General features: G+C 67.5%; 38 protein-coding genes. 14 read left to right on the plus strand and 24 right to left on the minus strand.

Going from position 1 to position 52,378, the window contains the following annotated elements; translation table 11 throughout:
- On the minus strand, positions 1-654 hold a 654-nt coding region (locus VM221_12620), incomplete at its 3' end, for a fumarate hydratase (protein ID HUT75663.1).
- Positions 655-796: 142 nt separating this feature from the next.
- Between VM221_12620 and VM221_12625 the strand changes: the two genes are divergently transcribed.
- The 4 genes from VM221_12625 to VM221_12640 all read left to right on the plus strand — a co-directional run bounded on the left by VM221_12625 (position 797) and on the right by VM221_12640 (position 7,221).
- Positions 797-2,191: a phosphoglucosamine mutase gene (locus VM221_12625; protein ID HUT75664.1), complete on the plus strand. Its 1,395-nt coding sequence runs from the start codon at positions 797-799 to the stop codon at positions 2,189-2,191.
- A gap of 11 nt (positions 2,192-2,202) precedes the next feature.
- Positions 2,203-4,677, plus strand: a complete 2,475-nt coding sequence (locus VM221_12630) for an RDD family protein (GenBank protein HUT75665.1) — start codon at positions 2,203-2,205, stop codon at positions 4,675-4,677.
- Positions 4,678-5,151: 474 nt separating this feature from the next.
- On the plus strand, positions 5,152-6,216 hold the full coding sequence (locus VM221_12635) for an IS110 family transposase (GenBank protein HUT75666.1): 1,065 nt from the start codon (positions 5,152-5,154) through the stop codon (positions 6,214-6,216).
- A gap of 189 nt (positions 6,217-6,405) precedes the next feature.
- A complete protein-coding gene (locus VM221_12640; GenBank protein ID HUT75667.1) occupies positions 6,406-7,221 on the plus strand; it encodes a hypothetical protein in 816 nt (271 codons plus the stop codon).
- Between the two features lie 796 nt (positions 7,222-8,017).
- On the opposite strand, the gene VM221_12645 is transcribed toward VM221_12640, so the two are convergent.
- Entirely contained in the window at positions 8,018-8,809 is a 792-nt protein-coding gene (locus VM221_12645) for a TIM barrel protein (protein ID HUT75668.1), read from the minus strand.
- Between the two features lie 45 nt (positions 8,810-8,854).
- Positions 8,855-9,577 carry a DUF1003 domain-containing protein gene (locus VM221_12650; protein ID HUT75669.1) on the minus strand — a complete coding sequence of 241 codons (723 nt, stop codon included), beginning with the start codon at positions 9,575-9,577 and terminating at the stop codon, positions 8,855-8,857.
- A gap of 314 nt (positions 9,578-9,891) precedes the next feature.
- Between VM221_12650 and VM221_12655 the strand changes: the two genes are divergently transcribed.
- Genes VM221_12655 through VM221_12670 form a run of 4 tightly spaced genes read left to right on the plus strand, consistent with a single transcriptional unit; the run spans position 9,892 to position 13,814 of the window.
- Positions 9,892-11,745: a beta-N-acetylglucosaminidase domain-containing protein gene (locus tag VM221_12655; protein ID HUT75670.1), complete on the plus strand. Its 1,854-nt coding sequence runs from the start codon at positions 9,892-9,894 to the stop codon at positions 11,743-11,745.
- Positions 11,746-11,775: 30 nt separating this feature from the next.
- Positions 11,776-12,222 (plus strand): type II 3-dehydroquinate dehydratase, encoded by a 447-nt coding sequence (aroQ, locus tag VM221_12660; protein HUT75671.1) that lies wholly within the window; start codon positions 11,776-11,778, stop codon positions 12,220-12,222.
- Positions 12,219-13,301 carry a Xaa-Pro peptidase family protein gene (locus VM221_12665; protein HUT75672.1) on the plus strand — a complete coding sequence of 361 codons (1,083 nt, stop codon included), beginning with the start codon at positions 12,219-12,221 and terminating at the stop codon, positions 13,299-13,301. The genes aroQ and VM221_12665 overlap by 4 nt, the downstream gene beginning before the upstream one ends.
- 27 nt (positions 13,302-13,328) lie before the next feature.
- Positions 13,329-13,814, plus strand: a complete 486-nt coding sequence (locus VM221_12670) for a hypothetical protein (protein ID HUT75673.1) — start codon at positions 13,329-13,331, stop codon at positions 13,812-13,814.
- Positions 13,815-13,902: 88 nt separating this feature from the next.
- Here VM221_12670 and rpsT read toward each other — a convergent pair whose 3' ends face one another.
- From rpsT to VM221_12695, 5 genes are all read right to left on the minus strand, one after another.
- Positions 13,903-14,166: a 30S ribosomal protein S20 gene (gene rpsT, locus VM221_12675; GenBank protein HUT75674.1), complete on the minus strand. Its 264-nt coding sequence runs from the start codon at positions 14,164-14,166 to the stop codon at positions 13,903-13,905.
- Between the two features lie 21 nt (positions 14,167-14,187).
- Positions 14,188-14,916, minus strand: coding sequence for a glycosyltransferase family 2 protein (locus VM221_12680; GenBank protein ID HUT75675.1), 729 nt, complete (start codon positions 14,914-14,916; stop codon positions 14,188-14,190).
- A gap of 364 nt (positions 14,917-15,280) precedes the next feature.
- A complete protein-coding gene (locus tag VM221_12685) occupies positions 15,281-16,378 on the minus strand; it encodes an aldo/keto reductase (protein HUT75676.1) in 1,098 nt (365 codons plus the stop codon).
- 172 nt (positions 16,379-16,550) lie between these two features.
- Positions 16,551-17,981 (minus strand): sulfatase, encoded by a 1,431-nt coding sequence (locus VM221_12690; protein HUT75677.1) that lies wholly within the window; start codon positions 17,979-17,981, stop codon positions 16,551-16,553.
- 270 nt (positions 17,982-18,251) lie between these two features.
- A complete protein-coding gene (locus VM221_12695; protein ID HUT75678.1) occupies positions 18,252-20,117 on the minus strand; it encodes a DUF4838 domain-containing protein in 1,866 nt (621 codons plus the stop codon).
- A gap of 366 nt (positions 20,118-20,483) precedes the next feature.
- Between VM221_12695 and VM221_12700 the strand changes: the two genes are divergently transcribed.
- From VM221_12700 to VM221_12710, 3 genes are all read left to right on the plus strand, one after another.
- Complete coding sequence (locus VM221_12700) at positions 20,484-21,704, plus strand: hypothetical protein (GenBank protein ID HUT75679.1); 1,221 nt, start codon at positions 20,484-20,486, stop codon at positions 21,702-21,704.
- Positions 21,705-22,175: 471 nt separating this feature from the next.
- Positions 22,176-25,643, plus strand: coding sequence for an FG-GAP-like repeat-containing protein (locus VM221_12705; GenBank protein ID HUT75680.1), 3,468 nt, complete (start codon positions 22,176-22,178; stop codon positions 25,641-25,643).
- Positions 25,644-25,831: 188 nt separating this feature from the next.
- Positions 25,832-29,299 (plus strand): FG-GAP-like repeat-containing protein, encoded by a 3,468-nt coding sequence (locus VM221_12710; GenBank protein HUT75681.1) that lies wholly within the window; start codon positions 25,832-25,834, stop codon positions 29,297-29,299.
- Positions 29,300-29,395: 96 nt separating this feature from the next.
- Here VM221_12710 and VM221_12715 read toward each other — a convergent pair whose 3' ends face one another.
- From VM221_12715 to VM221_12735, 5 genes are all read right to left on the minus strand, one after another.
- Entirely contained in the window at positions 29,396-30,382 is a 987-nt protein-coding gene (locus VM221_12715) for an aldo/keto reductase (GenBank protein HUT75682.1), read from the minus strand.
- 108 nt (positions 30,383-30,490) lie between these two features.
- Positions 30,491-31,771, minus strand: coding sequence for an L-rhamnose isomerase (locus VM221_12720; GenBank protein HUT75683.1), 1,281 nt, complete (start codon positions 31,769-31,771; stop codon positions 30,491-30,493).
- Between the two features lie 306 nt (positions 31,772-32,077).
- Entirely contained in the window at positions 32,078-34,171 is a 2,094-nt protein-coding gene (locus tag VM221_12725) for an ABC transporter permease subunit (GenBank protein HUT75684.1), read from the minus strand.
- A 151-nt stretch (positions 34,172-34,322) separates the two neighbouring features.
- Positions 34,323-35,213: an ABC transporter ATP-binding protein gene (locus VM221_12730; GenBank protein ID HUT75685.1), complete on the minus strand. Its 891-nt coding sequence runs from the start codon at positions 35,211-35,213 to the stop codon at positions 34,323-34,325.
- Positions 35,200-35,604 carry a GntR family transcriptional regulator gene (locus VM221_12735; GenBank protein ID HUT75686.1) on the minus strand — a complete coding sequence of 135 codons (405 nt, stop codon included), beginning with the start codon at positions 35,602-35,604 and terminating at the stop codon, positions 35,200-35,202. The genes VM221_12730 and VM221_12735 overlap by 14 nt, the downstream gene beginning before the upstream one ends.
- Positions 35,605-35,904: 300 nt before the next feature.
- Between VM221_12735 and VM221_12740 the strand changes: the two genes are divergently transcribed.
- The 3 genes from VM221_12740 (at position 35,905) to VM221_12750 (ending at position 39,133) form a co-directional block, all read left to right on the plus strand.
- A complete protein-coding gene (locus VM221_12740) occupies positions 35,905-36,864 on the plus strand; it encodes a hypothetical protein (protein ID HUT75687.1) in 960 nt (319 codons plus the stop codon).
- A gap of 297 nt (positions 36,865-37,161) precedes the next feature.
- Positions 37,162-38,001, plus strand: a complete 840-nt coding sequence (locus VM221_12745) for a HAMP domain-containing sensor histidine kinase (protein HUT75688.1) — start codon at positions 37,162-37,164, stop codon at positions 37,999-38,001.
- Positions 37,991-39,133, plus strand: a complete 1,143-nt coding sequence (locus tag VM221_12750) for an HD domain-containing phosphohydrolase (protein ID HUT75689.1) — start codon at positions 37,991-37,993, stop codon at positions 39,131-39,133. Before VM221_12745 ends, VM221_12750 begins: the two co-directional genes overlap by 11 nt.
- Positions 39,134-39,359: 226 nt before the next feature.
- Here the strand turns inward: VM221_12750 and hypE are convergent, their stop codons facing one another.
- The 11 genes from hypE to VM221_12805 all read right to left on the minus strand — a co-directional run.
- Positions 39,360-40,370, minus strand: a complete 1,011-nt coding sequence (gene hypE, locus VM221_12755; GenBank protein ID HUT75690.1) for a hydrogenase expression/formation protein HypE — start codon at positions 40,368-40,370, stop codon at positions 39,360-39,362.
- Positions 40,367-41,491, minus strand: a complete 1,125-nt coding sequence (hypD, locus tag VM221_12760; protein ID HUT75691.1) for a hydrogenase formation protein HypD — start codon at positions 41,489-41,491, stop codon at positions 40,367-40,369. The genes hypE and hypD overlap by 4 nt, the downstream gene beginning before the upstream one ends.
- Entirely contained in the window at positions 41,475-41,723 is a 249-nt protein-coding gene (locus VM221_12765) for a HypC/HybG/HupF family hydrogenase formation chaperone (protein ID HUT75692.1), read from the minus strand. Before VM221_12765 ends, hypD begins: the two co-directional genes overlap by 17 nt.
- Before the next feature lie 53 nt (positions 41,724-41,776).
- Positions 41,777-44,074, minus strand: coding sequence for a carbamoyltransferase HypF (gene hypF, locus VM221_12770; protein ID HUT75693.1), 2,298 nt, complete (start codon positions 44,072-44,074; stop codon positions 41,777-41,779).
- A 194-nt stretch (positions 44,075-44,268) separates the two neighbouring features.
- Positions 44,269-44,808: an NADH-quinone oxidoreductase subunit B family protein gene (locus tag VM221_12775; protein HUT75694.1), complete on the minus strand. Its 540-nt coding sequence runs from the start codon at positions 44,806-44,808 to the stop codon at positions 44,269-44,271.
- 99 nt (positions 44,809-44,907) lie between these two features.
- Positions 44,908-46,443 (minus strand): proton-conducting transporter membrane subunit, encoded by a 1,536-nt coding sequence (locus VM221_12780; GenBank protein HUT75695.1) that lies wholly within the window; start codon positions 46,441-46,443, stop codon positions 44,908-44,910.
- Between the two features lie 112 nt (positions 46,444-46,555).
- Positions 46,556-47,218 carry an NADH-quinone oxidoreductase subunit K gene (locus tag VM221_12785; protein ID HUT75696.1) on the minus strand — a complete coding sequence of 221 codons (663 nt, stop codon included), beginning with the start codon at positions 47,216-47,218 and terminating at the stop codon, positions 46,556-46,558.
- A 33-nt stretch (positions 47,219-47,251) separates the two neighbouring features.
- The gene (locus VM221_12790) at positions 47,252-47,719 is read right to left on the minus strand and encodes a 4Fe-4S dicluster domain-containing protein (GenBank protein ID HUT75697.1); all 468 of its coding nucleotides are present in this window, start codon (positions 47,717-47,719) and stop codon (positions 47,252-47,254) included.
- Between the two features lie 10 nt (positions 47,720-47,729).
- Positions 47,730-48,635 carry an NADH-quinone oxidoreductase subunit H gene (locus VM221_12795; GenBank protein ID HUT75698.1) on the minus strand — a complete coding sequence of 302 codons (906 nt, stop codon included), beginning with the start codon at positions 48,633-48,635 and terminating at the stop codon, positions 47,730-47,732.
- Positions 48,636-50,333: an NADH-quinone oxidoreductase subunit C gene (locus VM221_12800; GenBank protein HUT75699.1), complete on the minus strand. Its 1,698-nt coding sequence runs from the start codon at positions 50,331-50,333 to the stop codon at positions 48,636-48,638.
- Between the two features lie 74 nt (positions 50,334-50,407).
- On the minus strand, positions 50,408-52,378 hold a 1,971-nt coding region (locus VM221_12805), incomplete at its 5' end, for a proton-conducting transporter membrane subunit (GenBank protein ID HUT75700.1).

Here is a 52,378-nt window from a genome sequence, read left to right on the forward strand (position 1 = left end):
GTCGTCGGCATGAGGACCGCCCAGCGGGCGCAGCAGCGCCTCTTTGGCCAGCAGGGCGCAGCGCTCGAAGTTGCCGCCGAGGCCGACACCTACCACCAGCGGGGGACACGCGCTGGCGCCCGCTCGCTCGACCACCTTCACCACAAAGCGCTCGATTCCTTCCCTCCCGTCGGCGGGGCGGAGCATCGCCAGCGCGCTCATGTTCTCCGAGCCCGCACCCTTGGGCGCGACGACGACGCGCACGCGGTCGCCCTCGACCTGCCGCAGATGCATGATGGCGGGCGTATTGTCCCCGGTATTGGTGCGCGCCAGCGGGCTGGCGACGACGGACTTGCGCAGGCGCCCTTCGGCATAGCCCCGGCGAACGCCGACATTGACCGCCTCTTCCAGAGGAACGCCGGTGATGCAGGCCTGCGCCCCGAGCTCCACGAATACGACCGCCACCCCGCAGTCCTGGCACATGGGCAGCCCCTCGCGCTCCGCCAAGCGCGCGTTCTCGATCAGCTGCCCGAGGATGTCGCGGCCCAGCGGCGATTCCTCCTCGGCGCGGGCACGTTCGAGGGCCGCCATCACGTCCGGGGGCAGGCGGTAGTTGGCGTCAATGCACAAGCGGGCGACCAACCCGGTGATGTCGGCGGCTGCGATTTCGCGCACGACGGGACCTCCGCGCGGCGATTATACCAAGCCCGACCGGGGGCTGCAAGGCGGCCGCGCGGATGGGCCCGCGGGGCGATGGTTTGACACGGGCTGGTGCGCCGACTATAATTGCGCCGCGCGACCAGCTTCGAGACAGACCATGCCCTCGCCATCGGACCGACCCGGTCTCCGCATCAGTTACTCCGGCGTGCGTGGCATCTTCGGCGAGTCGCTCACGCTCCCCGTTGCCGCGCAGTTCGCGGAGGCTTTCGCGCGCCTGGCCAACGAGCGCTTCCCCAACCCGCTGACGATCATCGGCCGCGACACTCGCCCCTCCGGGCGCGAGCTCGTGCCCGCGGTCATCGCCGGGCTGACGCGGCTGCCGTGCTCGCTGCTCGACGTCGGGGTCGTGCCGAGCCCGACGGTCGAGGTGGCGATGGCCCAGTTCGACGCCCAGGCCGCCATCATCATCACCGCCAGCCACAACCCCGCGCAGTGGAACGGCTTCAAGTTCCTCATGGGGCCGCATTACATCGTGCTCAACGCCGAGCAGACCCGTCATCTGTTCGCGCTGTCACGCCAGGCGTCGGCGCAGTACGAGCCCGCGGCGCCGCCGGCGGTGCCCAGCCGCCATCAGCAGGCCCTGGAGGCGCATCTGGTGCGCGTCTTGCGCGAGGTTGATGTCGCGGCCATCCGCGCCCGCCGTTTCAAGGTCGCGGCTGACTCCTGCCGCGGGGCCGGAGAGGCGGTGACCATGCGCCTGCTGCAGGAGCTGGGCTGTGTCGTCACGCCGGTCAGCGTCGAACGCGATTCCGAGCCCAGCGCCGCCAATCTCGGCGCGCTGCGGGAGGCGGTGGTCGCCAGCGGGTGTGACCTCGGGCTCGCCCAGGACCTGGATGCCGACCGCCTGGCATTGGTTAGCGAGCAGGGCGAGGCCATCGGCGAAGAGTGCACCCTCGCCTTCGCGGTGGATCACCTCCTCGATCGCTTCCGCGGCGCCGCTGCGGTCGTGGTCAGGAACAGCTCCACCAGCCGCATGATTGACGACCTGTGCGCGGCCCGCGGCGCCGAGCTGCGCGAGGTCAAGGTGGGTGAGGTCAACCTGGGTCAGGCCATGATCGAGGTGGCCGGACAGGGGCGCACGGTCTTCGGCGGCGAAGGCAACGGCGGGGTCATCTATCCGCCGGTGTGCTATGGGCGCGACAGCCTCATCGGCATCGCGCTCGTGCTCGAATACGCGGCTGCGCGCGGCCTGGCGCTATCGGAGCTGCGCGCGCGGTTGCCGCAGTATCACATGGTCAAGGCGAAGCTCGAGGGGCTGGCCCCGGAGCGCGTGCAGGAGGCGCTGGCACGTGTGCGGCGCCTGTTCGCGGGCGAAACGATGTCGGACTTCGACGGCCTCAAAGTCACTTTCGCCGATGGCACCTGGTGCCAGGTGCGCCCATCGAACACGGAGCCCATCGTGCGGCTCATCATCGAGTCGCCCTCGGTCGAGACTCGCGACCGCCTCCTGGGCCAAGTGCAGGGCGAGATCAGCCCCTTGCTGTCGCCCTAGACCGCGCCGCCATGAGCGACGACGCAATGGATGACCCCGGGCAGGTGCGTTTCCCCGCCGTCGAGCCGGCCGCCCCTTGGCGGCGGCTCGCGGCCTCGGTCATAGACACCGGCATCCTGCTTCTGTGCAACGCGCTCATCTTCATGCTCGCCGTCGCCATCGCTCCCGATGCCGCCTCCCTCCTGCCGCTGCCCCTGCTGGGTCTCGTCAGCGCCCTGGCGTACCTCGCCGTCGGATGGGCCGCTTGGGGCGCCACGGTCGGCAAATGGGCGCTGGGAATCCGCGTCGTCGCCGCCGACGGACGCAGGCTCTCGTGGCGGCGGGCGGTGGCGCGCGTCCCCGCGTTCCTCGTCGCCTCCGCGCCGCTGAAGATTGGCTTGGCCGCCATGCTGTGGGATCGCGAGCGCCGGGGCTGGCACGATCACCTGGCGGGGACCATGGTCGTGCGCGATCCGCGGCCCGCGGTCGCGGGGAGATCCCCCGCCGTCGCCAGTCCGCGCATCCCACCTGCGCCGGAGCCCGAGCCCGAGCCCGAGCAGGGACACTCGCCGCGGGGGCGCCGGCTCGCCGCGCTGATGCTCGCGGTCTATGTGCTGGCGGCGGTGGCGCTCACCATGCCCCTGGCGCTGCATTCATCCACTCACGTTCCCGGCGCGACCATCGAGGGCCTGGAGCAGGACGGCTACGTCTTCTTGTGGGACTACTGGTGGGTGAAGACCGCGCTCGCGGATCCCCGGCTGAGCGTCATGTCCACCCGCTGCCTGTTCTGGCCCGAGGAGGTGAGCCTGCGGTATCACACGCTGGTGCTCCTGCATTCCGCGGCGGCGGCGCTCTTGCAGAACGCGCTCAGCCTGGTGCAGACCTACAACCTGCTGCTGGTGCTATCGCTGGCCGCCTGCGCGTGGGGCGCCTTCCTGCTGTGCCGCTACCTCACCGGCAGCGCGACGGCTGCCGCCGTGGCCGGGTTGGGCTTCGGGTTCTGCCCCTACCTGACGACCCACGCGCTGGCGCACCAGAACCTCATCGCCGCCGAATGGCTGGCGCCGTTCGCCTACTGTGCGCTGCGCGGGCTGCGCGAGCGACGGCCGCGATACGTGCTCGGCGCCGCCGCGTCGTGGGCCTTGGTCGGGCTCTGCGAATGGTACTACTTCCTCTACGCCGGCATGCTGCTCGCCGTCTTCGCGGCCTGCGAGATCGCGGCCCGCCCGCGACGCTGGGGGGCCGCGTTGGCGGCGGCGGGGGCGGTGATCGCCCTGACCTTGGCCGGGCTGTGGCCGCTGCTGTGGCCGATGCTGGCCGAACGCGCGCAGGCCCCCTACATGCACCAGCCGCTGGCGCGCCCGGCGGCGCTGGGCGCCCAGCCGGAGCTATATGTGACCCCGGCGTTTACGCACCCCCTGCTCGGCGACATCGGCTCGGCGGTGCTGCGCGCCCACGGCTACAGCCGGGCGGAGGCGACGCTCTACGTGGGGCTGGTAGTGTTCGCCCTGGCGCTGACGGGGATCGCCTACCGCGGGCGGCGGCTCGTCCCGTGGATTGCGGGGGCCGTCTTCTTCCTGACGCTGGCGCTGGGGACGCATTTGCGCATCGGTGACCGGACTGAGTTCAACGCGCTGGCGCTGCTGCTGGCGGGCGGGCCCCCCGGCAACGGCTTCGATCTGCCGTTCAGCGCCGAGCTGTCCTCGCAGTTGGCGATGCAGGTCGTCGGGGGCGGCGAGGTCCTGGCGGCGCAGGCGCAAGTCCCCCTGCCCTACCTGTGGTTGTGGAAGTACGTGCCGCTGACGCGCCTGGCGGCGGTGCCCACGCGCGCAGCGCTGCCGGCAATGCTGTGTCTGGCGGTGCTGGCGGCGGCGGGACTGGCCGCGGTGACGCACGGGTGGAGCAGGCGGTGGCGCGTGGCCGCGGCTGGGATGGCGGCGGCGGTGGTGCTGTTCGAGTTCCTGCCTGCGCCGTACCCGCTGCGGGACGTGCGGGTGCCGGGGTTCTATCACGACCTGGCGCAAAGCGAGAACGACTTCGCGGTGGCGGAGGTGCCCCTGCTGGGGGACTACGCGGTTTACATGCGCTACCAGACCGTCCATCACCGGCCGATCCTGGCGGGGCTGGTGTCGCGGCGGCCGCCGCACGCCCTGGAGTTCGTGCGCGGCAATGCCCTCCTGCGCGACCTCGAGCCGCAGCGGACGAGGCCGGGCGAAAGAGTCATGCCCTCCCTGCCCCTGACCCAAAGGGGCGCCCTTCACCGCGACCTGCGCGAGCTGCGCGCGACCTACGCACCCGCGCTGGCGCAACTGCGGGACCGCCGGGTGGGGGTCATCGTCGCCCATATGGATCTCCTGCGGGCGGACGACGCCGCCGCGCTCGACCGCGTTCTGCACGGCGCTCTGGGCCTTCACCGCGAGCGCCACTACCCGCACCTGATCGCGTACTACCTCGCGCCGCAGCTCGCGCAAGCCGCGGAAAGTGACTACGGCGAAAGCGAACCATGACCGCACCAAGCCGGGCCTTGGCGTGAGACGATCATGCCCGGATCAAGCGTAAGGCTTCGGGGATGTCATCCCGAGACGGCGTAGACGCAAGCGGGTACATACAGCAACTCAGCTTCGCAGCTCCGCTCGTCTTCTCGAGGCGTAGCCAGGGGCCTTAGCGCCGACCCAGCACCAACCGGGAGCGCACCGCGACCCTGCACGATGCCTCAAGTTTCAGCTGCCTGCGGCCTCGGAGCAAGGCGCCGCAGCAGGAGAAAAGCCAATAGCGCCGAACTATTGTTCGGCGCCAAGCGAGGCGTGAAAACCTACGCGCCCATGCGCATGCAGCATCTCGACAGCCTGGAATGACAGCGATACCGGGCCGAGGAATGAGCAGCGCTTGCCGCTGAGAAGGAGTTAGCATGAAAGCATGATGCACCCCGACGGTTAGGCTGATAGAATCAGCTGACGTTACAACACCGAAGGAGGTGCACCATGCACTACGTGGGTGTAGATTACCACAAGAAGAGCAGTTACGTCACGGTGATGGATGAGCGGGGCAAGGTGGTGAAGGAAGGGCAGATCGCCAACACCCAGGAGGCGCTGGCGGCGCTGCTGGACGGCTCTGCGGAGGGCGCGTCAGCGGTGCTGGAAGCGGGCCGCAACTGGCCGGTAATGTACGACTGGCTGGAGGAGCTGGTGGATGAGGTGACGCTGGCTCATCCTGCCAAAGTGCGAGTGATCGCAGAAGCCAAGGTGAAGACCGACCGGATTGACTCGCGGATGCTGGCTCACCTGCTGCGCGCGGACTTGATTCCGGCGGCCTATGTGCCGGGGGCGGTGACGCGAGAGCAGCGACGCCGGTTGCGACAGCGGATGTTTCCGGTGGGGTTGTCAACGATGGTGAAGAACCGCATCCACACCCTGATTGACCGACACCCGCAGCTGAGCCCCGAGGCTGGGAGCTGGAGCGATCTATTCGGCAAAGCAGGGCGGGCCTGGTTGCAGCGGCTGGAGCTGCCCCCGAGCGAGGCGCAGATTCTGCGCACTGACCTGGCGTTGCTGGGGGCGCTGGAGCAGCACATCAAGCAGAGCAATCGGTGGGTCTCGCAGCTGGCCAAGGGGGACGAGCGGGCCAAGCTCCTGGTCACCCTACCTGGCATCGGAGATTTCTTCGCGGTGCTGTTGGCGGTGGAGATTGACGACGTGAGGCGGTTTCTGCGCGCCGAGAAGCTGTGTGCCTATGCGGGCCTGGTTCCCTCGACCTATGCCTCGGGCGGATACGTCTACCACGGACGAATCACCAAGCAAGGCAACAAGTGGATACGCTGGGCGTGCATCGAAGCGGTGTATCCAGCCATTCGTCAAGACCCTGACTTGGCGGCGCTCTACGGGCGGCTCAAGGCGACCAAGGGCGCCAACGTCGCCAAGGTGGCGGTGGCGAAGCGGCTGTTGACCATCGTCTACCGGCTGCTGACAGAGCGACGGCCCTATCGCCCAGCCACCGACCAGCCTGCGCTGAGAAAGAGGAATTCCCCGGCTGCCCTGACGGCCGTCTAGCTGACCTCAGCGCATCGAGGTCGAGCTGTAAAGGAGGGTGGGGAGCCGGGGATCGAAGGCTAAGGTGTGTTCCGGCAAACGGGAACGTAGGAGAGGCTGATTCAAGTGACCCACCCGCGAGCAAGCGCGGGTGCCCGAGCCGTCGGGGAAAACGATAGGTCTTGCAATTTGCTTTCAGGAGAGGCGGCCATGAGGGCACTGGTTGCGCGGATCGGCCGACGGTGGGAGCGCAGGGAATCCGCAAGCGCCCACCCCGACGACGCGTTATCGTCTGGGTTCTGGGTTCCCCTTCCCGCTGCGACGTTCGCCTGGTGGGTTCTCGTCGTGAGGCCGGTGTGGATGCCGGAGCCGGAGGTGCGCCAGGCGCTGGTGGTGGCCTTTCTAGTTGTCACGCCGCTGTGCCTAATCGGGTTCTGGTATCGCCTCACGCGAATTGGAGTAGCGGTTAATCTCCTCGCGCTCGCTTCGCTCTTGCTCTGCGCCGCTTCACTCTACGCGTATTCTTCAGCGGCGGAAGTGCCCCTCGCGGCATTAGGTACGGTCGCAGGCGCGGCTGCGCTAACGCTTGCCGCACGAGCTCTATGGTGCGCGTTGAGGCCCGTTCGCGACAGAGGGATGGCCACCTACTTTCTTATCGTCCTGCTTGCAGTTCTGGTTGTAGTCGTGGGGGAAAGCGCGCTCTGGTCGTGGCGGCAGTACGACCTTTGGCGGCTCGTGGCGGTTTCCGCCTGTGCGGCAGCGATGTTGTATGGAATTCGGTGGTGGCCGAAGGGACGCCCGGTTCTGGTCAGATTCCTCACCGTCGCGACGACGGGCCTGGTGCTGGCGCTGGTGGCTGAGGCTCTTCAGTTCGCCGCTGGAGTGCAACGAAGCCAGGCGGCAGGTCTGTTGCAGCACTTCGGAGGTCAGTTCCTGGCCTATTTTGGCGGTGGCATGAGCCTCACGATGCTGCCCACGGAGCTTCGGCGGGAGCAAGAGAGCGCAAACCCAGAATCCCAGCAGTGACTGAACGGCGGGGTGGGCGACAGAAGCGCAGCCGTCAAGTACCTCGTCGTCGGTGAGGGCTCAGTATGCGGGTATGACCTTTTCTTGTGGGGATGGATTGAGGCACTCACCATGTGGCACCCCGACCGCTCGGGGTGTTGGCGCTGCAGAGCGGCGCCTGTCTGACAGGCGAGAGCGCCCTTCGACAGGCCCCTATTGAGTCTCGCCCATTGTGTTGACAACCCGGATGGGGAAATGGCCATGGTGGGGCGGGCGAGACGCCGACGGCCGTTTCGTAGCCCATGCCCCAAGGGTGGGTGCGGATAATGACAAGCTGCAGGGCGGATGTTGGGTGAGGATGACATGGATGCGGGGTGCGGCTCGGGTGTGACCGCTGAAAGTTGGGATCGGTCGCGGGAACCTGTAGGGGCGCACGGCGTGCGCCCCCTTCACAGCCGAGGGCGGCTGTGCTACATTCGGGCACACAATCCGCCACCCCAACCAAAAACGGTCATACCCTGCGGCTCGACCGGACTCACCCTCACCCGGCCCCGATGCGTCGGGGCCGGCCTCTCCCTGGAAGGGAGAGGGGTTGGGGCGCCTGTCCCACATCCGGCAGTGCATTATCCCCACTTTTCGAGGTCACACCCCCCTCTGCCACGACACCGCAAGGAGCAACCTCGCCAGGACGGCCTGCATCTACGGGCGCGTATCCTCCGAGACCCAGGAGAAGCAGTTGACCATCGAGAGCCAGGTAGCCGAGCTGCGGGGATATGCCGCCGCCCACAGCCTGACCATCGCCGGCGAAGATGGGCGTCTACTCCCAGCCCGCGGCTGCGGTCAGCTTGCGCATGTCAGCCAGAGATGCGGCGTGATCCGCGGTCGCCGGCGCGTACTCCAGGCCGAACATGCCGTCGTAACCCCAGGCCTTGATGCGAGAGAGGATCTCGACGTAGTTCAGCTCGCCGACATCCAGCTCGTGGCGCCCGGGCACGCCCGCGGCGTGGAAGTGACCGATGAGCGGAAGGTATCTCTCGATGGTGGCGAGCACGTTGCCGTGCATGATCTGCATGTGGTAGATGTCCCACAGCAGCCGCACCGCCGGGCTGGCGACTTGCTCCACGATCTGTGCGGCCTGGTGCCCGCTGTCGAGGTAGTAGCCGCGATGATCCACCAGCGAGTTCAGCGGCTCCAGCACCAGCACCACGCCCGCTTGTGAGGCCACGGCGGCGGCCGCCCTCAAGGTCTCGACGATGGCGTCATGCTGTTCGGCACCGGAGCGGTCGGGGAGGCGATTGCCCGTGCAGGTGATGAGCTTGCCGCAGTCGAGCTTCTTCGCCACCGCGATGCTCTGTCGCAGCCGGGCCAGGTACTTCTCGCGGTCCGCGGCAGACACGAGGGAGATGCCCGGGCCGTCGGCCACCAGGTCGTTGAGAGCCAGGCCGGTTTCCCCGCAGGCGGCCGCGAGGTCGTCCAACTTGCGGTCGCCCCCCGCATCGTGGCTCCAGAACTCGAGCGCGCGAAAGCCCGCCGCGGCGACCTTGCGCGCCTTCGCCGCCAGCGAGGCGTTCCCCAGCACCATCTCGACGCAAACGCATATCATGGGCATCGGCTGATAACCTCCCTCCTCGCAACTGCGCAAACCGTCACGCCATCAGCGGCCCTCGGCGCGGGCGGCGTGACGGGCGAGCTCCTCCATCATCTCCGTCTGAATCTGCTGGATCTCCAGCAGCCGCTGCCACTGGTGGGTCAGCAGCCGGTCGAGCTTGGCGCTGATGGTGCGAATCTCCAACTCGGCCTTGAGGTTGACGCTGTAGTCGTGTTCCCCGCGCAGGCGGTCCTTCGCCTCCTGCCGGTTCTGGCTCATCATGATGACCGGCGCCTGGATCGCGGCCAGACAGGACAGGATGAGGTTGAGCAAGATGAAAGGGTACGGGTCATAGGGATGCGCGCGCAGAAGTATGGCGTTGACGGCAATCCACGAGAACAGGATCGCGAAGAAGCCGCCGATGAACGCCCAACTGCCGCCGAAAGTCGCTATCCGGTCCGCCAGGCGTTCCCCCAGCGTCAACCGGCGGTCGAACTCGGCGTTGACGTCTTTGGTCAGCGTTTCCTGCTCGTGCAGGCTGCGCACCACCTCCAGCTCCAGCGCCGAGAGCTCCCCCTTCTCGGTTGCCAGCAGAGCCTGCACGTACTCGGTGCGGAAGCGGTTGAGGTCGGGCAGGCAGATGTAGCCGCTGGCGGACCAGTCGGCATGCTTCTCTTTGATCGTGTCCAGCACCGGCCCCGCCACCAGCTCCGCCGGCAGCATCTCGCCTACGTCCTTTTCCTGGCCGCAGACCTGGCAGGAAGCCTTCTCCGCCTGATGTTTGCGCATGGCCGACTCTCCTCCGCCGCTGCGGGGTCGCCGTCCACCCCAGGCCGCGGCCAGCCGCAGGCATGGTAGCGGGGCGTCAGCACCGGTTCGCGTGATGCACAGGGGGTGCGCCTGTCGCTTGCCTTCTTCGGCGGGCATGCAGGCAGTCCTGCAGGCATGCGGCCCGCGTTGCAGGACGATGCGCGTGGATGGAGAAGTACTTGGCTCATGCGTCGGGCGTGCGGCCACTATGCTGTATGCTGTGCGCTCGTTTCCACACAGTCGGTCCTGCGCGGCAGCGGCTGTCTTCCGTTGGTGAAAGGGGGAACTTCATCGTGCTCGCAGGCAGGGGGATCGCACCCGCCACCCTGGGCCGCCGGCGGCTGCTACTGGGCGCCCGCGAGCGGCAGCTGGGCGTGCTGCCGACGCCGCGCCAGGTGCTCAAGGTGGGGCGCACGACTACGGTCGCCGAGGTGGCGGTGCTGCTGCCGTCGGACGAGGGAGCGCGCTCCGCGGCGGAGGGGCTGCGGGCGTTCCTGCGCGAGCTGGGCGTGCCGCGGGTGCCGGTGGTGGCGACGCTGGAGGCCGCCGCCCGCTACGCGATGGTGATTGCGGCCGGCAATCCCGCCGCCGACTCCCGTGTCGGCCACTGCTGGGAGTTGTGCGACGGCGCGCGGGTGCAACTGCCGCCGCTCGGCCCGCAGGGCTACGGCCTGGTCACCGCACGGCGCGACGGCAAGCTGCTGGTGGTGCTGGCGGCGACGGCGCGTGAAGGACTGCGCCATGGCTTCGCCACTCTGCGCCAGCTCATCGTTCAGCGCGGGGACCAGCCGGCGCTGCGCGAGATCTCCCTCGCCGATGGTCCGTCCTTTGAGCTGCGGGGCGTGATCGAAGGCTTTTACGGTCCGCCGTGGAGCCACCAACAGCGCCTGCGTCTGCTCGACTTCTGCGAGCTGTACAAGTTCAACCTCTACGTCTACGCCCCCAAGGACGACCCCTATCACCGTGAGCACTGGCGCGAGCCTTACACCGCGCGGGCGCTGCGGGAGCTGCGCCAGTTGGTGGAGGCGGCCAGCCGCCATGGCGTGCGCTTCTGCTTCGGCGTCAGCCCGGGGCTGAGCATGCGCTACTCGTCGCGGGCGGATATGGCGGCGCTGCGGCGCAAGCTTGACGCCATGCGCGAGATCGGGGTGGACTCGTTCGCGTTGTGTCTGGACGACATCCCGGGCAAGCTCCATCACCCGCAGGACCGGCGGGCGTTCTCGTCGCTCGCCGAGGCGCACGCGTGCATCGCCAACCGCCTGCGCGATCACCTCGATCGCGTCGCCCGCGGCTCGCAGCTCATCTTCTGCCCCACCGAGTACGCGGGCACGCGGCGCACGCGTTATCTCAGAGCCATCGGGGACCTGCTGCGCCGCGACGTGCTTGTCTTCTGGACCGGGTCGCAGGTGTGCTCGCCGACCATCAGCGGCCAGGAGGCGGACGCCTACGGCGCGGCGATTGCGCGCCCGCCGCTGATCTGGGATAATTACCCGGTGAACGACTACAATCGCAACCGCCTGTTCCTGGGGCCGCTGCGGGGCCGGCCTAGCGACCTGCACCGGCATGCGGCAGGGCTGATCGCCAACCCCATGAACGAGGGCGAAGCATCGAAGCTGCCGCTCATCACCGTCGCCGACTACCTGTGGAACGCGGAGGCGTATCGCCCGGAGCCGGCGTGGGAGGCCGCCCTGCTGCAGCAGGGCGGCGCGCGCGCCTATGCGCCGCTGCGCTGCTTCGCAGGGAGCTGCACGAGTTCGTTCCTGCATCCCAAGGATTCCCCGGAGCTGGCGGCGGCGATCGCAGCGCTGTGGAAGGAGTTGGCGGCAGGCACACCCGGCGCCGCGGCGTCCACGCTGCGGCGCCATTTCGCGCGCATGAGGGGGCTCAAGCGCGAACTGCCGTCGCGCCTGCCCAACCGCTGGCTCCTAGAGCAGATCAGCCCCTACCTGGACAAGCTCTCGACCTACGGTAAGGCAGGTGCGGCGTGCCTGCGAATGCTGTTCAGTCCGTCAGCGGCCGCTCGCCGGCAGGTCGAGCGCTGGCAGCGGGAAGCGGCGGCGAATCCGCGGCAGGTGTGCGGCACGGTGATGGACAATTTCATCAGCCGCGCACTGCACGAGTACGACTTGGCGCACGCGAGTCCATGACCTCGTGAGCGCCGGGCGGGAAGAGGAGCCATGATCAAGGTCGCCGTTATCCACGGGCCCAACCTGGGGCTGCTCGGGAGGCGTGAGCCCGACATATATGGCGCCATCACCCTCGAGCAGATCAACCAACGCTTGAGCCAAGCCGCCGCGGAACTCGGCCTGGAACTGCGTATCACGCAGTCGGACCACGAGGGCGATGTCGTAACGGCAATCCACGCCTGCATGGACTGGGCGCAGGCCATAGTCATCAACCCGGCGGCCCTCACCCACTACAGCATCGCGGTGCGCGATGCGCTGCAGGCGGTGCGCATCCCCGCCATCGAGGTCCACTTGACCAACCTCCACGCCCGCGAGGAGTTCCGTCACACCTCCGTCACCGCTCCCGTCACCGTCGGCCAGATCATCGGCTTCGGCGTCCACGGCTACCTGCTGGCCCTGCGCGCGGCCAAAGCGCTGGTGGAAGAATCTCACCGATGATGGATTATCCGCGGCGGCTCGCACGCCTGCGGGCGGCGGTCGCAGCCACCGAGGTGTCGGCAGTCCTCGTTTCCGGGGCCGCCAATGTGCGCTACCTGAGCGGATTCACCGGCTCCCAGGGGGCGCTGGCGGTGGACGCCGACCGCGCTCTTCTCATCAGCGATTTTCGCTATCGGCTCCAGGCCGCGGAGCAGGCGCCGCTGTTCGAGTTGGTGGAGGTCGAGCGCTGGCACGAGGGGCTTGCGCACGCACTGCGCGGACTGGGGTGCCGGGTCGTGGGCTTCGAGCCGGCGCACCTGACATATCAGGCTCACCAGCGACTGGTCGCCGCCCTGGGCAACATCTCCCTGGCGCCCGTGGAGGGACTGGTGGAGCGGTTGCGGGCGCTCAAGGGCCCGCAGGAGATCGCGCTCATGGAGCGGGCGGCCGCCGTCTCGGACGGGGCCATGGCTCGCGTCATATCGCTGGTGCGGCCGGGCGTCAGCGAGCGCGAGCTGGCGCTGGCGGCGGAGAGTTACATCAAGCGGGAGGCGGACGCCGAGATCGCGTTTCCGCCCATCATCGCTGCCGGCCCCCGCTCGGCGCAGTGCCATGCCGAGCCGGGGACGCGCGAGCTGGCGGCGGGCGACCTGGTGGTCATTGATCTGGGCGCGCGCTGGCAGGGCTACGGCGCCGACCTCACGCGCACCGCGGTAGTGGAGGCGGCCGACGCCCAACGGCGCGACATCTACGCGGCGTGCCGCGAGGCCCAGACGGCGGCTCGGGCGGGTGTGCGCGCCGGCGCGGACTGCGCGGCGCTCGACGCGATCGCCCGCGGGATCATTGCCGGGGCCGGCTACGGTGAGTATTTCGGGCACGGCCTGGGGCACGGCGTGGGGATCGAAGCCCACGAGGCGCCCCGGCTCAGCCCTACCGCCGACGGGTCGTTGGCGGCGGGCATGACGGTGACCATCGAACCTGGAATATACCTGCCAGGGGTCGGCGGGGTTCGCCTCGAGGACCTGGTGGTAGTGACGGAGGAAGGGCACCGGGCGCTGACGCACGCGCCGCTTGCGCCCGAGCTGCCGGCGCTCGGCTGAGGCGCGTGGGCGAAAGGAGGTTCGCAAGTGAGCAAATGGCTTGTGCTCCTGCTGATAGTGACCGCCTTCACCGGGACCTACTGGGCCGTCATGTCGGGATGTGTGGCGGATCGCATGGTGGCGATGGCCGTCCGCAGCGCCGCGCGGGAGCATGACCCGCAGGCTGTGGTTGACGCGTTGCGTGAAGCCGAAAACGGTCTGGACTGGCAGCAGCGATGGGTGGAGCGATTCGGCTTCATCGCGAAGGACCCGGACTGGTCGCGAGCGCGGGAGAGCCGCGAGAAGCTGCACCGCCTGCAGAAAGAAGCGACCAACATCCTCCGGGTCGCGGGCGGAGAACTCGGCTCCGAGGGGACGGAGCAACTGCGCAGGTTCCTCCAGGCCATGCCGCCGCTGCGGACCGGCGTGTTCCGCGAAGGTCAGGAAACGCCGTGGAGAGTGGGGTTCTGGCTGGCCGCCGTCGGCACGGCGCTCCTCGGACTGGTGGTCTTCGTCCGGCGCATGGCCGAATAGGGTCGCGTCAGCCCCGGGGGGACCTGTGGCGCAGGCTCTCAGCCTGCGCACACCATGCACGGGCTGAGAGCCCGTGCCACAACGCGGGTTAGGCCTCTGCCTTCCGCGCGCGCCGCGCCAATCGCGACTTCCTGCGGGCGGCCGCGTTGGGGTGGAGCACCCCCTTTGCCACCGCCTGGTCCACGATGCGGCAAGCCGCGCGCACCGACCCCTCGGATTCCGCCGCGCCCCCGGCGATGGCGGCGCGGGCGCCGCGAATCACGGTCTTGACCCGCGATCTGATGGCCTGATTGCGCAGCCGCTGCCGGATTGATTTCCGCAGTTGTTGCTTGGCCGACTTGGTCCTAGGCATCCCGGTTCCTCCTGCTGACGATCATCCCACGAAGCGGTACTTGAGCAGCGCCCAGATAGCGCGGACGCCGTCTTTCCAGTTGATCTTCTTGCCCTCGTGCTTGGTGCGACCGCGGTAGGTGATGGGCACCTCGCGGATGCGATACCCCCGCTTCAGCGCCTTGGCCGTGACCTCAGGGCAGAACTCGAACCCCCGGCAGGCGAGGGGAATGGATTTCAGCACGTCCGCCCGGAATACCTTGTAGCACGTGGCCTCGTCCGTCAGCGGCATCCCGTACAGCACGCGCACCATCCACGCCAGCAGCCGGTTGATCAGGTAGTTGGGCCATCGCATGTTGGTGATGCTCCCACGGAATCGCGAGCCGTACACGATCGCCGCCTCGCCCGCCGCGATCGGCGCCACCAACTGCGGGTACTCCGCCGGATCGTATTCGCCGTCCGCGTCCTGGATGATGATAATGTCCCCCGTCGCCTCCGTCACCGCCCGGCGAATTGCCGCCCCTTTGCCTTCGTTGCGCGGCTGGTGGATCACCCGCACCTCGCCGCCCACCAGCCCCTCCAGCAGCTCCGAGGTGCCGTCGGTCGAGCCGTCGTCAACGACGATGATCTCCTTCGCGATGGGAACCTGGCGCACGCGCTCGATTATGGACGCGACGGTGTCACGCTCGTTGTAAACCGGCATGATCACCGTCAGCTTGGTCCTACCCTTATCGCTGCTGCGGGCCGCCGATACCCGCGGCGGCCCGCTCATACCTTCGCTTTCCTCAAGCGGCATGATCGCCAGACTCTGGACGGAGCATATCACGCCGCGCAGAACCGTGTCAAGGCACCGTGCCTCTGACAGTTACCCACTTTGCGGTATTGCGCAGGCGAGACTCTTCGCTAACGCGGCTAGGTCGCGGAGCGACCGCCGTGGAGGCCCTCCGGGCCTAGCCACTCACAGTGACAACGGTCTGGTGGTGTCATTCTGATTGGTATGAAAGCGCTCCGCCTCGGACGTGCACGGCGCGGCCGCGCGAAGTGAAGAATCTCGTTGCGGCCTGATCGGAAACCGGGTAACCGTCAGACAGTGCCTTCATCTGAGGTGATTACATGAAATCACCCTTGGCGGAGTGCTAGCTGAGGGCGTCGTGGCTTTCCTTCAACTGCTCGATGATCTTGATGTGCTGCGGACACTTCTCCTCGCACTCGCCGCATTCCACGCAAGCGGAAGCGTTCAGCTTGCCCTGCTTGGGGCCGGGGCCTAAAGCCCGGTAGAGCTGGCGCGCATGTTCGGTGAGGCCCCAAACCCGATAGTAGTTCATGGCGGCGAAGATGTCGGGAATAGCCACCCCCTGCGGGCACGGCATGCAGTAGTTGCAGCCCGTGCAGTAGAGGTCCGCCAGCCGCCGGTTCTCCTCCAGCGCCTGCGCGATCGCCTGGCTCTCCTGCTCGGAGAGCGGCCCCTCGCGCGAGGCGACGGCGCAGTTCTCTTCCACCTGCCGGCGAGCGCCCATGCCGGAGAAGGCGATGGTGACGTTGGGATTGGCGAGGACGAAACGCAGCGCGGTCTCGGGCGTGCTGGCGGCGCCGGCCAGCAACGACCGCACGCGCTCCGAGGCGAGGCCGAGCCGCCCTCCGCCAAGCGGCCCCATGATCTCCACCCCCATTCCCTTCTCGTGGGCGTGGGCGATCGCTTCCTCGTTGCGGCGGTCGAGCAGGTTGTACTGGACGAGCATGCCATCGAAGATGCCGGTGTCAATCAGCTTGATGATGCCCTCCGGCGCGTCATGACTGGAGAACGTCAGGTGCCGAATCATGCCCTGGTCGCGCGCCTTGAGGGCGAGCTGGTGCAGCACGGGCTCGTACACGCGGGTATAGACCTCCCAGGTCAGGGCGTGGACCACCTTGAAGAAGTCTATGTAATCGGTCTGCAGCCGCTCCAGGCTCGTCTCCAGGCGCCGCCACCAGCCCTCCGCTGTCTCGTCCTCGAGCGGGTTCTTGGTGGCGATGAAGACCTGGTCGCGCCGATCCTTGATCGCCTCGCCAATGTACCTCTCGCTCCGCCCTTCGCCGCCGTAGACGAAGGCGGAGTCAATGTAATTGATGCCGAGGTCCATCCCCAGCCGCAGCAGGGCGACCGATTGCTCGGGATCGTCGAAGGGAAGGCGCATGGCGCCGTAGCCGAGAGCTGAGACTTTCTTTCCGGTCTTGCCGTACGCTCGATACTGCACGATGATGCTACCTCCTGAGGTCCGACTTAGGCATGAGTCGAGTGGCCCTGGCCGTCAACTCGCGAAGCGGATCTGCACGCATAGCACGCAACTCAGTGTACCTCGCAGCGACCGGGGCAATCTGTGGGGAATGGACGACGCGGAGGCCACGGCGGGAGCAATCGCGCCGCGATCACCCCTTCGCCTTCTGTCGCGCGGCCCATTCCCGCAGCGGCCGGCCGACGGCGTCGGTCAGCTCCTGGTTCGCATGCGGGAGGTCGCCGCCGGCGTCGTCGAGCAGGCGCTGCCACCCGCGCGCACGCACCGCCGCGGGGCAGTCCGGCGCGCGGTTGTCCCGGCACGCGCCGTCGGCCGCGAGGTGGAAGGCGTAGGGCAACTCGCCCTCGATGCCATAAACCAGCCACCACTCATCATCCCGATACCATAGATAGTCGCCGTAGCGAGAAGTCAGGTAGGGCCGCGGCTGCCAGCCTGCGTCGCCTTTCAGCAGCGGCCGCAGGCTGCGGCCGTCCAGGCCCCGCTCGCTCACCGCGCCGCCGTAGTCGTACAGCGTGGCGACCAGGTCATGGTTGTACACGAATTCGGGGACGCGCCGACCGCCCGCCACGCGAGGCGCGCGAATGATGAGCGGAATCTGCATCACGGCCGGGAAGAGCGCGAAGGACGGCTTGCCCACCACGTCGTCGCAGTTCTCGCGGAAGTTGGTGCCGTGGTCGCTGATCAGAGCGACCACCGTGTTCTCCGCCAGCTCCAGCCGCTCCAGCGTTTCCATCAATCGCCCGAACCACGTGTCCACCAGGCTCACCAGGCCGCGGTAACCCGCCACCGCGCGCTCCACCAGCTCGGGCGCCAAGCCGCCGCGCTCCTTGGCATACGGCAGGAACGGCACCGCCGGCCCCGCGTCGGGGTCGGCGTACATCTGCAGGTATGATCGCGGCGGGTCCCAGGGCTCGTGCGGGGCGAAGGCGTCAACCAGCAGATAGAACGGCTGAGCGTTGCGGTTGTCCTCGAGAAAGCGCATCGCCCAGCGGAAAACCTGCGCCGTGCTGGTGTCCTCCTCGCTCATGACCTCGGCGGTGTTGGCCACATGGTAGCGCAGGGCATTTCTGGTGTACCAATTGGACAACAGCTCGCAGGGGAACCGCTGCATCTGCGCTGCGGTCACCGCCCGCGGCGAGCGCCAGCGATCCTGCTGCTGGCCGCGGACGTACTCCCATTGGAAGAACCCGCGCGTGAAGTTCATCCCCGGCGCGAAGTAAGGCAGCGTGTCGGTGACCAACCCGGTGTGATAGTCCGCCCCCACCAACTGCTCGGCGAGCGTGTCCTCGGCGTCATCCATCGGCTGCCAGCCGGGCAAATAGACGATGTCCCACGGCAAGGGCCGGTAGTCGCGAAAAGGATAGGCCCTGCGCCCGGTATGCAAGGCGCGGCGCACGGGGATGGTAGGCAGCGACTCGGAATATGCGGCGTCGAAGACCACAGCCTGCGCGGCGAAAGCATCCATGCTGGGCGTCCGCGTGTCGCGGCTGCCGTAGCAGCCGAGGTTGGGCGCACGCAAGGTATCGCTCATCACGACGATCAGGTTGGGCTTGGGCTCAGCCATGAACGCGACCGACCTCCTGCAACTGTTGGGCTCATCTTTTCTTGTTCGGGGGGCGGGCCGCCCGTTCCTGCGGCCGGCGAGCGAGAGAAGGGGACCGACGGGCGGAGCCCGCTCCCACGGAACTGCGGCGTGGGCGAGCCCTTGGCGGTCATGCCGGTGGAACCGCCCAACAGATCACGCACCGACAATCAGGTCCTGTTCACGGTTGACAACCGCTGGTGGTGCCGGCCGGTGCGGTGGATATCGGCTGGCACGGCCAGCACACGTCCGTCATTCGATCTCGGCGCCCTCCCCTTCCTGCCTACGGGCGCCGGTCGCCAACTGGCGGCGGAAGTCGTCCATCGTGCTCTCGCTCCTGCTGGACTCGCGGATGTGAGTAACGCCGCCGCGCTCGGCGACGGAGAAGAACCGGTCGGTGGCCGTGCGGTACCACTCGCTGACCGGGAGCCCCAGGTCCCCCTCGCCCATGAGGGCGTGGAGCCGCGCCGCGAGCGAGAGCTTGACATAGTCCAGCGACAGCCTTGCGACTTGCACCCGCAGCAGGCGCTCCGGGTCGTCGGCGACCAGGCGTTCCGCCTCGTCGAAGAGCTGGACCGCGCGGGCCAGGAGCTCTGGGGTCAAGTAAGTGGGCTCGACGCAAGAGACGAAGGGAATCACGTGGTTGCGCTCCTGGCGGTCGCTCTCGACCTCCCGGCGCAAGGACTCAAGGTAGGCGCCGATGGGCTCGGCGGCGGGGCCGAAGTAGGCGGCGAGGAACTCGCTCATCGCCCGCTGCTCATCGCAATAGGGGTTCCACAGCAGCTTGGCGACGAGGTAGGCCTTCAGGGGGGCCATGTCGCTGTGCAAGACGTCGCCGCTGCCCTGCTCGAAGATGCCGCGCACGCCGTGCTCCACGAGGAACCTGATGTTGGGGCCCAATGTCCCCAGGTTGGGGAAGGGCAGCAGGTACTGGCGAAAGTTGATGATGTAGTCCCAGATGTAGATGCGCTTGGTAAGCTTGAACCAGGCGCGAATGTTGTCGGCGCCGCTGGCGGAGCATTTCTCGCTGCCCATGGGATGGCTGTGGCAGCCGCCGGTGCAGATGCGGATGATTACATTGGGCAGCGGCTTGAGCGTTGCCGGCGGCTCAGAGGCATAGCTATAGGCGAGCGTGTCGATGGCGATCTCTGGATGCTCGTCCGCGATCGCCTCGGCGATGCGGTTGACGAAGTAGATGATGGGCGCCGAATGGACTCCTCCCTCGCGCGCCTCCAGGGCCGCGCAGTTCTCGCACTCGCACCAGCCGCCGGGACCGTCGTTTTGCGACACGGAGACGATGGTCGCCTTGGGGTGCTCGCGGATCCACGTCTTGACGACCTTGATCGCCTCCTGGATCATCTCCTCGTTGGTCAGGCACAGTTGGGTGCGCTGGAACCTGCCGACGACGGTGCGTTCGCCGTCCACCAGGGAGAACCACTCCGGGTGCGACTCGAAGTACTGGTCCGGTGGGAACATCGTGAAGAAACTGTGCACGAACGGGTAGTACGAGACCTTCCCGCCATGCTCTTCGGTCAAGGCGGCCCGGCTGCTGTTCATCTTGTTGCGGGCACACCAGTCGGGATCAAACGCTTCGAGGAAGAACGCCTCCCGGTATTCCAGCGCCGGGGTCTGGCGGTCGTTGATGTCGTCCACCTCGATGCGCGCCAGCTTGGGGATGTGGCTGACCTCGGGCGTGAACCAGCGGCAGCCAAGCTGATCCTCGAGGAACGTGTAAACCCCGTACATGGTGCCGCGCAGGCGCCCGCCGGCGATGACCAGGTGCGGCGGCGCGGTGCGGATGACGAAGCCCTCGTCGCCAAGCCCCGCCAGCTCCACCTCGACTCCGGCGGCGCGCAGGTGCGCATTGTCGCCGAGGATGATCTCATGCTCCCCCAGCGGCTCCTTATCGGCGACGATGGGCAGCCGCGCGCCGCAGATCTGCTCCAGGAACATCTGCAGCTCCTTGGCGGCGTGCTTCTCGGACGGCGACGCCGACGCGGAGACCACGATGCGATAGTCACTGGCGCCGCTGTCCGCAAGCAGCAGGCTCGGGCCGGCCGTCTTTGCGGCACTTTTCGGGTCGGGCCCGGCGGTGCTGGACGAGGATGAATCTGTCATGGGACGATACCTCCCTTTGATTTCGTGTTCGACGCGAGCGGAACAGCGCCTCTTGCGGCGCGATCGGGGGGATGCTAAGGTGCCCCCGAGAGTGACTTTCGCCTCCTGCTGTCCCGGAGGGACTGGTCGGGCTGTGATCTGCTCAAACTCGGGTAGATCACGCGGCGCCCAGCGCACCGGCGGGAGGAAACCCCGCCAGCAGCGGGGAAACCTCTTCACCGAGAAGGGGAAAGCCGGCCCGCATGGAAAACCATGGGTGATGACATTCCGGCGAACGGATGCTTGACGGTTTGGCGGAGGCGACGGCGCGTAGGCCGAAGGATGGGACAGGGCAAGACTCGACAAGGCCTTGCTGGAGTGATGACTGTGTCTCGTACGACTGCTGTGCCGCAAGACGAATATGCTCGGGGTGACGGCCTGCTCAGCAAGGACGGCCGCCGGTTGTTTCCCATCGGCTGCTACGAGCTGCCGGCGGAAGATGCGGAACTGAAGCGCATGGCGGAGGCGGGGATCAACCTGGTGCGCTGCGGCGGTGTTGCCGACCTCGACCGGGTCCATGCCTTGGGGATGCTGGGCTGGATTCCGCTGCCGCTGCACGAAGGCCCCACCGAGGACCTGCGGCGCGCGGTGGAGGCCGCGAAGGACCACCCGGCGCTCGCGGTATGGGAGGGGCCGGACGAGATCGTGTGGAACTTCACCGCCTGGAGCGGGCTGGAAGAGAAGGTCGGCATCCGCAGCAGCGAGTGGTGGGAGCAGAGCGCGAGGGCGGTCGAGTACGCGGAGACCCAGGCGCGCCGGATTATGCCCAACCTGCGCGACGCGATTCGCCTGATAAGAGAGCTCGACGACCAGCACCACCAGGTGTGGATCAACGAAGCGATGCACAGCGACGCGAAGTTCGTCCGGCAGTATCTTGACCACATAGACATCACCGGCTGCGACGACTACCCGGTCAACAAGGCTGAACGGAACATATCCAGACTGGGGAGCACGACCGAGGTCTGGAAGAAGATCGGGCGCGGCAAGCCGGTGTGGATGGTCTTGCAGGCGTTTTCCTGGAGCGCGCTGGGCCGCGATGGCGACGAGTCGGTGCCGGCTTATCCCTCGTTCGCGGAGTCGCGGTTAATGGCGTATGACGTTCTCGCCCATGGCGCCAAAGGCATCCTCTATTGGGGTTCCGGTTACACCGCCCCGGACCCTGCTTTCAGGGATTCAGTGTACGCGGTCACCAGTGAGCTTGCCGCCCTGCAGCCGTTCCTGGCGGCGCCGGAGGAGGGAGGCCCCGCCGTCGGCTTGATCGCGGACGACGACGAACCCCAGAACAAGGGCGTCAGCATTACCGCGCGCCGCAACGACAAGGAATGGCTGATAGCGCTGGTCAACGAAGACGACCACCGGCACATGGGGGTGGAGGTGTCGGGTCTGGACGCCGTCAATGGTCTGCTCCTCGACCTGCTCTACGGCGCGGAGACGGTGACAGTCGAGGACGGAGGCTTCATTACCCGGATGCAACCGCATGAAGTCAAGGTGTTCGCGACCGGGCGCGAGTGGGAGGCCGCCCCTCGCCGAGGAAGGGACTTCCACTAGTGTCGTGTCCCAACAATACATGAGAAATGTGTTGAGCGTGGTCCACGCTCAGACCATACACCAAGTTCTCCCGGGACACAACACTAGGAGGCAGCGATTGACGCCGGAGACCGAGCACTCGCAAGTCCGAAACCGGTGGCGCCATGCACCCCCGCGGGAGCGCGCCGGAGTCAAAATGGTCGTGTGCGCTTGCGTTGGTCCTCAGCGTTCTCGAGAGGAATCCGGGGGGGCGATTGGGATACGGTTCTTGTGTGCCTGCTCCCGCGTCTTGAGCGGCCCCCGCATCTCCCGCCAATGCTCGCGCCAGGTAACGGGCGCTTGCCTCGGCAAGGCTATTAGCGCAGCCAGGATGCTTCCCTTTGCCACCGGTGATGTATCGCCCGAGCTCGAGCCGCAGGGAGTCCCCAGACAAGTCATGCCGTCGTGCGCGCATGAGCGCGGATGGACGCGCGAGATTGAGGTGAACGGGTAATGAGAAGAGCATTCCAACTGGTGATGGCGTCGTTGCTTGCCACCAGCATGATGGCCGGCGCATGGGCGCAGACGGTCAAATGGGTTCGCGAATCGGATTCATCGTTCTCCGCGCCAACCCTGTACCCGAACGCGGCGCGGCCCACCGGGGTGGCGATCGCGAACGGGCGGCAGGTGATGGTTCTCAACGGAGACGGGTCGGTGGTGATGGAAACCACGCTCGATGGCGACATCGCAACCCCGGTCACGGTTGAAGACGTGGATGACGATGGCGCGGTGGAGTTGGTCGTGGTGCTCGCTCAGGGTGATGTCGTGTGCCTGAGCCGCGAGGGGAAGGAGCGGTGGCGATACCGTACCGGTTCACCGAGCGCGGGCTTCAATATCCCGGTGGTGGCCGACGCGCACCCTGCGCCGGGCCGGGAGGTGCTAGTCGGGCTGCATGACGGGTGGTTGTACTGCCTCAGCGCCCGGGGCGAGGTCCTGTGGCGCTTCTGCGGGGACCATTCCGCCGCAGGGCCCCCGGCGGTGGGTGACCTGGATAACGACGGCGCACCCGAGATCGTTTACGGCACCGAAACCACGCACGTGTACTGCCTGACCGGGTACGGGCTGGTCAAGTGGCGCTTCGAAGAAGTAGCGCCCTATGATCGCTCCGGCCCCAATCTGGCGGACCTGAGTGGCGACGGCAAGGTCGAGGTCCTCATCACCCGCAGCGACGTGAACCGGCATTCGTGCCTGGTCGCCATTGATCCCAAGGGCCGCTTGATATGGCGCACCCAGGATATCGTGCATGGCTATGCGTCGAACGCCACCGTGGACCTGGATGGCGACGGCAAGCTGGAGATCTTCCACGCCGACAAAGCCGGCAACGTCTATTGCGAGAACCATGACGGCACCCGCCGCTGGATGGCCACCTTTGAGGGCCACGGAATCTTCTGGGCGCCGGCGGTGGCGGACCTCGACGGCGACGGGCAACTGGAGGTTGTCGTCGGTCAGCGCATGACCGGGGACATCAGCGCCGGGGCGGGGCTGCAGATGATTAGCTCCGACGGCACTGTCAGGCCGGCCCCCGGCGTTACCGGGGGAGCGAACGCGTCGCCGGCGGTGGGCGACCTGGATGGCGACGGGCAGCTCGAAGTGGTGGCGAGCATGCAGTTTCCGAATCGGCTGGTTTGCCTGACCTGGGGCGCTGGCGGGCGCGTGGGGTGGCCGTCGCTGCGGGGCAACTCCGCCATGACCGGGGCCGATCCGACCGTGCCGCCCGGTTCGCCGGCGGCGGTGGAGAAGATGCAATCGTCCGGCTCGGCGGCGATCGACGCGGGCAGAGCGTATTGGGGCGACAACACGTGGCCGGTGACGTGGCGGCAGCCGGCGCCGGAGGGCGCCTTCATCGAGCTGACGGCGGCGGCGGCAAGCGGCAAGCGGGAGGTCGTCATCCAGGACGTGAAGCAGGGCGCGACGTCGGCGCAGGTCAAGTGCTTCCTGGCTGCCGAGGGCGCGTTCGATATCAGCGCCAGGCTGCTGGTCAATAGCGTGACGGAGCCGGTGTTCGTGGCCACCGCTACGGTGAGGACGGGAGCGCCGGAGTTCTGTGATGATGCGGGGGTCGAGCAGGTGGTGAACAGGGCGGTGGCCGCGGGCAGAGCAGCCGGCGTCGAGTCCATTAGCCTGGGGGCCGACCTGCTGCTGCTTCGGGTGCAGGAGCGGTCGGTCAAGGAGATGAAGCAGGGCGGCGCTGCGAACACCGAGATCGCGACCGCCGCCGGCGCCCTGCGAGAACGGGCAGGCGAGTTGCGTAATCTGGCGACAGCGCTGGGCGGTCTATGGTCCGGGGGGGACACGGGCGCCTTCGTGGTTTGGCAGGACCCCAACCCGTGGGATGCGTTTGACCCGCGGGCGATTCCCGAGGGTCTTCAGACCTGGCCGGTGGTGAAGCACAAGTATGCCAGCAAAGCGGAGGAGCCGCTGCCATCGGAGCGGCCGGTCAAGGTCGCCGTCTACGGCAACGAATTCGAGAACGTCGCGCTGAACCTCCTGAACACGATGGCGAAGTCCATCTACGTGAGATGCACGTTTGAACGGCCCGCGCGCGCATATGGGGTGGCGCCCAATGAATCACCGGAGCTGGCCGAACACGTGACCTTGCAGCGGCTGCTGCCGGTGGCGGGCGCGGCGCGCGATACAGTATATGACGTGCTGCCGAAGCTCGACGAATCGGGCGTGATCGAGCTGGTTCCGGGCGAGGTCGCCCAGCTGTGGCTGACGGTGAAGACCCACGGGCTGGATTCGGGGTCCCACCGGCTCACCCTGTACCTGGGGACGATGGCGGATAAGAAAGACCTGACCTTCCGCGAGGTGCCCATCGAGATCGAGGTGTGGCCGGTGAGCCTGCCCATTGACAAGTACCAAGCGATGAACTGGTGGAGGCTGGAAGCGAGCTCGGACCAGGACGTGCAGAGCATGATTGACCACGGGATGTCGGTGAGCAAGGGCCCGTCACTGCCGGGGGTGCCGGTTGATGAGCAGGGGAACCTCGCGGGCGAGGTTGACTGGACGGGGCTCGACCAGCAAGTAGCGCGCGTTCCCAAGCACTGGCAGTTCCTGTGGGGATCGTATCCGCGCCCCATCTTCCCCAAGGGCGTCGTGGCGCCCGCGGAGAGCGAGCTTTACTTCAACGGCGTCAAGACCGCGATCGGGGAGATGGTGAAGCACCTGCAGTCGCTTGGCATCGGCTACGACCGGTGGGCGTTCTATCCTATAGACGAGCCGTGGCTCACCGGCTTCGAGGCCATTCCGGAATTGCGGCGCTTCTGCACGCTGACCAAGCGGGCCGACCCCCACGTGCGCAACTATGCCGATCCGGCGAACATGGTGCGGGTTGAATACATAGATGAATTCAAGAACCTGATAGATATCTGGCAGCCGCAGGTTGACCTCCTCAAGCACGACCGGGAGTTGGTGAAATGGTTCCGGGCGAACGCGAAGACGTTCTGGTTCTACGAGGCTGCCGGGCAGGCGCAAGACCTGCTGCCGTTGGGGCACTACCGGACGCGGCCTTGGCTGGCCTGGTACTTCGGGGCGACGGGGTCGGGGTTCTGGCGCTACAAGCACCTCGACATGTGGTGGGCGTTGGATAACACCGCCTACGGCGCGGTGTACCAGACCAACAAGGATGCCGTTACCTCGCGGCGGTGGGAGGCGGCGCGCGACGGGATAGAGGACTGGCGGGCGTTGTACGTCCTGCGAGAGGAGATCGAGAAGGCACGCGCCTCCGGCCGTACGGCCGCGGCCGACGCGGCCCAGGCCCTGAGCGACGAAGCCGTGGCGGCCATCATCGGCAGTCAGCCAAAGCACGCGGATGAAAGGGTTTGGGCGACCGGCGATGCGGACAACGAGATAGATTTCGATGTGCTCATGGACTATCGCGCTCGGATCGCCGAGCAGACTATCAGGCTGCGGGGGCGGTAGCGGACCCGCGGCGCACGATCAGGATCACCGGGCGGTCCGGGTGGCGCCTGGGCGCAGACGGTCAAATCGCCGTCTGCTGTTCGCGCCGCCGTCCAGGCGCCGTTTGCTGTCGCTGATGAGGTCCGGGTGCCAGGCGTACAGCGTCGGCTCGCCAGGCGGATAAGCTTGCGAAATGAGGTGAACGGGTAATGAGAATAGCATTCCAGTTGGTGATGGCGTTGTTGCTTGCCACCAGCATGATGGCCGGCGCATGGGCGCAGACGGTCAAGTGGGTTCGCGAATCGGATTCCTACTTCTCCGCGCCGACCTTGTATCCCAACGCGTCGCGGCCCACCGGGGTGGCGGTCGCGAACGGGCGGCAGGTGATGGTTCTCAACGGGGACGGGTCGGTGGTGATGGAGACCACGCTCGATGGCACGATCGCCACCCCGGTCACGGTTGCGGACGTGGATGGCGATGGGGCGGTGGAGCTGATCGTGGTGCTCTCTCAGGGTGACATAGTGTGCCTGAGCCGCGAGGGGAAGGAGCGGTGGCGATACCGCACCGGTTCGCCGCGTGGGGACTTCAAGCTCGCGGTGGTGGCCGACGTGCACCCCGCGCCGGGCCGGGAGGTGCTGGTGGGGCTGCACGACGGGTGGTTATGCTGCCTCAGCGCCCGGGGCGAGCTGCTGTGGCGCTTCCGCGGCGATGACTCCCCCATGGGGCCGCCGGCGGTGGGTGACCTCGACCGCGACGGCGCGCCCGAGATCATCTGCGGTACCGAAGCCACGCACGTGTACTGCCTGACCGGGTACGGGGAGGTCAAGTGGCGCTTCCAGCAGGTGGCGCCCTACGATCGCTCCGGGCCCAATCTGGCGGACCTGGATGGCGACGGCAAGATTGAGGTGCTCATCACCCGCAGCGACGTGAACCGCCATCCGTGCCTGGTCGCCATTGACCCCAAGGGGCGACTGATCTGGCGCACCCAGGACCTCGCCCACGGATACGTATCCAATGCCACCGTGGACCTCGATGGTGACGGCAAGCTGGAGGTCTTGCACGCCGACAAAGCCGGCAACGTCTATTGCGAGAACCATGACGGTACCCGTCGCTGGACGGCCACCTTTGATAGCCACGGGATCTTCTGGGCGCCGGCGGTGGCGGACCTCGACGGCGACGGGCGCCAGGAAATCGTCGTCGGCCAACGCATGAGCGGCGGTTCCGGAGCGGGCCTGCAGGTGATCAATTGGGACGGCAGCATCAGGCCGGCTCCCGACGTTACCGGCGGAGCCAATGCCTCGCCGGCGGTGGGCGACATTGACGGCGATGGCAAGCTGGAGCTGGTGGCGAGCATGCAGTCCCCGAATCGGCTGGTTTGCCTGACCTGGGGCGCGGGCGGGCACGTGGGCTGGCCGTCGCTGCGGGGCAACTCCGCCATGACCGGGGCCGACCCCAGTGTGGCCCCTGGTTCGCCAGCGCCGGTGGAGAAGATGAAGCCGTCCGGCGAAGCCGCGATCAGCGCAGCCGCAGCGTATTGGGGCGATAACACGTGGTCGGTGACGTGGCGGCAGCCGGCGCCGGAGGACGCCTTCATCGAGCTGACGGCGGTGGCGGCAAGCGGGAAACGCGAGGTCGTCATCCAGAATCTGAAGCCTGGCGCAACGTCGGCGCAGGTCAAGTGCTTCCTGGCTGCCGGGGGGGCATTCGACATCAGCGCCAGGCTCCTGGTCAACAGCGTGACGGAGCCGATGTTCGTGGCCACGGCGGCGGCGCGAGTGGAGGCGCCGGAGTTCTGCGATGACGCGGGGGTGGAGAAGGTAGTGAAAGGAGCGGTGGCCGCAGGGAGAGCGGCCGGCGTCAAGTCCATCGGCCTTGAGGCGGAGCTGCTGGCGCTGCGGGTGCAGGAGCGGTTGGTCAAGGAGATGAAGCGGGCCGGCGCTGCGAACACCGAGATCGCGACCGCTGCCGGCGCCTTGCGCCAGCGGGCGCGAGAGCTGCTCAACCTGGCGACGGCGCTGGGCGGTCTGTGGTCGGGGGGGGACACGGGCGCCTTCGTGGTGTGGCAGGACCCCAACCCGTGGGATTCATTTGACCCACGGGCGATTCCCGCGGATCTCCAGACCTGGCCGGTGGTGAAGCACCAGTACGCCGCCGGCGTGAACGAGCCGCTGCCATCGGAGCGGCCGGTGAAGGTCAGCGCGTACGGCAACGAATTCGAGAACGTCGCGCTCAACCTCCTGAACACGACAGCGAAGACCCTCCGCGTCAGATGCACCTTCCAGCGACCGGTGCGCACAGGCGGTGCGAGGCCCAATGAATCACCGGAGCTGGCCAAACAGGTGACTTTGCAGCGACTGCTGCCGGTCGCCGGCGCGTTCAGAGACATAGTGTATGACGCGCTGCCGGAGCTTGACCGCTCGGGGGTGATCGAGGTGGCTCCGGGCGAGGTCGCCCAGTTGTGGCTGACGGTGAAGACCCACGGGCTGGAGCCGGGCGCCCACCGGCTCACGCTGTACCTGGGGACGGTGGCGGAGAAGGAGAACCTCACCTTCCGCGAGGTGCCCATCGAGATCGAGGTGTGGCCGGTGAGTCTGCCCACGGACAAGTACCAGTTGATGAACTGGGCAAGCCTGGACGCGGCCTCGGACCAGGCCTTGCAGAACATGATTGACCACGGGATGTCGGTCATCATGGGCCCGTCGCTGCCGGGGGTGCCGGTTGATGAGCGGGGGAACCTCGCCGGCGAGGTTGACTGGACGAGGTTCGACCAGCAGATGGCGCGCGTTCCCAAGCACTGGCAGTTCCTGTGGAATAATTATCCGACCCCGGTCTTCCCCAAGGGCGTCGCGGCGCCCGTCCACTTCAACGGCGTCAAGACCGCGATCGGGGAGATGGCGAAACACCTGCAGGCGCTTGGCTTCGGCTACGACCAGTGGGGGTTCTATCCCCTTGACGAGCCATGGCTCACGGGCTTCGAGGCCATTCCGCAATTGCGGCAGTTCTGCACGCTGACCAAGCGCGCTGACCCCAATGTGCGCAACTATGCCGATCCGGCGAACATGGTGCGAGTTGAATACATAGATGAATTCAAGAACCTGATAGACATCTGGCAGCCGCAGGTTGACCTCCTCAAGCATGACCGGGAGCTGGTGAAATGGTTCCGGGAGAACGCAAAGGCGTTTTGGTTCTATGAAGCCGCCGGGCCGGGGAAGGACCTGCTGCCGTTGGGGCACTATCGGACGCGCCCCTGGCTGGCCTGGTATTTCGGGGCGACGGGGTCGGGCTTCTGGGTCTATAAGGACCTCGACCTGTGGTGGCCGCCGGATTACATGGGCCATGGAGATACCACGGCCTACGGAGCGGTGTACCAAAGCGACGGCGAGGTCATCAGCTCGCGGCGCTGGGAGGCCGTGCGCGACGGGGTCGAGGACTGGCGGGCGCTGTACGTCCTGCGCGAGGAAATCGAGAAGGCCCGCGCCTCCGGCCATACGGCCGCGGCTGACGGGGCCCAGGCGCTGAGTGACGAAGCCGTGGAGGCCATCATCGGCAGTCAGCCGAAGGACGCGGATGAAAGGGTTTGGGCGACCGGCGATTACGGCAGCGAGATAGATTTCGATGTGCTCATGGACTACCGCGCCAAGATCGCCGAGCAGATCACCAGGCTGCGGGGACTGTAGCGGCCCCACAGTGCACGATCAGGATGGCCTGCACTGCGGGCGGCCTCCGGGCTAGGGAGGAGACTGATCGCGCTCCCGTCGGTCGGTACGCAGTTCTCACTCGGCCCCTGCCGTTCCGGCGTGGCTAGCGATAAGGGCGTCCAGGTGCGCCAGCTCCTCGGCGTTCAGCACTGCGTCACCCGCGCCGGCATTCTCGCGCGCTTGCCGAGGGCTGCGGGCGCCTACCAGCGCATGGGTCAAACCCGGCTGCGCCACCGTCCAGGCGATGGCGAGCTGGGCGAAGGTCAGCCCATGGCCGTGGGCGATGGGCTTGAACTGTTCGAGCATGGCGGCCACGCGCCTTCGCATTTCGAGGCTGAAGTTCGGGTGGTCCCGACGCAGGTCGCCTGGGGGGAATTCGCGCTCCTGAGTGATCTTGCCGGTGAGCAGGCCCTGCCCGAGCGGCGAGTAGGCCAGCACCGCCATGTCGTGCTCGCGGCCGTAAGGAAGCTGCACCTGCTCGATGCCGCGGTCGAGCATGTTGTATCTTTCCTGGTCGCTGTCCAGCGGCCCCAGTTTGCGGTAGGCGTCCATGTCGGCCACCGTCGCGTTGCTGACGCCGATCGCGCGGATCTTGCCCTCCCGCTTGAGGTCGAGGAGGGTGGACATCACGTCTGCGACGGCGGCGGTTGGGTCCTGCCAATGCGTCTGGTAGAGATCTACGTAGTCGGAGCCGAGGCGCGTCAGGCTGGCCTCCAGCTCGCGGCGAATGGACTCCGGGCGCAGGTGCTTGCGAATCTCCTTCCCCTCCCTGACGATGAAGGCGACGCCCTCGCTGGAATCCCATACCAGGCCGCACTTGGTCGCCAGCACCACCTGCTCGCGGCGGCCGGCGATGGCCTTGCCGATGATCTGCTCCGAGAGCCCTTGACCGTACACGGGCGCGGTGTCTATGAGGTTGATGCCAGCGTCAAGTGCCGCATGGATCGCGCCAATCGCGGTCACCTCATCGGTGCCGCCCCACAGCCAGCCGCCGATAGCCCAGGCGCCGAAGCCCACCACCGACGCCTCAATGCCGGATGGTCCCAGCGCGCGGTATCGCATGATAGTGCCTCCGCAATGGTGGATGGTTTGGGATAGGATACCAGGGATGCAAGCGACGTGGTAGGGGCACGGCCCTCCTGGGTACCAGACAGGCCGCGCCCCAACCCCTCATGCCCGGCGGGAGAGGACTTTCTTCTCGTACGCCGCCAAGTCGCGCAGCCAACTTGCCCCGACGGGCGCGCCAGCGCGACAACATGCGTAGTCCCACACCGCGCCTAGCGGCATCTCGTCGCGGCGCTCGAGCAGCGCCAGCTTGTCGGCGCCGCGGCCGTCGTGCTCCGCGCGGCGGTGCAGTTCCCACGGTTCGAGCAGCGCCCGCAGCAGCGCCTTGCGCAGCGCCCGCGCCCCGATCACCCACGCGCCGACGCGATTGATGCTGGCGTCGAAGTAATCCAACGCCCACAAGCTGCGGTCGAGCGCCTTCCCGCGCACCGCCTCGTCGCACAGCGCGTTGACTTCGTCCGTGGTCACTACCACGTGGTCGCTGTCCCAGCGCACTCCGCGGCTGACGTGGAGCAGCACCCGTTCGACGAATTGCAGCGCCGATGACAGCTTGTCGGCCACGCTCTCGGTCGGATGGAAGTGGCCCAGGTCGAAGCACACCGCCACCTTGCGCGTCGCCGCGTAGCCGAGGTAGAACTCGTGGGAGCCGACGGTGTAGTCCTCGCCGCCGATGCCGAAGAGCTTGCTTTCGACCGCGTCCACCACCCCCGCCAGCTTGCGCGCCAGGATCTCGTCCAGCGCCTCGACCAGCCGGCGCCGCGGCCCCCAGCGGTCCACCGTGCGGTCCTTGCGGCTGTCGGGGATCCAGATGTTGGTCACGCACGGGCCCAGGCGCCGTGCCATGCTGCGCGCGATCTGGCGGCACGCCTGGCAGTGGCGAATCCAGAAACCGCGCACCGCGCGGTCATCGCTGGAAAGCGTCAGGCCCTCCTTGACCATGGGATGGGCGAAACAGGTGGGGTTGAAGTCGAGCCCCAGCTTGCGGTCAGCGGCCCAGTCCACCCAGCGCGCGAAGTGGCGTGGCGTGATCTCGTCGCGCTCCACCCGCTTGCCGCCGGTCTCGGCGTACATGGCGTGCAGGTTGAAGCGCAGGCGCCCGGGGATCCACGCCGTCGCCTGATCGAAGTCCTGGCGGATGTCGTCGCCGCTGCGGGCGGCGCCGGGGTAGTTGCCGGTGGCTTGCAGGCCGCCCGAATCAAGGGCCCCGGCTTGCGCCTCCAGACCGCGCACGTCATCGGCCTGCCAGCACTGCACCGAAACGGGGATGGCCAGCGCCGCGCGCACGGCGCGGTCGGTGTCCACGCCGATTGCCGCATACCGTTCCTTGGCGATGGCGTAAGCCGCTTCGATCTGGCGAGCGGTTGGCTCTGTAGGGGCGGTTCGCAAACCGCCCCTACGAGCGGAGGCTACCTGACTTGTTCTGGCCACGAATGATGCCCTCCGCGAGCGAGAGGTAGGGGCACGGCATGCCGTGCCCCTACCTACGTCGGGGAGGCGGGAATCTCCTGCCGCTGGCGGCAGGTCAGCGCGTCATGTCATCCTGAGCCCTTCGATCGCGCTCAGATCCTGCCCTGAGCTTGCCGAAGGGATAAACTACGCGAAGCTTGCCCGCCTGTGGCGGGGATTTTGGCGCGGGTTAGCGGAAGATATGTCATGGCTCCCCCCGTCCTTCCGTGCGAACCATCGGCTAGATTACGGATAGACCTGCTTCACCCTGCCGGTGGCAAGATTCAGCACGCCGAGCGTCTCCGCCTGCCATTCATTGAAGCCCGGCGCGCGCTTGGCAACGATAGCCTGACCCTGGTCATTCATTCCCAGCAACAGATGGTCATGCGCTAAGCGGCGGACGGCATCATTGGGGAACTGCTGAACGCCGTCGCGCGCATTTACCAGCCAGACCATGTTAGGGCTCCACACCAACAGATTATCGCTACCTGGCAGCGTCGCGATCTTCTCCGTCCAACGACAATCGGGCAGCGCCCGGGCAACGGCGGCGGCGACATCCGCACGCCAGAGCGCGGGCTCGCCGTCGCTGACCGAGATGTAGTACAGCCGCTTGCCGTCCTTGGACCAAGTGAAGCCGGGGCTCCCATAGGATCTCGGTGCCGGGGTTTGCGACAGAAGCGCTGGCTTGCGTGCGCCGTCGCGAGCAATCAGAAACACCAAGAGGAGGGGCTCGCGCGGGCGCGTTCTGACCGGGTTAGAGGTGGCGATCGGCGACGCGAGCAGGGCGAACGCGATGGAACCACTTCCCGGAGAAACCGACACATCTGCAGTTACCCACTCATAGCCCGACGACAGCCGAGTCGCCAAGTCGTCGAGCGTGCACAGCACGGACTCGCGCCCCCTGGGAAGGCTGATGCGCACGAGGCCGGGTATGGGCACGGCGGATTCCTTTGTGTCCGGCACGAGGGCATAGACGGCTTCGTCGGAGCCATCCCAGACCCAGCCCTGGGGTCTGCCTCGAACGTATCGGCTCGACGGCGGCCAGAGGGACACGACTCGGGCATCGGAGCCGTCCCGCCGCACAAGTTGCAGACCGCGCCAAGGGTCGCCGGCGCGCCTCCAACCCATGGCCGACATGCCAAGCCATAACCCCTTCGGCGACCATTCGACTGCCTGCTCCGGCGATCGGTAAGGCCGTAGTCCGTCGTGGATGGGAAGGAATGGTTTCGCCCAATCCATGCGCTTGGTCGTCAGATCCCAGACCTGCAATTCGGTAAGTCCGGGGCGGTCGTTTGGCGACCACCAGGTGAGCGCGAACGGCTGCGGCATTACGGCGGCTAGTTTTCCATCAGCCGACACAGCCGCTATGCCACCGCCACGAAAGGTCAGGAGGTCGCGCCCGGTTTGCAGATTCGTCAGGACGAGGGATTCGCTGCGGTAGCCGACACGCCGGCGCCCTGGGGCGGAGGAGTCTACATCAAATGTTCGTTCGATGGGCCAGCCCTTGGCGACCACGCCGGCAACCTCGCCATTGGCGGACAAGGCAACCGGCTCGACCTCCTGCACCCGCGCACGCTCATAGCGGGTTGCCCAGTGGACGGTGCCGCTAATGAGCAAGACCACGGTGCCGGCGTACAGCGCCCAGACGCCCACGCCCAACACCCACCGGCTGCGCGAGCGCAGCATCTCGCCGCGCGAAAAGGCGATAAGCGACCCCAGCAGCAGGCCGGGCGTCATCGCGAGCGCCCAGACACCGATACTGTCTGCCGGGTCCGAGCCCACCAGGCTGCCGCCCCACACCTCGGCCATAGGGGCGACGAGCGCGAGGAGCCCTAGACCGAATACGACTGTCCCCATGAACGCGCTGAGCAAGTGCTCCAACATGGTGGAGAACAGAACGCTCGCTAAGAACACAACAAACCACCAAGGCGCGAGCCAGAGGGTGAACTCAGACGAATCATGGCCCCTCCCCAGGACTTGGGGGAGCGCGAGCAGGCTCGGCAACACGAGCAGGAGGGAGGCGCAAAGCGCCAGGGTGAATCCCGCCGCCACTTTCGCCGCCCAGATCCGACTACGGCTCAGCGGCAGGCTCAAGAGGACGGGAAGCGTGCCCCGCTCCTTTTCGGAGGCGAACAGCCCGGCGCCGCCGAGAATGGCGATTATGTATCCGGCGAAGCATATCAGTACAAAGAGACTCTGGTCGTCCATTCTCTCCGTGCTGAGCAGGGGCGGATAGAGGCCGAACATCCCGCGCAGCACCGCCACCAAGACCGCGACCGACATCCCGAACAGCGGCAGCCACCGGCCCTTGCGCAGTTCCTTGATAAACAAGGCTTTCATCAGTCAGTCCTCCCTCTGAAATCACCTATGCCATGCTTACGCCCGGCTCGCTATGCACTTGACCCGCCGGTGGCACAGGATTGCACCCCTTTGACAAACTCAGGGCAAGCTCGGTAGCATTTCGCAGGTTGAAAACCTGCGCCACCATGGGTCATGAACTATCAGGTTGCACGAGATCAATGAAAATGTCTTCGAGGCCCAGATCTTCGACCTCGGCCTGTATGTCGGCGCTCGTCAACGCATCGAGCATCGCGGGTGACAACCCTGAGACGGTAAATCGCGTCTCGCGTGGGCTGCGTTCGACGCGGCGAGCTTGCGGCGGCAGGTCGGGCGCCGCTCCCGCGGGATGAATCAGCCGGATGCGCTTCACGCCGGCCTTGAGATCGTCGAGCGAGGACTCCAGCACCAGCCGCCCCTTGACCAGGAAGCCGACGTAGTCGCAGATGCGTTCCATGTCGGCGATGTCCTGGCCGGTGATGAGCACGGTGCGGCCCTCGGAATGCATGACCTCGATGACGCTGCGCAGCACCTCGCGGCGCGCGATCGGGTCGAGGCCGGTCAAGGCTTCGTCGAGGATGAGCAGGTCCGGCTCGTGGCCGATGGCGACCGCCACCGCGGCGAGGGTGCGCTGGCCGCGGGACAGGTCCTGCAGCCGATCATTGGCATCAATGCCCACGCGGGTGAGGACCGACGAAACCGCGTCAGGATTCCAGCGCGGATAGCAGCCGGCCATGAAGTCGGCCAGCTCCTTCACCCGCATCGAGTCCCACAGCGGCTGGAGCGCAGCGACGTGGCCGATTCGCTTCCGCACGGCCACCGAGTCCCGGACCACATCGTGCCCCAAGACCGCCGCCGTGCCGTGCGTGGGGGTGAGCAGGTTGAGCAGACAGCGGACAAACGTGGTCTTGCCTGCGCCGTTGGGCCCCATAAGGCCGTAGATGGCTCCGACGGGCACGTGGGCGGAGACCGAATCGAGCGCCTGCTTGCGCCCGAAGCGCTTGGCCAACGACTCGGAGATCACTGCATACTCACTTGCGTTCATCACTCCTCCTCTCGCGACGGGCTTGACTGAGGATGCCGCGGAACAGCTCCAGCGCGTCCTTGGGAGACACGCCGAAGGCTCGAGCGTCGTGCGCCACCTTCTCCAACTGCTCGGCGATGATGCGCCTGCGCTCCGAGTCGGCGGTCGCTTCCGCCGTCGCAGAGATGAAAGTGCCCTGGCCGCGGCGGGTCTCGAGCAAGCCGTCCCGTTCCAGGTCGCGGTACACCCGCGCGACGGTGTTCGGGTTCACGAGCAACTGGGCGGCGAGGTCGCGCACCGACGGCAACTGGTCACCGGGAGCAAGCTGCCCGGCGGCGACCCCGCGGCGGATCTGGTCTATGATCTGCCGGTAGATGGGCAGGGCTGATTTCGGGTTGATCGGGTTAAGCATGGTTGTTTGTACGGCCTGTGTACTATAAGACTAGTACACTATCACAATATCCCTCTCTTGGCAAGAGGGAATTTTGGCGGACCGGGCGGGACCAGTAAGGCCGCAAGGGAACGGAACATGATGCCGTAAGGGCGGGCAGGATGACGCCGCCGGGCGAGGAAACTGCATCCCTGGAGCGGCCACGGGCGCCGAGACTTCGCGGTAGCAGGATCGCGCCCGGGAAACGCCGAAAACGCCGATATGCACGGGCGGTTCGCACATGCGGTGCTGAGACGGGCGGTGCTGCTTGCGGCCGCGGCCTTGGGCGCGGCGGCGATGGCGGCATTGGCCAGCATGCTTTGGCCGTTGCAGGTGCAGCTCGGTTCGGGGGGCAGAATCGCGGACATGGCCTGGGCGGGTCTGTGGCTGTGGTGCGCGGGGGCCGCTCCCGGTCTGGTTGCTGGTGCGATGTGGGCAGTCGGAGGCGGCAAGGTACCCCGAGCTAGGCTCGTGCTCACAGCGCTGGGGATGGTGTTCGGTCTCGCTGCCCTGGTGTGGATTCTTGGGCCGACTCTGTTCCGGAACCCATACCTGAACGAGGTAACCCGGCGGCTCAGGTTTGGTTGGATTCCTTATTTCTCCACCGTGATCATTTTCAACGCTTGGTTCGCGTGGATCGGCATGCTGGTTGGGCGGCGGCTCGGCTGGCGCGTTGCCCCGACGCGCATCGCGATTGTCGGTCTCGCGCTCGCTGTTCTTCTGGGCGGATTCCGGGTTTGCCGCGAGCGGCTGCTGCCGGGCTACGGGGTATATCGCCTGCTGTACCGGTACGCAACGGCGCGCAATCATCGCGACCATTCGCAGGCGCTGACTTGCTTCACGCCGGATTACCTGCGCCGCGAGCTTGGCGCGCCGCCCTACGCTGAGAAATACCGTCGCGCCTGCCGAATCGAGCAGGCAAGCTTGGGGGCCGACGATCGCGTCGTGTTTTGTTTCCACGACGGGCGGCCGGTGCGAAGCCGTTCCGTGCACGGCGGTAGCCGGCGCACTCGAATCGCATATCATTACAAGACCCACAGCCAGCTGAGTGGTTTCCGTTGGAGCTGGGACATGACCGTACGGCCCGCGGGTTTGAGGTGGTGCATCGTTGACCTGCAGCCGACCGCGGAATCTCAGATGGGCTTCCAGGCCTTCAAGCTCGCCCAAGGCCCCGCCGGGACGGTACGGATTCTCAGTGCGCCGGAGGCACGGGCGAAAGCCGACGAGCCCAGGCAGCGGTAGAGCCGGGCCGGACGGCGGGCACAGGCCCCGATAGATCGGGATTCGGAAACCTGCCCGCCCTACGTTAGCCAGCCGCCACCTCCTGGCACTTACGCACGATGTAGCCGGTGAAGGCGCGGCGCAGCCAGGCGAGGCGGCCTTCGGCAACGGCCGATTGGATGCGGTCGCGCATTGCGTCCATGCCGGGGACGAATCTGCCCAGGGACGCAGTGTCTCGTTTCCGCGGAGCCGCGATTTCCCGCTTGTGGCGCTTTCCACACAGAATCGCGCGTCACCCCGATGACGCCGAGTCGCGCCATGTGGAAACACCTTGACGGTGCGATGACAGCCCACAACTCCTGGCGGATGGCGCCGGCGGCGTCGGCCGCGGCGCGGGCCTCCGCGAGCCGACCGCGGAGCGACGACGAGGCGAGCGCAAATGGCGATCGCAGCGCGCGAATCCAGTCGGAGAAGCTGGCGGCGGTCGGCTTGCTCGCCGCGGGGGCGATGCACGAGATCAACAACCCCGTCACCGCCATCGTCGCCTACGCGCAGCTGCTGCTCAAGAGCGACCTCGGCGAGCGCCAACGCGCCGACGTCGAGCGCATCGCCACCGAGGCGCTGCGCGCGTCGCGGATCGTGCAGAACCTGCTCAGCTTCTCCCGCCCCATGCGCCCGCAGAAGGCGCCGCTGGACTTAAACGACGCGGTGGGGGGCGCGCTCGACCGCCGCAGCCGCCAGCTCGCCGCCGACCATATCGCGGTGCATACTCACCTGTGTTCGGGTCTGCTCCTGGTCGAGGCCGATCGCTACCAGCTCGAGCAAGTCTTCATCAACATCATCAACAACGCGCGCGACGCTATGCTGCTGCAGCCTGATGACCGCCGGCTGACCGTGTCCACCACGGCGGGTGATGGCCGCGTGCGCGCGACTTTCGATGACTCCGGGCCAGGCATTGTGCCAGCCGACCTCGACCGCATCTTCGATCCCTTCTTCACCACCAAGGAGGAAGGCCGCGGCACCGGGCTCGGGCTCGCCGTCTGCTACGGCATACTCAAGGAGCACAGGGGGTGCATCAGCGCCCACAACCTGCCCGCGGGCGGAGCGCGCTTCGTGGTCGAGCTCCCGCGTGCAACGGAGGACGAGCATGGCGGCTAGCCTTGCCCCCCAGGCGGCGGAGCGCGAACCCGTGCTCGTGGTTGACGACGAGGCCTCCATCTGCGACGTGCTCGGACGCACGCTGGAGGCGATGGGCCATCCTTCGCGCACTTCCACCAACGCGCAGGAGGCGCTCGCCGCGCTTGCCGGCGGCGACTTCGCGTTGGTGCTGAGCGACATTCGCATGCCGGGCATGGACGGCGTCGAGCTGCTGCGCCGGATCGTCGCCCGCATGCCCAACACCGCGGTGATGATGGTGACCGCGGTCTTGGACGTCAACACCGCAGTTACCGCGATGCGGCTGGGCGCCTGTGACTACGTGGTCAAGCCCTTCGACCTCGACAACGTCGCCCAGCGGGTGGAGCAGGCGCTGGTGCGGCGCCGCCGGCTGATGGACGAGGAGCGGCGCCACGCGCAACTGGAGCGCGAGGTCGTCGAGCGCACAGCGCAGGCGCGGCGCATGTTCCAGGGGGCGCTGCACTCGCTCGCCGCGGCATTGGACGCGCGCGATGGCGACACCCACGGCCACTCGCAGCGCGTCACCGCCCTCGCCGTCGCCCTCGCCCGACAACTACGGCTGGACGACCGGCTGGTCGAGCACACGCGTCTAGCCGGCATGCTGCACGACATCGGCAAGATCGGCATCCGCGAGTCGGTGCTCAACAAGCCCACGGCCTTGAGCGATGACGAATACGCGCACATCAAGACCCATCCCGTGATCTCGCAGAACATCCTTGAGCCTATCCTCTGGGAGCCGCAGGTGGTGCGCCTCATTCGCTCACACCACGAGCGCTATGACGGTGCCGGCTATCCGGACGGCCTCGCCGGCGAGGACATCCCGCTGGGGGCGCGTGTCCTGGCCGTCGCCGATGCCTTTGACGCCATGACCAGCGAGCGACCCTACCGCTCACCCATGACTCCCGAACGCGCCCGGGAGGTGCTGCGTGAGGGACGCGGCAGCCAGTGGGATCCGGCGGTGGTTGACGCCCTGGAGCAGTTGGCGCCTGAGGCATGGCGGAGTTGCACGGAGGGCGACGCGGGCGCGGACCATTTCGATAACCTCCCCGCCTACGGCGCCAGCGAAGAAGAGACGGCCGCCGTCCCTTCGATGCGCACGTCATCCGGCGCCTGAGCCACAGCGCGGGAGAAGCCGGCAATCCGTGCGCAAGCGCGTTTCTCGCTGCTGATAGCTGGGAATAACTCTCGCGCGGAGGCGCAGCAGGTGTAGGGGCGCGGCGCTCCAGAGTTGTCCGCCTCCGGCGCGGGTAAGTAAACATGCCGTGCCCCTACATCATCATGCGGAGGCCGTCTCTCTCCTCTCCTTCCAGGTCCGCGCGATGCTCTCCCGCTTGCGCGTGTCAGCAGATGCGCGGCATGGGTTCGCCCACCGGCAGGTCAATGATGCGCGTCGGGCCGACTGCCGTCTTGAGCTGCACCCGTCCCGCCGGGCCCTCGAGCACGCGCCCGATCACCGTCGCCCCGGCCCCGTAGGGCGCCTCCCGCATCGCCGCCAGCGCGCGCTCCGCCTCCGGCGCGGGCAGGATCACCAGCATCTTCCCTTCGTTTGCCACCTGCAGCGCATCGAGGCCCAGCAGCTCGCACGCCGTCCGCACCGCCGGCGCCACCGGCAGGCGCTCCTCGTCCAGCTCGATGCACACCTGCGACTGCTCCGCGATCTCGTTGAGCGCCGCCGCGACCCCGCCGCGCGTGGGGTCGCGCAGGCAGTGCAGGTCGCAGCCCACCTCAACCAGCGCCCCCACCAGGCGGTTGAGCGGCGCGCAGTCGCTGCCGAGGTCGAGCTCCAGGTCTATGCCCTCGCGCGCGCACATGATCGCCATGCCGTGCTCGCCGAGACCGCCGTTGATGAGAATAACGTCTCCGGGACGGGCGGCAGACGCCGAGACCTCGACGTTGGGCGGCACCACGCCGAGGCCGGTGGTGGTGATGAAGATGCGGTCCGCCGCGCCCCTGGGCACGACCTTGGTATCGCCGGTGATGACCGATACGCCGGCTTCATCCGCCACCGCCCGCAGCGACGCCACCACCCGCCGCAGCAGCGACTGCTCCACCCCCTCCTCGAGGATGAAGGCGGCAGCCAGCGCCGCCGGCCCTGCGCCTGACGCCGCCAGATCGTTGATCGTGCCGCAGGCCGCCAGCTTGCCGATGTCGCCGCCGGGGAAGATGATCGGGGTCACGACGAAGCTGTCGGTAGTCAATGCCAGGCGCTGACCGGCGACCTGGATCACCCCGCTGTCCTCGCGCCGGCGCAGGATCGGGTTGTCCAAGCCCGCCACGAAGACGTGCTCGATCAGCTCGGCCATGAGCTGGCCGCCCGCGCCGTGGCTGAGGAGGATGACGTCGTCATTCATGTCGGACTCCCGCTGCGGCGGTAGCGGTAGTGTGCGGCGCACGCGCCCTCGCTCGACACCATGCACGCGCCGACGGGACTGCGCGGCGTGCACTGCCCCCCGAACAGTGCGCACTCCGCGGGCAGGATCACGCCCCGCAGCACCTCCCCGCAGCGGCACCCGGCGGGCTCGACCGCCGGCGCGGGGGTGACCTGGAACCGCTGGCGCGCATCGAACTCGGCGTACGCGGCGCTGAACGCCAGCCCGCTCCGCGGCACCTCCCCCAGCCCCCGCCACCGCGCATCCGCCACCGCGAACACCTCCTCCACCACCGCCCGCGCTCGCGGGTTGCCCGCGGGCGCCACTACGCGCCCGTATTCGATCTCGACCGCGGCGCGCCCCTCCGCGATCTGCACCAGCAACATGCGCACCGCCGCCAGCACGTCCACCGGCTCGAACCCCGCGATCACGCACGGCACCCCATGCTCGCGCGCCACGAACTCGTAGGGGCGGCTGCCGATGATGACGCTGACGTGACCGGGGCAGATGAAGCCATTCACCGCCGCACCTGCCCCCGGCGCAGCCGCAGCATCGGGCGCCTCCACCAGCGCCCGCAGCGCGGGTGGAATCAGCTTGTGCGCGCAGTACACGCGGTAGTTCGTCAGCTCCTTGGCGCGCGCCTCCAGCACCGACATGGCGACCGCCGGGGCGGTGGTCTCGAAGCCGACGCCAAAGAAGATGACCTGCCGCTCGGGGTTGCGCCGCGCCAGTTCCACCGCGTCGGCGGGCGAATAGACGACGCGCACGTCCGCGCCCTGCGCGCGCTCCCGCTCCAGGGTCGAACGGCTCCCCGGCACGCGCATCATATCGCCGAAGGTGGCGGCCACCACCCCCGGCAGCCGTGCCGCCTCCAAGAACCAGTCCAGGTCCCCCTGCGCGGTCACACACACCGGGCACCCCGGCCCCGCCACCAGTTCGGCGCGCGCCGCCACCAGCTCGCGCAGGCCGTAGCGGGCGATCGCCATGGTGTGGGTGCCGCAGACCTCCATCAGCCGCGCCCGCGGCGCCGGGATGCGGTTGATGGCCGCGGCCAGCGCGGTCACCGCCCGCGGGTCGCGGAACTCGTCAACGTGCCTCATCATCGGCCCCCGGGGGAGCGGCGGGTTCCGCCAGATTCCGCACCAGTTCCAGGGTGCGCAGCGCCTCTTCTTCGTCCACGCGCGCGATGGCGTAGCCGGCGTGAACGAGGACGTAATCGCCCGTCTTGACCTCGTCGAGCAGCCCGACGTTGACCGCCCGTCGCGCCCCCTCCTGTTCCGCAATGGCGCGGCCGCCCTCCATCGAGACCACCTTCATCGGGATGGCCAGGCACATAGTCCGCGTCTCACCTTTCTGCAGAAATGGGGACAGGCACCATAATCCGGAGATTATGGAGCCAATCCCCCAGCCGCGACTGATATCGCGGCGGCAATCACCGCCTGCCCCAAGGCGAGGCCGCCGTCGTTAGGCGGCACCTGGCGGTGCAGCAGCGGCTCCAGGCCGCGCCGCGGCAGATCCTTCGCCAGCAGCTCCAGCAAGTAGGCGTTTTGGAACACGCCGCCGCCCAGGGCCACTTGCGTCAACCCGGTGTCACGGGCCATGCGCTCGCACACGTCGCCGATCAATGCGGCGATGGTGTAATGGAACCGCGCCGCGATCTCGGCCCGCTCCACACCGGCGCGCAGATCGTCCACCACGCCGCGGATGATCGGCGCCGGGTCAATCTGCCAGGGGCGGACAGAGGTGTCCAGCCGTAGGGGCAAGGCATGCCTTGCCCCTACACTCTGCCACGCTGCCATTTCGAGTTCGACCGCCGGTTGCCCGGTGTAGGTCGCTTCGGCGCAAATGCCAAGCAGGGCCGAGACGGCGTCGAACAACCGCCCCATGCTCGAGGTGGGCGGCGAGTTGAATCCGCGCGCAGCTTGCGCCATCACCGCCGTCACTTCGCGCGGCTCGAGGTCCGGCATCAGCGACCGGGCGACCAGCTCCGCGTCATCGGGGTAAGCTCGCATGAGGTATGCCAGCGCCATGCGCGCGGGCCGTCTCACCGCCGCCGCGCCGCCGGGCATGGGCACGTAGGCAAGATGAGCCCAACGGTCGAAACCGGTCAGCCGCGCCAGCAAGAACTCGCCGCCCCAGACCGCCCCGTCGGGGCCATAGCCGGCGCCGTCGAGACAGGCCGCGAGCACCGGGCCCTGCACTGCGGCATCGGCCATGACCGATACCGCATGGGCGTGGTGGTGCTGCACGCCGACGAGGCGGCAGTCGCGGCGGCGGCGCGCGTACTTGGTGGACAGATACTCCGGGTGCAGGTCGTGGGCGATGATCTCCGGGCGCCAGCGAAAGAGCGCGCCCAGATGCTCGATCCCCCGCTCGAAGTAATCCAGCGTCTCGACGTTGTCGAGGTCGCCGATATGCTGGCTGACGACGGCACGGTCGCCGACGATCATGCAGAAGGTGTTGCGTTCCTCCCCGCCGACCGCCAACACCGGCGGTGCCACCTGCGGCAAAGCGAGGGCCCGCGGCACATACCCGCGGGAGCGGCGCACGAGCATCGGCCGGCCGGCCACCACTCGCGCCACCGAGTCGTCACACGGCAGGTGGATGTCGCGGTCGTGGGTCAGAAAGCTGTCGGCGATGCCCCCGAGCTTGGCGCGGGCTTCGTCGTTGCGGTGGCAGATGGGCTCCTCCGCGAGGTTGCCGCTAGTCATGACCAGGGCCGGCGGGGCGGTCTCGAAGAGCAGCGCGTGCAGCGGGGTATAGGGCAGCATGACCCCCAGGTAGCGGTTGTGGGGTGCGACCTCGCGCGCGATGCCATTCTGCGGGCGCTCCCACAAGAGGACGATCGGGCGCTGCGGGGATTGCAGCAGTGCCCGCTCCTGGTCGCTGATCGAGCACAGCCGGCCGGCCTCCGCCAGGTCGCGTACCATCAGGGCGAACGGCTTGTCGCTGCGCCCTTTGCGCCGGCGCAAGGCGCGCACGGCGTCCGCATTGCGCGCGTCACATGCCAGATGGAATCCGCCCAGCCCCTTGACCGCGACAATGCGCCCGGCGGCGAGCAGTTCCCCCGCGCGCAGCACCGGCGCGGCGGGGTCGCCGCCCGCGGCCGGCCGGTCGTCGAGGGCGACGCGCGGGCCGCAGCGCGGGCAGGCGTTGGGCTGGGCGTGGAAGCGGCGATCGGCAGGGTCGTCGTACTCCGCCTGGCAGGCCGGGCACATGCGGAACGCCGCCATGGTGGTGTGGGGGCGATCGTAGGGGATGCCGCGGATGATGGTGAACCGCGGGCCGCAGTTGGTGCAGTTGGTGAAGGGATAGTGGAAGCGCCGGTCGCCGGCCTCGCGCACCTCGCGCCCACAGTCCGCGCAGGTGGCGATGTCGGCGGGAATGACCGGCTCGGGGGGCTGCTCGCCGGCGCTGGCGAGGATGGTGAATTCGCGTTCCCCGGTCGGCGCGAGCGGGTGCACGGTGATGGCGGAGATGTCGGCCGCCGGCGGGGCCTGCGCGCGCAGCGAGCGCACGAACTCCTCCACTCGCCCGTTCTCCCCTTCGACCTCGATGATTACTCCCTCGGAGCTGTTGCGCACCCACCCGCCGAGGTCGAGCGAGCGCGCGAGCTGGTACACGAAGGGGCGGAAACCCACCCCCTGCACGATGCCTTTAACCGTGGCCTTGGTTCTGGCTCTCAAGTAAGCGGCTGCCTTGCGCGCTGATGCGGGCGCTGCCAGATTGTCCCTCCGCATTCCATTATGGAGCTAAACGACAAGGAAGACAAGGCGAAGGGCCGCCATGGGTGGGCAGTACGCCGGAAGATGGCGCAGGGGCACAGCATGCTGTGCCCCTGCGCCATCTTCGCTTCTCGACCCCCGGACGCCGAGAGGCGTCATCCCTTTGGGCGCGCGGGGCCCCCCGCACAGGCCTCCAGGCGCTCGCGGGCGTTGCGGAATGCCTCCTCGAGCTCGGGGGGCACGTCCTGGGCCAGGTCCTGAAATTCCACCTTGGGCGGGGCGAGGCCGAGGGCGACCGCGACTCCGTAGAGGATGGCCTCCGGCCGCGGCGGACACCCCGGCACGTAGAAATCCACCGGCAGCACCTTATCCACACCGCCGATGATGTTGTAGCTGTCATACCAGATGCCGCCGCCGACCGAGCAGGAGCCGAAGGCGAAAACGAGCTTCGGATTCGGCACCGCCTCGTAGAGGCGCCGCAGCGCGGGCAGCACCTGGCGCGTTACCGGCCCCGAGACGAGCAAGACGTCGGCATGGCGCGGCGAGCCCACGAGCTTGATGCCGAAGCGCTCGGCGTCGTAGTAGGGGGTGAGGACGTTGATGATCTCGATGTCACAGCCGTTGCAGGCGCCGGTGTTGGTGTGATACACCCACAGCGACTTGGGCAGCACCTTCGCCGACAGCGATTTGAGAATGCTCACTTGTGTTAACCTCTCTCGGGGCGGGAGGCAAGCTCCTGCCCTACGGTCGCCCCGACAGTGCTTCGCAGGGGCGCAGGGCCGTGCGCCCCTGCCTCATTTCCCCAGGGCGATCAGCGTCTGCCCCGCCGGCAACAAGACACGGGCGGCGCGATCGAGCAGCGGGTACAAGAGCTGCGGATAGACGCCGAGCACCAGGCACAACAGCGCCAGCGCCACCATCGGCGCCCACACCGACGCCGGCACCTCCCGCACCTGGTCGAGGTGCAGGCGATCGGTCTGCGGCCGGCCCCAGAAAATCGCGTAGGCCGCGTGTACCAGCACCACCAGCGTCAGCACCCCGGTGCCGATGGCAATGCCCGCCGCCCACCACATGTGGGCGTCCGCCGCGGCGAGGTAGATGGTGATCTTGCTCATGAAGCCGTTGAACGGCGGCATGCCGCTGAGAGCCAGCGCGCCGACGAAGAAACAGGCCGAGGTGATGGGCATCTTGCGCCCCAGGCCGCCCAGGTCGTGGATGCTGCGGATGCCGGTGGCGTACATGATGGCGCCCGCGCTCAGGAACAGCAGCGCCTTGTAGATGGCGTGATTGACGAGGTGAAAGATGCCGCCGTAGAAGCCGAGATAGGTGCCGATGCCGAAGGCCATCAGGATATAGCCCATTTGGCTCACCGAGCTGTAGGCGAGCAGGCGCTTGATGTCGGTCTGGACGATGGCCATGACGATGCCGAGCACCATGGTGAAGGCGCCGAGCCCGACGAGGAAGACAGTGATGGTCGGCCAGGTGGGATAGAAGATCGTGACGGTGCGGGCGAGGGCGTAGATCGCCATCTTGAGCATGACGCCGGAGAGCAGGGCGCTGACCGGGCTGGGGGCCTCGGCGTGGGCGTCGGGCAGCCAGGGATGGAAGGGGGCGATGCCCGCCTTGGTGCCGAAGCCGACGATGAGCAGCGCCGCGATGACGATGACCATGCTGCGGGGAAAGTCCGGCGCCACCTCGCGGATGCGGGTGATGAGCAGCGCGCCGGCGCCCGAGAGCCCGGGCTGGGAGGCCGCGGCCGCGTACATCAGCACCGACCCGAAGAGGGCGAAGGTGATGCCCACCGTCAATAACATCAGGTACTTGTAGCCCGCCTCCAGCCCGCGCCGGTCCCAGTAGAAGGCAACCAGCAGGCCGGAGGCGATGGTGGTCGCCTCCACCGCGACGTAGAGCATGATGATGTTATTGGTCACCACCCCCCACAGCATGGTGGCGATGAAGGCCAACAGCAGGCCGTAGAAGGTGTTGAGCCGCTGCTCGGTGATGTCGCGCCAGTGGATGGCGGTCTGGTGGCGCATGTAGCGAATGGAGTAGATGCACGCCAGCAGCCCCACCACGCTGATCACCAGCACCAGCGTCATGCTCAGGCCGTCCACCCGCAGCTCCTCGCCCCAGGTGGTAAGCACCGTTTTGCGGGCCAGCACCTGTTGCAGCATGAGGAAGGCGATGCCGGTGGTGGCGGCAGCGCCCAGTACCACCACCGTGTTGCGCCCGGCGATGCTCACTCGCCCCAGCAGGTAGCAGATGAGGCCGGCCGCCGCCGGCACCATCAGCAGCAGCGCGGGTAGTATTGACACTACCTGATTAGGCATGTACGCTTCCTCGTTTGCCGGTTGTAGGGGCGTGATTCATCACGCCCACTTGGACGGGGCGCAATGAATTGCGCCCCCACGCTTCCTTGGTGCCTTTGTGCCTTGGTGGTTCTCACCAGTGCAGCTCCGACAGCTTGTAAGTGTCGGTGGACCCGAACTTCTGGTAGATCCCGGAGATGATGTAGAGCAGCAGATAGACGGTGATGACGACCTCGGTGGCGATCCCCACCAGGGCGGTCTCGCGGATGCCGGGCGCCAGGCTGATCAGGCTCAGGTGCACCGCATTCTCCAGCAGGCACAAGCCGACCACGGTCTTAATGGCGTCGCGGCGGGACAAGATGGCGTAGAGGCCGATGACGAACACCGTCAGCGCGACCGCGAGATTGGTGCGAAAGACCTCGTGGGTGGCGACGGTGGTGGGCGCCAGGAAATCGGCGTGGGCGTGGGTGAGCTTGTAGAAGCTGACGAGGATGATGCTGGCGAGGATGACCGACGGGCCGAAGCCGATGATGGCGCGCACCTCGCGATCGGTGGTGCGTCGCACGTAGGACAGCAGCAGCCACGGCGTGATGATCGCCTTGGTGATCAACGCCACCCCCGCCCACCAGTAGAGCGTGGGGTTGCCGGCGGCGAAGGTGAGGATGAGCGCACAGATGAGCAGCGCTTGCACCAGGTAGGCGATGGCGGCTACCCGCAGGTTGCGCGCCTCCACCGCGCTCACCGAGGTGATGATCATGATGAGGCTCAGGGTGCCGATCAAGCTATCGTTGTACATGTGAGCTGATTCCTCTCGCGACCGACATCGGCTCTACCTGGCTTCCGCCTGCCGCTCCGGTTCCGGCTGCGGCTGGCGGAAGCCGGTGACCTGCATCTCGTCGAGCGCGGTGGGCGGGATATAGCAGCGCCCGCAGCGCTGGCAGGGACCCATGAAGATCTCGGCGCGAATGCGCAACTGGTGGCTGTCGTTGGTGGCGGTCTCGAACTCGCGCGTGAGGGTGATCGCCTGCTCCGGGCACACCTCCTCGCAGCGTCCGCAGTGGACGCAGCGCTCCAGCTCGAGCTCCAGCACGCGCTTCTCCGGCGACGGATCGGAGACGCGGATGAGACGCGTCGGACAGACCTCGGCGCAGCCGCCGCAGCCGATGCACCGGTTGACGTCTATCACCACCCGCCCGCGAAAGCCCTCCGGGCTCTCCATCGGCACCAGCGGATAGGGCAGCGTGACCTTCCCCGCGCGCAGGCAGATGAGCGCTTCCTTGAGCTTGCTCGTGAACATCGGCGCCTCCTCACTTCCCGATCATCGTAAACGGAATCGCCGCCAGCGCGAAGATGATGACGCGGGCGAAGTAGGTCATGGATTGGTCAATGCGCAGCCGGGGATTGACGACATCTATCAGCCCCACCAGCACCACCACTACGAACGCTTTGGCCAGGGTCGCGACGACGTTGAGCGCCGCCGCCCCCAGGTCCGGCCACGGCACGAACACCTGCACCAGCAGCACCGAGAACAGCAGCAGCCGCATGTGGAAGCACCACTTCATCAGCGCTAACCGCGGCCCGCTGAGCTCGATGAACGGCCCGCCCATGATCTCCTGATCAGCCTCGGCGATGTCGAAGGGCAGCTTGCCGGCCTGCGCCTGCAGCGCCAGGAAGAAGGCGGCGCCGGCGATGACGGTGGAGACGTAGGGGTGATGCGCGAGCTGCCAAGCGACCATGCCGTCGAAGCGCAGGGTGCCCGCCTTGAGCGCCGCCACCACCAACGCGACCGCCATCACCGGCTCGGTGGTGAGCATCATCATCATCTCCCGGCTGCCGCCGACCGCGGCGTAAGGGCTGCCCGAGGCGAAAGCGACCAGCATGACGCCCACCCCCGCCAGCGTCAGGATGTAGAGCAGAACGATGAGGTCGCTCGATCCCCCCAAGGGAACGCCGGCGCCCATGGGAATGAGCAGGGCGACCAGCAGCACCGCCGCCATCACCAGCACTGGGGCCGCGCGGAACATCAGGCTCCCCGTGGAACGCAGGTCCTCCTTGCCCAAAAGCTTCAGCAGGTCCAGGTAGGGCTGGATGATGGGCGGCCCCTGGCGCGAATGAATGCGCGCTTTGAGCTTGCGGATTACCCCCTCCAGCAAGGGTGACAGCAGCAGCACCACCAGCACCTGGACGATGCCCACTATCAGCGGGTAACCCATCTAGCTCCTCCGCTCGCTCTTCCCGCGCGACAGCGCCAGCAGCTCGTCGTTGCTGTACACCCGCGTCTGCGCGCGCTCGACGTCCACCACCTCCACCCGCTCGGTGCAGGAGAAGCAGGGGTCAATGCTCCCCAGGGTGATGGGGACGTCGGCGATCTCCTGATCCTGCACCATCGCCGGGATGCACTGCAGGTTGGGGTAGGTCGGCGCGCGCACGCGCCAGCGCTCGGGGCGGTTGTTGTCGCCGGTCAGCACGTAGTGGATGGCCTCGCCGCGCGGCGCCTCGACCATGCTGATGCCCTCGAGGCCGGCGGGAATCTCGTCCTCAATCGGCGTCACCAGCGGCCCCTCCGGCATCTCCGCCAGCCCCTTGCGAATCTGACGGATGGACTCGAAGGTCTCCTCCACCCGCACCAGGGTGCGCGCCAACACGTCGCCCTCGTCGTGGTAGCAGACCTTGGGCTCGAGCTCGGGATAGGCGGCGTAGGGATGATCCACGCGCGCGTCGCGCGGGTGCCCCGAGCCGCGCACCGTCGGCCCGACGGCACACATCGCCCGCGCGTGTTCATAGGTCAGGGGGCCGACGTCCTTCAGCCGCAGCATGAGGGTCGAGTCGCCGGGCAGGGCGTCGGCGACCGCCAGCGTTTCCTTCTCGATCTTGTCGAGCACGTCGAGGACCTTGGGGTGAAGCTCCTTGGGAATGTCGCGGCGCACGCCGCCGATGATGTTCATGCCGTAGGTCTTGCGGTTGCCGGCGATCTGCTCGCACAGCCACATGATGGGCTCGCGGATGCGCCAGCTCTGCATGAGCAGGGTGTCGAAGCCGATGATGTGGGTGGCGATGCCCAGCCACAGCAGGTGGGAATGGACGCGCTCGATCTCGAGCATTAGGCTGCGGATGTAGCGCGCGCGGGGCGGCGGCTCGATGCCGGCCGCCACTTCGACCGCCTGGCAGTAGCAACTGGAATGGATGAAGCCGCAGATGCCGCAGATGCGCTCGGCGATGAAGGGGATCTCGTTGTAGTTGAGGACCGTGTCGCCCAGCTTCTCGATGCCGCGGTGGTTGTAGAACCCGCGGTAGTCGCAGCCGACGACCCGCTCCCCGTCCACGAACAGGCGGAGCTGCGCGGGCTCCTCCAGCACCGGGAAGAACGGCCCGATGGGCAGCACGGTCGCCCCCGGCGGCGGCTCCTTCAATTGCACCCGCGCCCCCTCGTCGGCGGGCGGTTTGAGGTCGTACGCCACGTCCCTGCGCAGGGGGTGCACCCCCGCCGGCCAGTCGTCGGCCAATACCAGCCGCCGTGGGTCGGGGTGGCCCTCCGCCTCGACCCCAATCAGATCCTGGAACTCCCGCTCCGACCACCCCGCCCCCGGCACCACCGGCGTGATGGATTGAATCTTCGCGTCGTTGGGATCAACCTCAGCCACTAGGCACACGTAGCCGTGGTCTTCGTCCATGGCGAAGATGTGGTTGATCTCGTAACCGCGGTGGGCCTGGCGGCGGTCGGTGCCCGCCGTAATCAGGAAGCGCGCGCCCACCTGGTTGAATAGATAGTCCGCCATGGGCACGATCGCTTCCTTGTCGAGCCGCACGTACAGGGTGCGGTCCACCGGCTCGCGCGACTCTATGAACCCGCGGCCGGCGCGCTGCTTGATGCCGGCCAGCAGCCCGTTATTTGAGAAATACATCGTTCTCATATCCTCCTGCCCCGGGGCGAAGCCGCCCGAGGGCTGTAAGCCCTTTGTGGCGCAGGCTTCCAGCCTGCGAACGCCTAACCCCTCACCACCAGGAACAGCAGCGCCAGCACCACGATCACGCCAATCACCTGCCACAGCATGTATATCTGGGGAATGCCGACGTGGGTGCGGCTCAAGCGTTCCGCCAGCCGCCCGCCCCCGCGCACCAGTGGCGCGTACAGCCACGAATCGAGGTCGAAGACGCGCGGGACCCAGCCCGGCAGCGCAACCCGCGGCAGCCGCACCCGCGGGTAAATGCCCGCGAACGCACGGTTGAAGGGTGCGAACACCCCCTGCGCGCGGAAACGCACCAGCTCGTCCGCGTGCTCCTCGCCGCAGTACCAGGTGCCCACCACGCGCACCGGCGCCCCACCCAGTCGCATGATGCCATAGCTGACCACCATCAGGCCCGCCAGCAGGCCCAGCAGCAGCAATGGGTTCCACGCCGCCGCTGCCACCGTGCGGCCGGCGACCAGCTGCAGCGTCCAGTTCGAACCCGCCAGGATCTGCGCCGGCGCCGCCAGCTCCAGACCCGGCGCCTGCAGCATGCCGTAGATCGCGCGGGCGACCCACACCGGCGCCAGCCCCAGGGCGACGCAGACCGCCGCCAGCAGCACCTGCGCGGTCGTCATCGTCCACGGCAGGCCGCGGCCGCGGCCGCCGGCGATTGCGGCCGGCTTGCCCATGAAGGCGATGCCGACGAATTTCATCGCGTACGCCAGGCTCACCACGCTCACCATGAGGGCGATCAGACCCACCGCCAGGAACACCGGATAGTGCAGGCCGCCGACGATGGATGCGTGGTAGAGCATCCACTTGCTGACGAAGCCGTTGAGCGGCGGCAGGCCCGCCAGCGCCAGCGCGCCGACGCCCGCGGTCACGGCGGCGACGGGCATGACCGCAGCCAAACCGCCGACGCGGTTAAGGTCGCGGGTGCCGGTGACATAGACGATGCTGCCGGCGTTGAGGAAGAGCAGGGACTTGAAAGCGGCGTCGTTGACCAGATGGTAGAATGCCGCGAGCAGCGCGAGCGCCCCGAACAGCGGCCCCGGTGCGGGCAGGCGCAGAAACGCAAGCCCAACGCCCAAACCCATCAGGATGTAGCCCATCTGACCGATGCTGGAGAATGCAAGCAGGCGCTTGCAATCATTCTGCTGGACGGCGGCGATGCTGCCGATGACCGCGGAGGCAACGCCGAAGGCGGCGATCACCAGCCCCCAGGCGACGACCGCGTCGGCGCTCAGGGCCGGGAAGGCGTGCCACAGGAAGACGCGGGCAATCCCGTAAACTCCCATCTTGCTCATCACACCGGAAAACACGGCGGTAGCGCTGGAGGGCGCGGCCGGGTAGGCGTCGGGCAGCCAGTCGCCGAACGGGTACATGCCCGCCTTGGTGCCGAAGCCGATCAACCACATCGCCAGCACCAGGTGCAGCAGCCACGGTCGCGCCTGCGCCATGCCCGCCAGCGACACCTGCGCGGAGGCGAAACCGAATTGGTGCACGGGGCCCGCCTTCCAGGTGATGATCGCCGCCGCGAACATGAGCGCGCTCGCGGCGTGAGTCATCAGGAAGTACTTGAAGCCCGCGCGCAGGTTAACCGGGTTCTCGCGCTCGAACACCACCAGGAAGTAGCTGGCGAGCGTCATGAACTCCCAGAAGATGAGGAAGAAGAACCAGTCGGCGACGCAGACCACGCCGATCATCCCCGCGATGAACAGCAGCAGCGGGCCGTAGTAGCGGGCGAGGTTCTGCTCCGGGTACGACTCCATGTAGTCTATGGAGTAGAGGGTGGCGATCAGCGCCCCGACCACGATCAGGATCAGGAAGAGCGCGCTCAGGGCGTCAACGGTGAAGGTCAGCTCCGCCCCTAGACCGGGAACCGCGAAACCGGATAGGTAGCTGGCTTCGTGGCCGGTGATCAGGATCGGCAGCGCAACGGTCGCCGCCAGCGCGGCGGCGACCGCGACGAAACCGAGCGCCACCCAGCCTGCGCCGCGGCGATCGCG

It is taken from the genome of Armatimonadota bacterium, assembly GCA_035527535.1.
In the GTDB taxonomy this organism is placed as follows: Bacteria; Armatimonadota; Hebobacteria.

Coding starts and splice junctions, on each gene's coding strand:
- VM221_12650 (HUT75669.1), bottom strand. CDS start 9,577: ATGCGCAAACATCAGGCGGAGAAGGCTTCCTGCCAGGTCTGCGGCCAG.
- VM221_12635 (HUT75666.1), top strand. CDS start 5,152: ATGCACTACGTGGGTGTAGATTACCACAAGAAGAGCAGTTACGTCACG.
- rpsT (HUT75674.1), bottom strand. CDS start 14,166: ATGCCTAGGACCAAGTCGGCCAAGCAACAACTGCGGAAATCAATCCGG.
- VM221_12780 (HUT75695.1), bottom strand. CDS start 46,443: ATGCCTAATCAGGTAGTGTCAATACTACCCGCGCTGCTGCTGATGGTG.
- VM221_12705 (HUT75680.1), top strand. CDS start 22,176: ATGAGAAGAGCATTCCAACTGGTGATGGCGTCGTTGCTTGCCACCAGC.
- VM221_12745 (HUT75688.1), top strand. CDS start 37,162: ATGTGGAAACACCTTGACGGTGCGATGACAGCCCACAACTCCTGGCGG.
- VM221_12695 (HUT75678.1), bottom strand. CDS start 20,117: ATGACAGATTCATCCTCGTCCAGCACCGCCGGGCCCGACCCGAAAAGT.
- VM221_12665 (HUT75672.1), top strand. CDS start 12,219: ATGATGGATTATCCGCGGCGGCTCGCACGCCTGCGGGCGGCGGTCGCA.
- VM221_12730 (HUT75685.1), bottom strand. CDS start 35,213: ATGAACGCAAGTGAGTATGCAGTGATCTCCGAGTCGTTGGCCAAGCGC.
- VM221_12750 (HUT75689.1), top strand. CDS start 37,991: ATGGCGGCTAGCCTTGCCCCCCAGGCGGCGGAGCGCGAACCCGTGCTC.
- VM221_12690 (HUT75677.1), bottom strand. CDS start 17,981: ATGGCTGAGCCCAAGCCCAACCTGATCGTCGTGATGAGCGATACCTTG.
- hypE (HUT75690.1), bottom strand. CDS start 40,370: ATGAATGACGACGTCATCCTCCTCAGCCACGGCGCGGGCGGCCAGCTC.
- VM221_12795 (HUT75698.1), bottom strand. CDS start 48,635: ATGGGTTACCCGCTGATAGTGGGCATCGTCCAGGTGCTGGTGGTGCTG.
- VM221_12710 (HUT75681.1), top strand. CDS start 25,832: ATGAGAATAGCATTCCAGTTGGTGATGGCGTTGTTGCTTGCCACCAGC.
- VM221_12785 (HUT75696.1), bottom strand. CDS start 47,218: ATGTACAACGATAGCTTGATCGGCACCCTGAGCCTCATCATGATCATC.
- VM221_12735 (HUT75686.1), bottom strand. CDS start 35,604: ATGCTTAACCCGATCAACCCGAAATCAGCCCTGCCCATCTACCGGCAG.
- VM221_12790 (HUT75697.1), bottom strand. CDS start 47,719: ATGTTCACGAGCAAGCTCAAGGAAGCGCTCATCTGCCTGCGCGCGGGG.
- VM221_12645 (HUT75668.1), bottom strand. CDS start 8,809: ATGCCCATGATATGCGTTTGCGTCGAGATGGTGCTGGGGAACGCCTCG.
- VM221_12765 (HUT75692.1), bottom strand. CDS start 41,723: ATGTGCCTGGCCATCCCGATGAAGGTGGTCTCGATGGAGGGCGGCCGC.
- VM221_12625 (HUT75664.1), top strand. CDS start 797: ATGCCCTCGCCATCGGACCGACCCGGTCTCCGCATCAGTTACTCCGGC.
- VM221_12630 (HUT75665.1), top strand. CDS start 2,203: ATGAGCGACGACGCAATGGATGACCCCGGGCAGGTGCGTTTCCCCGCC.
- VM221_12680 (HUT75675.1), bottom strand. CDS start 14,916: ATGAGCGGGCCGCCGCGGGTATCGGCGGCCCGCAGCAGCGATAAGGGT.
- VM221_12800 (HUT75699.1), bottom strand. CDS start 50,333: ATGAGAACGATGTATTTCTCAAATAACGGGCTGCTGGCCGGCATCAAG.
- VM221_12640 (HUT75667.1), top strand. CDS start 6,406: ATGAGGGCACTGGTTGCGCGGATCGGCCGACGGTGGGAGCGCAGGGAA.
- VM221_12715 (HUT75682.1), bottom strand. CDS start 30,382: ATGCGATACCGCGCGCTGGGACCATCCGGCATTGAGGCGTCGGTGGTG.
- aroQ (HUT75671.1), top strand. CDS start 11,776: ATGATCAAGGTCGCCGTTATCCACGGGCCCAACCTGGGGCTGCTCGGG.
- VM221_12725 (HUT75684.1), bottom strand. CDS start 34,171: ATGAAAGCCTTGTTTATCAAGGAACTGCGCAAGGGCCGGTGGCTGCCG.
- hypD (HUT75691.1), bottom strand. CDS start 41,491: ATGATGAGGCACGTTGACGAGTTCCGCGACCCGCGGGCGGTGACCGCG.